The sequence below is a fragment of the Nocardiopsis sp. NPDC007018 genome (assembly GCF_040635075.1).
Taxonomy (GTDB): Bacteria; Actinomycetota; Actinomycetes; order Streptosporangiales; family Streptosporangiaceae; genus Nocardiopsis.
Genome location: NZ_JBEYHA010000010.1, coordinates 1 through 56215, shown reverse-complemented (window position 1 = coordinate 56215; position 56215 = coordinate 1). Strand labels below are relative to the sequence as shown.

60 protein-coding genes and 4 tRNA genes are annotated in these 56215 nt (G+C 69.0%); 5 read left to right on the top strand and 59 right to left on the bottom strand.

Annotated elements, in window-relative coordinates; translation table 11 throughout:
* Positions 1 to 12: 12 nt before the first annotated feature.
* From rpsM to rplJ, 37 genes are all read right to left on the bottom strand, one after another.
* The gene (rpsM, locus tag ABZ635_RS07805) at positions 13 to 393 is read right to left on the bottom strand and encodes a 30S ribosomal protein S13 (protein WP_017542983.1); all 381 of its coding nucleotides are present in this window, start codon (positions 391 to 393) and stop codon (positions 13 to 15) included.
* 219 nt (positions 394 to 612) lie between these two features.
* Positions 613 to 726: a 50S ribosomal protein L36 gene (gene rpmJ, locus ABZ635_RS07800; RefSeq protein ID WP_082206327.1), complete on the bottom strand. Its 114-nt coding sequence runs from the start codon at positions 724 to 726 to the stop codon at positions 613 to 615.
* A 54-nt stretch (positions 727 to 780) separates the two neighbouring features.
* Positions 781 to 1002, bottom strand: coding sequence for a translation initiation factor IF-1 (infA, locus tag ABZ635_RS07795; RefSeq protein ID WP_017578623.1), 222 nt, complete (start codon positions 1000 to 1002; stop codon positions 781 to 783).
* Between the two features lie 337 nt (positions 1003 to 1339).
* Positions 1340 to 1783 carry a DUF1707 domain-containing protein gene (locus tag ABZ635_RS07790; RefSeq protein ID WP_357760550.1) on the bottom strand — a complete coding sequence of 148 codons (444 nt, stop codon included), beginning with the start codon at positions 1781 to 1783 and terminating at the stop codon, positions 1340 to 1342.
* An 83-nt stretch (positions 1784 to 1866) separates the two neighbouring features.
* Positions 1867 to 2688, bottom strand: a complete 822-nt coding sequence (gene map, locus ABZ635_RS07785) for a type I methionyl aminopeptidase (RefSeq protein ID WP_357760547.1) — start codon at positions 2686 to 2688, stop codon at positions 1867 to 1869.
* Positions 2688 to 3347 (bottom strand): adenylate kinase, encoded by a 660-nt coding sequence (locus ABZ635_RS07780; RefSeq protein WP_357760545.1) that lies wholly within the window; start codon positions 3345 to 3347, stop codon positions 2688 to 2690. Before ABZ635_RS07780 ends, map begins: the two co-directional genes overlap by 1 nt.
* Positions 3348 to 4661 carry a preprotein translocase subunit SecY gene (secY, locus tag ABZ635_RS07775; protein ID WP_357760542.1) on the bottom strand — a complete coding sequence of 438 codons (1314 nt, stop codon included), beginning with the start codon at positions 4659 to 4661 and terminating at the stop codon, positions 3348 to 3350.
* A 280-nt stretch (positions 4662 to 4941) separates the two neighbouring features.
* Positions 4942 to 5406, bottom strand: a complete 465-nt coding sequence (gene rplO, locus ABZ635_RS07770; protein ID WP_017542990.1) for a 50S ribosomal protein L15 — start codon at positions 5404 to 5406, stop codon at positions 4942 to 4944.
* Positions 5403 to 5588 (bottom strand): 50S ribosomal protein L30, encoded by a 186-nt coding sequence (rpmD, locus tag ABZ635_RS07765; protein WP_017542991.1) that lies wholly within the window; start codon positions 5586 to 5588, stop codon positions 5403 to 5405. Before rpmD ends, rplO begins: the two co-directional genes overlap by 4 nt.
* A gap of 2 nt (positions 5589 to 5590) precedes the next feature.
* Positions 5591 to 6193 carry a 30S ribosomal protein S5 gene (rpsE, locus tag ABZ635_RS07760; protein WP_017542992.1) on the bottom strand — a complete coding sequence of 201 codons (603 nt, stop codon included), beginning with the start codon at positions 6191 to 6193 and terminating at the stop codon, positions 5591 to 5593.
* 51 nt (positions 6194 to 6244) lie between these two features.
* Positions 6245 to 6625 (bottom strand): 50S ribosomal protein L18, encoded by a 381-nt coding sequence (gene rplR, locus ABZ635_RS07755; RefSeq protein WP_357760537.1) that lies wholly within the window; start codon positions 6623 to 6625, stop codon positions 6245 to 6247.
* A 2-nt stretch (positions 6626 to 6627) separates the two neighbouring features.
* A complete protein-coding gene (rplF, locus tag ABZ635_RS07750; RefSeq protein WP_357760533.1) occupies positions 6628 to 7164 on the bottom strand; it encodes a 50S ribosomal protein L6 in 537 nt (178 codons plus the stop codon).
* A 17-nt stretch (positions 7165 to 7181) separates the two neighbouring features.
* Positions 7182 to 7580: a 30S ribosomal protein S8 gene (gene rpsH / locus ABZ635_RS07745; protein WP_357760530.1), complete on the bottom strand. Its 399-nt coding sequence runs from the start codon at positions 7578 to 7580 to the stop codon at positions 7182 to 7184.
* A gap of 270 nt (positions 7581 to 7850) precedes the next feature.
* Positions 7851 to 8036: a type Z 30S ribosomal protein S14 gene (locus ABZ635_RS07740; RefSeq protein ID WP_013156124.1), complete on the bottom strand. Its 186-nt coding sequence runs from the start codon at positions 8034 to 8036 to the stop codon at positions 7851 to 7853.
* Between the two features lie 13 nt (positions 8037 to 8049).
* A complete protein-coding gene (gene rplE / locus ABZ635_RS07735; protein WP_357760527.1) occupies positions 8050 to 8625 on the bottom strand; it encodes a 50S ribosomal protein L5 in 576 nt (191 codons plus the stop codon).
* Positions 8625 to 8930 (bottom strand): 50S ribosomal protein L24, encoded by a 306-nt coding sequence (gene rplX, locus ABZ635_RS07730; RefSeq protein ID WP_017573366.1) that lies wholly within the window; start codon positions 8928 to 8930, stop codon positions 8625 to 8627. The genes rplE and rplX overlap by 1 nt, the downstream gene beginning before the upstream one ends.
* Positions 8931 to 8933: 3 nt before the next feature.
* Positions 8934 to 9302, bottom strand: coding sequence for a 50S ribosomal protein L14 (gene rplN, locus ABZ635_RS07725; protein ID WP_013156121.1), 369 nt, complete (start codon positions 9300 to 9302; stop codon positions 8934 to 8936).
* A gap of 104 nt (positions 9303 to 9406) precedes the next feature.
* Entirely contained in the window at positions 9407 to 9679 is a 273-nt protein-coding gene (gene rpsQ / locus ABZ635_RS07720) for a 30S ribosomal protein S17 (protein WP_017588431.1), read from the bottom strand.
* Entirely contained in the window at positions 9676 to 9930 is a 255-nt protein-coding gene (gene rpmC, locus ABZ635_RS07715; protein ID WP_017542999.1) for a 50S ribosomal protein L29, read from the bottom strand. Before rpmC ends, rpsQ begins: the two co-directional genes overlap by 4 nt.
* Positions 9930 to 10343, bottom strand: coding sequence for a 50S ribosomal protein L16 (gene rplP / locus ABZ635_RS07710; RefSeq protein ID WP_357760521.1), 414 nt, complete (start codon positions 10341 to 10343; stop codon positions 9930 to 9932). The genes rpmC and rplP overlap by 1 nt, the downstream gene beginning before the upstream one ends.
* 3 nt (positions 10344 to 10346) lie before the next feature.
* Positions 10347 to 11135: a 30S ribosomal protein S3 gene (rpsC, locus tag ABZ635_RS07705; RefSeq protein ID WP_357760518.1), complete on the bottom strand. Its 789-nt coding sequence runs from the start codon at positions 11133 to 11135 to the stop codon at positions 10347 to 10349.
* Positions 11135 to 11503 carry a 50S ribosomal protein L22 gene (gene rplV / locus ABZ635_RS07700; protein ID WP_017543002.1) on the bottom strand — a complete coding sequence of 123 codons (369 nt, stop codon included), beginning with the start codon at positions 11501 to 11503 and terminating at the stop codon, positions 11135 to 11137. Before rplV ends, rpsC begins: the two co-directional genes overlap by 1 nt.
* A gap of 74 nt (positions 11504 to 11577) precedes the next feature.
* Complete coding sequence (rpsS, locus tag ABZ635_RS07695; RefSeq protein WP_357760515.1) at positions 11578 to 11856, bottom strand: 30S ribosomal protein S19; 279 nt, start codon at positions 11854 to 11856, stop codon at positions 11578 to 11580.
* 12 nt (positions 11857 to 11868) lie between these two features.
* Positions 11869 to 12708, bottom strand: a complete 840-nt coding sequence (gene rplB / locus ABZ635_RS07690; RefSeq protein WP_017543004.1) for a 50S ribosomal protein L2 — start codon at positions 12706 to 12708, stop codon at positions 11869 to 11871.
* A gap of 58 nt (positions 12709 to 12766) precedes the next feature.
* Positions 12767 to 13057, bottom strand: coding sequence for a 50S ribosomal protein L23 (gene rplW / locus ABZ635_RS07685; protein WP_357760512.1), 291 nt, complete (start codon positions 13055 to 13057; stop codon positions 12767 to 12769).
* The gene (gene rplD, locus ABZ635_RS07680) at positions 13054 to 13725 is read right to left on the bottom strand and encodes a 50S ribosomal protein L4 (RefSeq protein WP_357760509.1); all 672 of its coding nucleotides are present in this window, start codon (positions 13723 to 13725) and stop codon (positions 13054 to 13056) included. Before rplD ends, rplW begins: the two co-directional genes overlap by 4 nt.
* 3 nt (positions 13726 to 13728) lie before the next feature.
* The gene (gene rplC, locus ABZ635_RS07675) at positions 13729 to 14379 is read right to left on the bottom strand and encodes a 50S ribosomal protein L3 (protein WP_357760506.1); all 651 of its coding nucleotides are present in this window, start codon (positions 14377 to 14379) and stop codon (positions 13729 to 13731) included.
* A 12-nt stretch (positions 14380 to 14391) separates the two neighbouring features.
* A complete protein-coding gene (gene rpsJ, locus ABZ635_RS07670; protein ID WP_013156110.1) occupies positions 14392 to 14700 on the bottom strand; it encodes a 30S ribosomal protein S10 in 309 nt (102 codons plus the stop codon).
* Positions 14701 to 14957: 257 nt separating this feature from the next.
* Complete coding sequence (tuf, locus tag ABZ635_RS07665; RefSeq protein ID WP_357760503.1) at positions 14958 to 16151, bottom strand: elongation factor Tu; 1194 nt, start codon at positions 16149 to 16151, stop codon at positions 14958 to 14960.
* Positions 16152 to 16234: 83 nt separating this feature from the next.
* The gene (gene fusA / locus ABZ635_RS07660) at positions 16235 to 18346 is read right to left on the bottom strand and encodes an elongation factor G (RefSeq protein WP_357760500.1); all 2112 of its coding nucleotides are present in this window, start codon (positions 18344 to 18346) and stop codon (positions 16235 to 16237) included.
* A 45-nt stretch (positions 18347 to 18391) separates the two neighbouring features.
* Positions 18392 to 18862 (bottom strand): 30S ribosomal protein S7, encoded by a 471-nt coding sequence (gene rpsG, locus ABZ635_RS07655; protein ID WP_184369222.1) that lies wholly within the window; start codon positions 18860 to 18862, stop codon positions 18392 to 18394.
* A gap of 2 nt (positions 18863 to 18864) precedes the next feature.
* Positions 18865 to 19236 carry a 30S ribosomal protein S12 gene (rpsL, locus tag ABZ635_RS07650; RefSeq protein ID WP_014912437.1) on the bottom strand — a complete coding sequence of 124 codons (372 nt, stop codon included), beginning with the start codon at positions 19234 to 19236 and terminating at the stop codon, positions 18865 to 18867.
* Between the two features lie 469 nt (positions 19237 to 19705).
* Positions 19706 to 22210, bottom strand: a complete 2505-nt coding sequence (locus tag ABZ635_RS07645) for a hypothetical protein (protein ID WP_357760497.1) — start codon at positions 22208 to 22210, stop codon at positions 19706 to 19708.
* Between the two features lie 148 nt (positions 22211 to 22358).
* The gene (locus tag ABZ635_RS07640; RefSeq protein ID WP_357760495.1) at positions 22359 to 26237 is read right to left on the bottom strand and encodes a DNA-directed RNA polymerase subunit beta'; all 3879 of its coding nucleotides are present in this window, start codon (positions 26235 to 26237) and stop codon (positions 22359 to 22361) included.
* Positions 26238 to 26271: 34 nt separating this feature from the next.
* Positions 26272 to 29739: a DNA-directed RNA polymerase subunit beta gene (rpoB, locus tag ABZ635_RS07635; protein WP_357760492.1), complete on the bottom strand. Its 3468-nt coding sequence runs from the start codon at positions 29737 to 29739 to the stop codon at positions 26272 to 26274.
* An 817-nt stretch (positions 29740 to 30556) separates the two neighbouring features.
* On the bottom strand, positions 30557 to 30940 hold the full coding sequence (gene rplL / locus ABZ635_RS07630; RefSeq protein WP_357760489.1) for a 50S ribosomal protein L7/L12: 384 nt from the start codon (positions 30938 to 30940) through the stop codon (positions 30557 to 30559).
* A 97-nt stretch (positions 30941 to 31037) separates the two neighbouring features.
* Positions 31038 to 31565: a 50S ribosomal protein L10 gene (gene rplJ / locus ABZ635_RS07625; RefSeq protein ID WP_357760487.1), complete on the bottom strand. Its 528-nt coding sequence runs from the start codon at positions 31563 to 31565 to the stop codon at positions 31038 to 31040.
* 358 nt (positions 31566 to 31923) lie between these two features.
* Here rplJ and ABZ635_RS07620 point away from each other — a divergent pair, with 358 nt between their 5' ends.
* Together ABZ635_RS07620 and ABZ635_RS07615 are read left to right on the top strand one after the other, a co-directional pair.
* A complete protein-coding gene (locus ABZ635_RS07620) occupies positions 31924 to 32685 on the top strand; it encodes a hypothetical protein (RefSeq protein ID WP_357760484.1) in 762 nt (253 codons plus the stop codon).
* Between the two features lie 119 nt (positions 32686 to 32804).
* Entirely contained in the window at positions 32805 to 33650 is an 846-nt protein-coding gene (locus ABZ635_RS07615; protein WP_357760481.1) for an LppX_LprAFG lipoprotein, read from the top strand.
* 80 nt (positions 33651 to 33730) lie between these two features.
* Here ABZ635_RS07615 and rplA read toward each other — a convergent pair whose 3' ends face one another.
* From rplA to ABZ635_RS07590, 5 genes are all read right to left on the bottom strand, one after another.
* The gene (gene rplA, locus ABZ635_RS07610; protein WP_357760478.1) at positions 33731 to 34408 is read right to left on the bottom strand and encodes a 50S ribosomal protein L1; all 678 of its coding nucleotides are present in this window, start codon (positions 34406 to 34408) and stop codon (positions 33731 to 33733) included.
* 87 nt (positions 34409 to 34495) lie between these two features.
* Complete coding sequence (gene rplK, locus ABZ635_RS07605; RefSeq protein WP_357760475.1) at positions 34496 to 34924, bottom strand: 50S ribosomal protein L11; 429 nt, start codon at positions 34922 to 34924, stop codon at positions 34496 to 34498.
* Between the two features lie 281 nt (positions 34925 to 35205).
* Positions 35206 to 36015, bottom strand: a complete 810-nt coding sequence (gene nusG, locus ABZ635_RS07600) for a transcription termination/antitermination protein NusG (protein ID WP_357760472.1) — start codon at positions 36013 to 36015, stop codon at positions 35206 to 35208.
* Positions 36016 to 36231: 216 nt separating this feature from the next.
* On the bottom strand, positions 36232 to 36486 hold the full coding sequence (gene secE, locus ABZ635_RS07595) for a preprotein translocase subunit SecE (protein WP_049569206.1): 255 nt from the start codon (positions 36484 to 36486) through the stop codon (positions 36232 to 36234).
* Positions 36487 to 36585: 99 nt separating this feature from the next.
* Positions 36586 to 36658: transfer RNA gene (locus tag ABZ635_RS07590), tRNA-Trp, on the bottom strand.
* Positions 36659 to 36927: 269 nt separating this feature from the next.
* Between ABZ635_RS07590 and ABZ635_RS07585 the strand changes: the two genes are divergently transcribed.
* Positions 36928 to 37977 (top strand): adenosine deaminase, encoded by a 1050-nt coding sequence (locus tag ABZ635_RS07585; protein ID WP_357760468.1) that lies wholly within the window; start codon positions 36928 to 36930, stop codon positions 37975 to 37977.
* A gap of 45 nt (positions 37978 to 38022) precedes the next feature.
* On the opposite strand, the gene ABZ635_RS07580 is transcribed toward ABZ635_RS07585, so the two are convergent.
* Positions 38023 to 38616 (bottom strand): TMEM165/GDT1 family protein, encoded by a 594-nt coding sequence (locus tag ABZ635_RS07580; protein WP_357760465.1) that lies wholly within the window; start codon positions 38614 to 38616, stop codon positions 38023 to 38025.
* Positions 38617 to 38999: 383 nt separating this feature from the next.
* Here ABZ635_RS07580 and ABZ635_RS07575 point away from each other — a divergent pair, with 383 nt between their 5' ends.
* Complete coding sequence (locus ABZ635_RS07575) at positions 39000 to 39308, top strand: hypothetical protein (protein ID WP_357760462.1); 309 nt, start codon at positions 39000 to 39002, stop codon at positions 39306 to 39308.
* Positions 39309 to 39317: 9 nt separating this feature from the next.
* Here ABZ635_RS07575 and ABZ635_RS07570 read toward each other — a convergent pair whose 3' ends face one another.
* The 16 genes from ABZ635_RS07570 to ABZ635_RS07495 form a co-directional block, all read right to left on the bottom strand.
* Positions 39318 to 40388, bottom strand: coding sequence for a UDP-N-acetylmuramate dehydrogenase (locus tag ABZ635_RS07570; protein ID WP_357760460.1), 1071 nt, complete (start codon positions 40386 to 40388; stop codon positions 39318 to 39320).
* Positions 40389 to 40446: 58 nt separating this feature from the next.
* A complete protein-coding gene (locus ABZ635_RS07565) occupies positions 40447 to 40875 on the bottom strand; it encodes a MaoC family dehydratase (protein ID WP_357760457.1) in 429 nt (142 codons plus the stop codon).
* Positions 40876 to 40890: 15 nt separating this feature from the next.
* Positions 40891 to 41334, bottom strand: a complete 444-nt coding sequence (locus tag ABZ635_RS07560; protein WP_357760454.1) for a MaoC family dehydratase N-terminal domain-containing protein — start codon at positions 41332 to 41334, stop codon at positions 40891 to 40893.
* Positions 41335 to 41493: 159 nt separating this feature from the next.
* Positions 41494 to 41658 carry a 50S ribosomal protein L33 gene (gene rpmG, locus ABZ635_RS07555; RefSeq protein ID WP_026117477.1) on the bottom strand — a complete coding sequence of 55 codons (165 nt, stop codon included), beginning with the start codon at positions 41656 to 41658 and terminating at the stop codon, positions 41494 to 41496.
* Positions 41659 to 41759: 101 nt separating this feature from the next.
* Positions 41760 to 41835 (bottom strand) — tRNA-Met (locus ABZ635_RS07550).
* A 102-nt stretch (positions 41836 to 41937) separates the two neighbouring features.
* Positions 41938 to 42013, bottom strand: a tRNA-Thr gene (locus tag ABZ635_RS07545).
* Positions 42014 to 42322: 309 nt separating this feature from the next.
* The gene (locus tag ABZ635_RS07540; RefSeq protein WP_357760451.1) at positions 42323 to 44428 is read right to left on the bottom strand and encodes an AAA family ATPase; all 2106 of its coding nucleotides are present in this window, start codon (positions 44426 to 44428) and stop codon (positions 42323 to 42325) included.
* Positions 44429 to 44768: 340 nt separating this feature from the next.
* Positions 44769 to 49454: an SbcC/MukB-like Walker B domain-containing protein gene (locus ABZ635_RS07535; RefSeq protein WP_357760447.1), complete on the bottom strand. Its 4686-nt coding sequence runs from the start codon at positions 49452 to 49454 to the stop codon at positions 44769 to 44771.
* On the bottom strand, positions 49408 to 50784 hold the full coding sequence (locus ABZ635_RS07530) for a TIGR02678 family protein (protein ID WP_357760444.1): 1377 nt from the start codon (positions 50782 to 50784) through the stop codon (positions 49408 to 49410). The genes ABZ635_RS07535 and ABZ635_RS07530 overlap by 47 nt, the downstream gene beginning before the upstream one ends.
* Positions 50784 to 52805 (bottom strand): DUF2397 family protein, encoded by a 2022-nt coding sequence (locus ABZ635_RS07525; protein WP_357760441.1) that lies wholly within the window; start codon positions 52803 to 52805, stop codon positions 50784 to 50786. Before ABZ635_RS07525 ends, ABZ635_RS07530 begins: the two co-directional genes overlap by 1 nt.
* A 273-nt stretch (positions 52806 to 53078) precedes the next feature.
* Entirely contained in the window at positions 53079 to 53606 is a 528-nt protein-coding gene (locus ABZ635_RS07520; protein WP_357760439.1) for a hypothetical protein, read from the bottom strand.
* A gap of 162 nt (positions 53607 to 53768) precedes the next feature.
* Positions 53769 to 54071 (bottom strand): hypothetical protein, encoded by a 303-nt coding sequence (locus ABZ635_RS07515; protein ID WP_357760437.1) that lies wholly within the window; start codon positions 54069 to 54071, stop codon positions 53769 to 53771.
* A 10-nt stretch (positions 54072 to 54081) separates the two neighbouring features.
* On the bottom strand, positions 54082 to 54327 hold the full coding sequence (locus ABZ635_RS07510; RefSeq protein ID WP_357760435.1) for a hypothetical protein: 246 nt from the start codon (positions 54325 to 54327) through the stop codon (positions 54082 to 54084).
* Positions 54328 to 54339: 12 nt separating this feature from the next.
* Positions 54340 to 54585 (bottom strand): hypothetical protein, encoded by a 246-nt coding sequence (locus ABZ635_RS07505; protein ID WP_191266743.1) that lies wholly within the window; start codon positions 54583 to 54585, stop codon positions 54340 to 54342.
* Positions 54586 to 54640: 55 nt separating this feature from the next.
* A complete protein-coding gene (locus ABZ635_RS07500; protein WP_017543038.1) occupies positions 54641 to 54886 on the bottom strand; it encodes a hypothetical protein in 246 nt (81 codons plus the stop codon).
* A 439-nt stretch (positions 54887 to 55325) separates the two neighbouring features.
* Positions 55326 to 55407 (bottom strand) — tRNA-Tyr (locus tag ABZ635_RS07495).
* Positions 55408 to 55628: 221 nt separating this feature from the next.
* Here ABZ635_RS07495 and ABZ635_RS07490 point away from each other — a divergent pair.
* On the top strand, positions 55629 to 56126 hold the full coding sequence (locus tag ABZ635_RS07490) for a YajQ family cyclic di-GMP-binding protein (RefSeq protein ID WP_357760430.1): 498 nt from the start codon (positions 55629 to 55631) through the stop codon (positions 56124 to 56126).
* Positions 56127 to 56215: the final 89 nt, after the last annotated feature.

Genomic DNA, 56215 nt, shown 5'->3' with positions numbered 1-56215 from the left:
GTCCGAGGCGGACTACTTCTTGCCGGCCTTCTTCTTGCCGGCCACGGTCTTCTTCTTGCCCTTGCGGGTGCGGGCGTTGGTCTGCGTGCGCTGACCGCGGACCGGAAGGCCACGACGGTGGCGAATGCCCTGGTAGCTGCCGATCTCCATCTTGCGACGGATGTCGGCCTGGACCTCGCGACGCAGGTCACCCTCGACCTGGTAGTTGGCGTCGATCCACTCGCGCAGCTTGACCAGGTCCTCTTCGGACAGCTGGTAGACGCGGGTGTTCCCGTCGACACCGGTGTTCTTCAGGGTTTCGAGGGCGCGCGTGCGGCCAACCCCGAAAACGTACGTGAGAGCGATCTCCACCCGCTTGTCGCGGGGGAGGTCAACGCCGGCAATACGTGCCATGTGGGCGAGACTCCATCCATGCATATGCGGAGGTCTGACCCGTTCCCTCCTCTCGTCGCCCAATCGACGAGGCCCCGGCCTCCGACCGGGGGTTCTCCCCCGCGCGTCCTGGACGGCGGGAGATCGGAACAGGTATTCGTTGTTTCACGTGCCCGGCGGGGAGCTGTTCTCCCTACCGGGTCCTCGCTGTGCGGAAGCCGCGGCGAGCGAGCCGGGGTGTTAGCCCTGGCGCTGCTTGTGACGCGGGTCCGAGCAAATGACCATGATCCGTCGGTTACGACGGATCACGCGGCACTTCGCGCAGATCTTCTTCACGCTCGGCTTGACCTTCATGGTGACTCCGAACTCATCACATCACCAGTCTTGGGCCGTGCGGCCCCTGACGGGCTACTTGTAGCGGTAAACGATGCGCCCGCGCGTGAGGTCGTACGGGCTCAGCTCCACGACGACGCGGTCGTCGGGGAGAATACGGATGTAGTTCATCCGCATCTTGCCGCTGATGTGGGCAAGGACCGTGTGCTTGTTGTCGAGCTCTACCTTGAACATAGCGTTGGGTAGCGACTCGACAACGGAACCCTCGATCTCGATGGCGCCGTCTTTCTTCGCCATGTCCTCCACGCCTCGCTCATCGATTGGTTGATCATGACAACCCGACGCGACCCCAGTGGCCTCGCATGACACGAGAGCCCGAACGACCGGAGAGATCCTGGTCGTTTGAGCCTGAACACACTGGAAGCTCGGGCCAACTGCGAGAGAGCGTACGTCGAGTGGAATGACGTGGCACAAAGAAGGCAGACTGACCCAACAGCCCGCGTATGGGCTTTGACAGTCTATCCCCTCCGGGCAAGTACTCCTAACCGAAGGGCACAGAACCCTACACCGTCCGCCCCTCGGGCAGAACAGGTGTGCGGGCCGTTCCGTTCCCGGCCCGGTTCCCGGCTCCGGATCAGTCCTCGCCCTGGCCGCGCTGGGCGGCGAGGACACCGAAGGTCACCACGGACATCATGATCCCCCACGGGCCCAGGACCCACAGGAACCACGGGTAGTCGGCCCCGGTCGTGAAGAAGAGGATCATCCAGATGAAGAAGCAGAGGGCGTTGACCCCGCCGTAGAGGACCCACGGCACCATCAGCGCCGGGTCGCGCAACCGCAGCGGTGGGACAGCGGCGTCCGCCAGCGGCGCGCGGCCCACGTCGGCCAGGTCGCGCTCGGGCAGGTCCCGGGTCACCAGGGCCAGCTCCTCCACGGTCCTGGACCGGTACGCCTGGCTGAGGCGCTCGGTGAACTCCTCGTGGTCCAGCCGCCCCTGGGCGAAGTGCTCCTGGAGCAGGCCCGCCACGCGGTCGCGCTCCGAGTCGGACGTTCGTATCGACGGCACCGGGTCGGACACTGCGCGCACCTCGCCTCTCGTGGGTGGTCGCCGCCCCCGCCGCTCCGGCCGGTGGCCGGAGGGGTCCGGGGACGTGCCCGCCGTCACCAGGTCGGCTGGACGAGCCCCATCTGAGTGATTTTATCGCGGTTCGACTCGCGTGCGGTCAGCACCATCGGACCGTCCGCCGTGATCGCGACGGTGTGCTCGAAGTGCGCGGAACGGCCGCCGTCGCGGGTGACGACGGTCCAGCCGTCGTCCAGCTCCTCCACGTCGTGCCGACCACTCGTGGTCATCGGCTCGATCGCCAGGCACATGCCCTCGACGAGCTTCTGACCACGGCCCTTCTTGCCGTAGTTGAGCACGTGCGGGTCCATGTGCATCTGGGTGCCGATACCGTGGCCGCCGTACTCGCGCACGTTGCCGTAGCCGTGGGCGGCGATGTGGCCGCCGATCGCGAACCCGATGTCGCCCAGGCGGCCGCCCGGACGCATCTGCGCGATCCCCCGCCACATGGACTCCTCGCACACCTCCATCATCGCGAGGTCCTCGGGCCGGGCCTGGCCGACCGCGATGGTCACCGCGGAGTCGCCGTGCCAGCCGTCCAGGATGGCACCGCAGTCGATGGAGATGATGTCGCCGTCGGCCAGGACGCGCTCGGCGCTCGGGATACCGTGCACGACCTCCTCGTTCACCGAGGCGCAGATCGAACCGGGAAAGCCGTGGTACCCCTTGAAGGAGGGGATGGCCCCGGCGTCCCGGATGACCTTCTCGGCCACGGCGTCGAGTTCGAGGGTGGACACTCCGGGCCGCACCGCGGCCCGGAGGGTGTCCAGGGCGCGGGCCACGACCTGGCCCGCCGCCCGCATCTTCGCGATCTGTTCTGGCGTCTTGATCTGCACACCGGAGTCGCCTCTGGGAGACATCAGCGACCCGACCGCTTCTCCTCGATGGCGGCCTTCGCGCGAGCCGTCACCTCCGCCACGGGGCCCGTGGCGGCGATGGTGGCCAGCAGGCCCTCACCCGAGTAGAACTCGACCAGCGGCGCGGTCTGCTCGCGGTAGACCTTGAGCCGGTGCCGGATGGTCTCCTCGCGGTCGTCCTCGCGCTGGTACAGCTCCGCGCCCTCCACGTCACACTTGCCCGCCACCTCGGGGGCGTCGTACTCGACGTGGTACACACGGCCGCACTCGGGGCAGGAACGACGGCCCGAGAGGCGCTTGACGACCTCCTCCTCGTCGACCCGCAGCTCCAGGACGACGTCCAGCCCGGTGCCGAGGTCGGCCAGCATGCCCTTGAGCGTCTCCGCCTGGGGGACGTTGCGGGGGAACCCGTCGAGCAGGAAACCGTCCTTCGCGTCCCCCTGGGCCAGCCGGTCCTTGACCATGGCGTTCGTGACCTCGTCGGGGACGAGGTCACCACGGTCCATGAACTCCTTGGCCTTCTTGCCGAGTTCCGTACCACCGCTGACGTTGGCCCGGAAGATGTCACCGGTGGACACCTTCGGGATCGACAGCTCTTCCGCGAGGATCTGGGCCTGGGTGCCCTTACCGGCCCCAGGCGGCCCCACCAATACTGCACGCATTTATCGCAGAAAACCTTCGTAGTTCCTCTGCTGGAGGTGACTCTCGATCTGCTTCACCGTGTCCAGCCCGACACCCACCATGATCAGGATGCTCGTCCCGCCGAAGGGGAAGTTCATGTCGGCACCGGTGGCGCCGAGAGCGACCATGGGCAGGAGAGCGATCACACCCAGGTACAGCGATCCGGGGGTCGTCAGACGAGTCAGGACGAAGTCCAGGTACTCGGCGGTCGGACGCCCAGGTCGGATACCCGGGATGAACCCACCGTACTTCTTCATGTTGTCGGCGACTTCAGTGGGGTTGAACGTGATGGCCACGTAGAAGAACGCGAAGCCGACGATCATGACGAAGAACGTCGCCATGTAGACGGGGTGAGTGCCCGTGAGGAAGTAGGTCTGGAAGAACTGGGCCACCGGATGGGTGGAGTCCTGCCCGATCAGACCGACGACCAGCTGCGGGAGGTACAGCAGCGAGGAGGCGAAGATCACGGGGATGATGCCCGCCTGGTTGACCTTCAGGGGGATGTAGGTCGAGCTGCCGCCGTACATGCGACGACCCACCATGCGCTTCGCGTACTGCACCGGGATGCGGCGCTGCGCCTGCTCCATGAACACCACGGCGGTGATCAGAGCCAGACCGGCGACGCAGATGATGATGAAGATCCAGACCGACCGCTCCTCGTACAGACCCATGATCGAGGAGGGGAACATCGCGATGACCTGGGTGAAGATCAGCAGCGACATACCGTTGCCGACACCGCGCTCGGTGATCAGCTCACCCATCCACATGATGATCGCGGTACCCGCGGTCATCACGAAGACGATCGTCACCATGGTGAGGATGTCCTGGTTGGGCATGTAGACCGACGGGTCGATCGAGTTCTGGAAGAGGGCGCCCGTGCGGGCCATGGCCACGATGGAGGTGGCCTGGAGCACGGCGAGCATGAGGGTGAGATAGCGGGTGTACTGCGTGATCTTGCTCTGCCCGGCCTGGCCCTCCTTCTTGAGGGCCTCCAACCGGGGGATCACCACAGTGAGGAGGTTGATGATGATGCTCGCGGTGATGTACGGCATGACCCCGAGCGCGAACACCGCCAGTTGAAGCAGCGCGCCGCCGCTGAACAGGTTCACCAGCGCGTAGACACCGGACTGGTCCTGCGCGGTGATGAAGTCCATCTGGTCCCTGATCGCCGCCGAGTCGATGCCCGGTGCGGGAATCACCGAACCCAGCCGGAACAGCGTCAGGATGAACAGTGTGAACAGCAGCTTATTGCGCAGGTCGGGCGTGCGGAATGCACGAACGAACGCACCTAGCACGTCTCCTCCTGCGCGGCTTCGGCGGCGGAACGGGTTCCAGACATCGCGGCCGATCCTGAATCGTCGTAGAACGTCAGCACCGGGCTGGTCGCCCGGTGCTCGGAAGTACTCACATTACGTCAAGCGGGGAGCTCAAACAGATGGCACTGTAACAGTCATCACCTGACGCGAGGTGTCGTGAGGCATAACGATCAACACTCACAACACGTGAGGGCGCCCGCCAACAGGACCTTTCGGACCTGCCGGGCGGGCGCCCCCAGTACGCATCGTAGGGAAACCCCTACAGCTCGGTGACAGTGCCACCGGCAGCGGTGATCTTCTCCTTCGCCGAGCCGGAGAACGCGTTGGCGCTCACCTGCACGGCGACGGTGATCTCACCCGTACCCAGCACCTTGACGAGCTGGTTCTTGCGAACCGCGCCCTTGGCGACCAGGCCCTCGACGGTGACCTCGCCACCCTCGGGGTAGAGCTCGCTCAGCTTGTCCAGATTGACGACCTGGTAGGTCGTCTTGAACCGGGCGTTGCTGAAGCCCTTGAGCTTCGGAATCCGGCGGATGAGGGGCATCTGCCCACCCTCGAAGCCGGGACGAACGGTGTTACGAGCCTTGGTGCCCTTGGTACCGCGACCAGCGGTCTTACCCTTGGAAGCCTCGCCGCGACCCTTGCGGATCTTGGCCTTGTTGCTCCCCGGGGCGGGACGCAGGTGGTGCAGCTTGAGCAGCTCGTCGGGGTTGTAGTCGCTCATTCTGCGACCTCCTCGACAGTGACGAGGTGCGAGACGATCGTGATCTGCCCGCGAACCTCAGGGCGGTCCTCGCGGACGGTGGACTTACCGATCCGACCCAGGCCCAGCGACTGGAGAGCAGCGTGCTGCTTCACCTTGCCGCCGATCTTGGAGCGGGTCTGCGTGATCTTGATCTTGGCCATGATCAGGCTCCTGCCTTCGCCTCAGAGCGAGCGCGCAGCATGGCAGCCGGGGCCACATCCTCGATCGGCAGACCACGGCGGGCCGCGATCTCCTCGGGCTGGTTGAGACCCTTGAGCGCCGCCACCGTGGCGTGCACGATGTTCAGCGGGTTGGACGAACCGAGCGACTTGCTCAGGACGTCGTGGATGCCGGCGCACTCCAGGACGGCGCGCACGGGGCCACCGGCGATCACACCGGTACCCGGAGCGGCCGGACGGAGCAGGACGACGCCAGCGGCTTCCTCGCCCTGGACCCGGTGCACGATGGTGCCCTGGATGCGGGGGACGCGGAAGAAGTTCCTCTTCGCGGCCTCCACGCCCTTGGCGATCGCGGCCGGAACTTCCTTGGCCTTGCCGTAACCGACACCCACCATGCCGTTGCCGTCACCGACGACGACGAGCGCGGTGAAGGAGAAGCGACGGCCGCCCTTGACGACCTTCGCGACCCGGTTGATGGTCACGACCTTCTCGATGTAGGAGACACCCTTGTCTGCGGCGCCGCCGCGGCGATCGTCACGGCGATCACGCCGCTCGCCACCGGCGCCGCGCCGCGGTGCTGCAGCCATCAGTGGTTCCTCTTCTCGTGGTTGTTCTTGGCCAGTACAGAGGTCATCGAACTAGAACTCCAGCCCGCCCTCGCGCGCCGCGTCGGCGAGCTTGGCGATACGACCGGCGTAACGGTTACCACCGCGGTCGAAGACGACCTGGGTGATACCGGCGTCCTTCGCGCGCTGCGCGACGAGCTCACCGACCTTGACGGACTTGTCGGACTTCGTGCCCTCGGCACCCCGCACGTCGGTCTCGACGCTGGAGGCGGCGACCAGGGTGTGACCCTTGGTGTCGTCGATCACCTGCGCGACGATGTGCTTGGAGGAGCGGAACACGGCCAGACGCGGACGCTCGCTGGTGCCCACGACCTTCTTGCGGACCCGGAACTGCCGGCGCTTGCGCGAGGTGGTGGCCTTCGCGGTGCGCTTACGGCTCACGGTGATGCCCATGCCTACTTACCAGCCTTTCCGGCCTTGCGGCGGATGTGCTCACCCTTGTACCGCACGCCCTTGGCCTTGTACGGGTCAGGCTTGCGCAGACCGCGGATGTTCGCGGCGACCTGGCCCACCAGCTGCTTGTCGATGCCCTCGACGTGGAGGAGGGTCGGCTTCTCCACGCGGAAGGTGATGCCCTGGGGGGGCTCGATGACCACCGGGTGGCTGAAGCCCAGCGAGAACTCCAGGTTGGAGCCGCGGGCCTGGACGCGGTAACCCACACCGTGGATCTCCAGCGTCTTGGCGTAGCCCTTGGCGACGCCCTCGACCAGGTTCGCCAGCAGCGCACGGGTCAGACCGTGCAGCGACCGGTTCTCCGGCTTGTCGTCAGGACGAGCGACCGTGACGACACCATCCTCGAAGGAGGCGGTGATCGGCTCGGCGATCGTGTGCTTGAGTTCGCCCTTCGGCCCCTTGACAGTGACGTCTTGCCCGTTAATCGTGACTTCGACGCCCTTGGGGACCGAGAGCGGCAGTCGACCGATTCGCGACATGCTTCAGTCTCTCCCTATTACCAGACGTAAGCGAGGACTTCGCCGCCCACGCCACGCTTCTTGGCCTGCTTGTCGGTCATCAGGCCACCGGACGTCGAAATGATCGCCACACCGAGGCCGCCCAGCACGCGCGGAAGGTTCTCCTTCTTCGCGTACACCCGGAGACCGGGCTTGGAGACCCGGCGGATTCCCGCGATGGAACGCTCACGGGTGGGGCCGTACTTCAGGTCGAGGACGAGGCTCTGGCCCACGGGGGCCTCCTCGGTCCGCCACCCCTGAATGAAGCCCTCCTGCTGGAGGATCTCGGCGATGTGCGCCTTGATCTTGGAATACGGCATCGCCACGGTGTCGTGGTAAGCCGAGTTCGCGTTACGCAGACGCGTCAGCATGTCTGCGATCGGGTCGGTCATCGTCATGGCCGACTGGCCCTTCCTCACCGCGGTTTCCGAGTGCGGGCTTTCCCAGAGCCTGCCTCCCCTCGGGGTCGCCCCCGGGGAGTGCACAAACGGACCTTCGGCGTGGTCGTGGGCACCGCGGTCCCCTGGGGACTGCCGTGCCCTGTTTGAATGGATGTTGCCGGGCCGCGGACCGCCAGGAGGCGGTCACGGCCACTGCGATGTGCCACCGGTCAGGCGGCGTTTCGGGGGGCCGACCGCGCCGGAGCGCAGGGTCGACCCCACCGGAAACTACCAGCTCGACTTGGTGATACCGGGCAGCTCGCCCCGGTGGGCCATCTCGCGGAAGCAGATACGGCACAGGCCGAACTTCCGGAAGACGGCGCGCGGGCGGCCGCACCGAGAGCATCGAGTATACGCGCGAACGCCGAACTTCGGCTTCCGCTGCGACTTCGCGATCAGGGACTTCTTAGCCATCTGTGGTAACCCCTCAGGCTTCCTTGAACGGGAAACCGAGCCGCTTGAGCAGGCTGCGGCCTTGTTCGTCGGTGGTCGCCGTCGTGACAACCGTGATGTCCATCCCACGCTGGCGGTCGACCTTGTCCGGGTCGATCTCGTGGAACATGACCTGCTCGGTCAGACCGAACGTGTAGTTGCCGTTCCCGTCGAACTGCTTCGGGGAAAGGCCACGGAAGTCCCTGATCCGGGGCAGGGCCAGCGAGAGCAGCCGGTCGAGGAACTCCCACATCCGGTCGCCGCGCAGCGTGACGCTGGCGCCGATCGGCTGACCCTCGCGCAGCTTGAACTGCGCGATGGAGTTCTTGGCCCGGTTGATCTTCGGCTTCTGGCCGGTGATCGCCGTGATGTCGGCGATCGCGCCCTGGATCAGCTTCGCGTCCCGAGCCGCCTCGCCGACGCCCATGTTGACCACGATCTTCGTGAGACCGGGGATCTGCATGACGTTGGCGATGTCGAACTCGTCCTTGAGGCCCGCAGCGATCTCGTTGCGGTACTTCTCCTTGAGCCGCGGCATCGGCGGGGCCGTGATGTCGTTGGTAACCGTCATCAGATGTCCTTACCGGTGCGACGGGAGACCCGAACCTTGGTTCCGTCTTCCTCGAAGCGGTAGCCGACCCGAGTGGCCTTGCCGTCCTCCGCGAGCGCAACGTTGCTCACGTGGATGGGGGCCTCCTTCGTGACGACCTCGCCCTGCTGGCCGCCCGCCGGGTTGGCCTTCCTGTGCTTCTTGACCAGGTTGACGCCCTCGACGATGACACGGTCTTCCTTCGGCAGGGCCTTGACGACCTTGCCGGTGGCACCCTTGTCCTTGCCGGCGAGAACGATGACCTCGTCGCCAGATTTGATCTTCATCGCTTAGAGCACCTCCGGCGCCAGCGAAATGATGCGCATGTACTTCTTGTCACGCAGCTCACGGCCGACCGGGCCGAAGATGCGGGTGCCTCGCGGGTCCCCACCGTCCTTGATGAGCACGGCAGCGTTCTCATCGAAGCGGATGTAGGAGCCGTCGGGCCGGCGGCGCTCCTTGACGGTGCGCACGACAACGGCCTTGACGACGTCGCCCTTCTTGACTCCAGCGCCAGGCAGGGCGTCCTTCACCGTGGCGACGATCGTGTCGCCGATCCCGGCGTAGCGCCGACCCGAGCCACCGAGAACACGGATGGTAAGGATCTCCTTGGCACCCGTGTTGTCGGCGACCTTGAGTCGCGACTCCTGCTGAATCACGTCTGCTCCTGATGTGATGCGTGCGGTCCACTGCCGCACGGCTAGGTGGTCTCACCCCTCGCGCTGGCGGCCGACAACGCGTGTCGGCCGCCAACAGGCTGGGGTTACTTAGCCTTTTCCAGGATCTCCACGACGCGCCAACGCTTCGTCGCGGAGAGCGGCCGGGTCTCCATCATGCGGACCCGGTCGCCGACGCCAGCGGAGTTCGCCTCATCGTGCGCCTTGTACTTGGTCGTCCGTCGGATGACCTTGCCGTACAGGGCGTGCTTGACGCGGTCCTCGACCTCGACAACGACGGTCTTGTCCATCTTGTCGCTGACGACGTAGCCCTCGCGCACCTTGCGGTAGTTGCGCGTCTCGGTCTGGTTCTCACTCATTCGGCTGCTTCCTTCGTCTCCTCAGCCGACTCACCAGACAGCGGGACGATGCCCAGCTCGTGCTCGCGCAGGACCGTGTAGATCCGCGCGATCTCGCGCTTGACGGTACGAAGACGGCTGTGGTTGTCGAGCTGGCCGGTAGCGGCCTGGAAGCGGAGGTTGAAGAGCTCTTCCTTGGCTTCCTTGAGCTTCGTGACCAGGTCCTCGACGGACTGGTCGCGCAGCTCGTGGGCAGTCACGGACTTCGCCATCACTCCCCCTCCCGCTTAACAAACTTGCACTTCATCGGGAGCTTGTGCATCGCACGGCGCATCGCCTCCTTGGCAATGGCCTCGGGCACGCCCGACAGCTCGAACATCACACGACCCGGCTTGACCGGGGCGACCCACCACTCGGGAGAACCCTTACCGGAGCCCATGCGGACCTCGGCCGGCTTCTTCGTCAGCGGACGGTCCGGGAAGATGTTGATCCACACCTTGCCGCCACGCTTGATGTGACGCGTCATGGCGATACGAGCGGACTCGATCTGACGGTTCGTCACGTAGGCCGACTCCAGAGCCTGGATGCCGAACTCACCGAAGGTGACCGACGTCCCGCCCTTGGCCTTGCCGCGAAGGTCCGGGTGGTGCTGCTTCCGGTACTTGACCTTGCGAGGAATCAGCATCGGTTAGCTCCCCTCGGTCTTCGGAGCCTCGGCCGAAGCACCAGCCTTGGCCTCGGTGCCCGGCGCGCCGGCGGCACCGCCGCGACGACGACGCTGCGGACGCTCACGACGCTGACCGCCACCGGCGGTCCGCTGCGCGGCCTGGGCGGCCTCGCGCTCGGCGCGGGTCACAGGGGCGTCGCCCTTGTAGATCCACACCTTGACACCGATGCGACCGAAGGTCGTACGGGCCTCGAAGAAGCCGTAGTCGATGTCGGCGCGCAGCGTGTGCAGCGGGACGCGACCCTCGCGGTAGAACTCCGAGCGGGACATCTCGGCCCCACCCAGACGGCCACCGCACTGGATACGAATACCCTTGGCGCCGCTCTTCATCGCGCTCTGCATGGCCTTGCGCATCGCGCGGCGGAACGCCACGCGGCTGCTCAGCTGCTCAGCGACGCCCTGGGCGACGAGCTGAGCGTCGATCTCGGGGTTCTTGACCTCGAAGACGTTCAGCTGCACCTGCTTGCCGGTGAGCTTCTCCAGGTCCGTACGGATTCGGTCGGCCTCGACGCCGCGGCGGCCGATGACGATGCCCGGCCGGGCGGTGTAGACGTCCACGCGGACACGGTCACGGGTGCGCTCGATCTCGACCTTGGAGATGCCCGCGCGCTCCATGCCACGGGTCAGCATCCGACGGATCGCGACGTCTTCCTTGACGTAGTCCTTGTAGGACTTGTCGGCGTACCAGCGGCTCTTGAAGTCGGTGGTGATGCCGAGGCGGAACCCGTGCGGGTTTACCTTCTGCCCCACTATCGGGTCCTTTCCTTGGTCTTGGACGAGGCGCCCGCGCCCTCAGCGACGACCACGGTGATGTGGCTCGTGCGCTTGGTGACCCGGAAAGCCCGGCCGAAGCCCCGGGGACGAATGCGCTTCAGGGTCGGACCCTCGTCCACCCAGACGCGCTCGACCACCAGCGACTCGCGGTCCAGCTTGTCGTTGTGCTCAGCGTTGGCGATGGCGCTAGCCAGCACCTTGCCAACGGGCTCGCTCGCCGACTGGGGCGCGAACCGGAGCACCGCCTGTGCCTCGTCAGCGGGCAACCCGCGAATAAGGTCCGCCACCCGGCGAGCCTTTCGGGGCGTAACGCGGACGAACCGCGCCTGTGCCCTCGTTCCCATCGCTTTTCCCTCGCTCACGGAAATTCCTTCCCCACTCACCGTGGAGAAAATGGTTCTTACAACTGCTGCAACCGCTAGCGGCGGCTGCGGCGGTCGTCCTTGACGTGGCTACGGAAAGTACGCGTGGGAGCGAACTCACCGAGCTTGTGGCCGACCATCGACTCCGACACGAACACCGGAACGTGCTTGCGGCCGTCGTGGACGGCGATCGTGTGACCGATCATCTCCGGGACGATCATGGATCGCCGGGACCACGTCTTGATGACGTTCTTGGTCCCCTTCTCGTTCTGCGACTCCACCTTCTTGATGAGGTGGTCGTCGACGAAGGGACCCTTCTTAAGGCTACGTGGCATCAGACGTGCTCCTTACCGCTTCTTCTTACCGCTACGCCGACGCCGCACGATCAGCTTGTCGCTGGCCTTGTTCTTGGCCCGGGTCCGGCCTTCCTTCTTGCCCCAGGGGCTGACCGGGTGACGACCACCGGAGGTCTTGCCCTCACCACCACCGTGCGGGTGGTCGACCGGGTTCATGACCACACCGCGGACGGTCGGGCGCTTGCCCTTCCACCGCGAGCGGCCGGCCTTGCCCCAGTTGATGTTGGACTGCTCGGCGTTGCCGACCTGACCAACCGTGGCGCGGCAGGAGATCTCGACCATGCGCATCTCACCGGAGGGCATACGCAGCGTGGCGTAACGGCCCTCCTTGGCGAGGAGCTGGATCTGCGACCCCGCGGAACGACCCAGCTTGGCACCGCCACCGGGCTTCAGCTCGACCGCGTGCACGAACGTACCCGTGGGGATGTTGCGCAGCGGGAGGCAGTTGCCCGGCTTGATGTCGGACTGGGGGCCGTTCTCGATCTTGTCGCCCTGCTTGAGGCCGGCGGGCGCCAGAATGTAGCGCTTCTCACCGTCCACGTAGTGGAGCAGAGCGATGCGAGCGGTGCGGTTGGGGTCGTACTCGATGTGAGCGACCTTGGCCGGCACGCCGTCCTTGTCGTGACGACGGAAGTCGATCACGCGGTAGGCGCGCTTGTGGCCACCACCCTGGTGACGAGCGGTGATCCGGCCGTGGCCGTTACGACCGCCCTTGGAGTGAAGCGGACGGACCAGGGACTTCTCCGGCTCCGAACGCGTGATCTCGACGAAGTCGCTCACGCTGGAGCCGCGACGACCCGGCGTCGTCGGCTTGTACTTACGAATGCCCATCTTCTTCGCGCATTCCTTTACGTGTTGCTTGACATGTAGCGGTCAGACCCGGGAGAGGTCAGACACCGAAGATGTCGATCCGCTGGCCGTCGGCCACGCTGACGATCGCGCGCTTGGTGTCGGGACGCTTCCCGAAACCGAAACGGGTCCGCTTGCGCTTACCCTTCCGGTTGATCGTGTTCACGCTCGTGACCTTCACCTCGAAGATCTTCTCGATCGCGATCTTGATCTGGGTCTTGTTGGCGTCCGGGCGAACGATGAACGTGTACTTGTTCTCGTCCATGAGCCCGTAGCTCTTCTCGGAGATCACCGGCTCAATGATGATGTCCCGGTGGTCGGCGATCCTCACTGGTCGTCCTCCTCGGACTCAGCGGCCTTCGAGGCACCGGCCGCGTGGGCCAGGAACTCGGCGTAGCCCGCCTCGGTGAAGACCACGTCGTCCGCGTAGAGGACGTCGTAGGTGTTCACCTGGTCCGCGTCGAGGATGTGGACCTCTTCGAGGTTGCGCAGGGCGCGCCGGTTGTGCTCGTCCTCGCGGGCCAGGACGACGAGGACCTTGTCGGACTCGGTGACCTGGCGCAGCGCCTTCAGAGCGGTCTGCGTGAGCTTGCTGTCCGCGCCCTCACCGACGAACTCGGTGATGACGTGGATGCGGCCGTGGTTGGCCCGGTCCGAGAGGGCGCCACGCAGGGCGGCGGCCTTCATCTTCTTCGGGGTCCGCTGGCTGTAGTCACGCGGCTGGGGACCGTGGACGGTGCCACCACCGGTGTACTGCGGGGCGCGGATCGAGCCCTGACGGGCGCGACCGGTTCCCTTCTGGCGGTAGGGCTTCTTGCCACCGCCGCGGACGTCGCCGCGGGTCTTGGTGGCGTGGGTGCCCTGCCGGCCGGCGGCCAGCTGGCCGTTCACGACCTGGTGGATCAGCGGAATGCTGACCTGCTGGGCGAAGACGGACTCGGGAAGCTCGACGCTGCCCTTGGAGCCGCCCTCGGGGTTCTTGACCTCGATCTGGGCCATGACTTACTTGTCCCCCTTCACAGCGGTGCGGACGAGCACCAGACCGCCGTTGGGACCCGGGACAGCACCCTTGACCAGGATGAGGCCCTTCTCCGCGTCCACGGAGTGAACGGTCAGGTTCTGGACGGTCTTGCGCACGTTGCCCATGCGCCCGGCCATCCGCATGCCCTTGAAAACGCGGCCGGGCGTGGCGCAGCCGCCGATGGAGCCGGGAGAGCGGTGCTTGCGCTGGGTGCCGTGCGAGGCGGAGAGACCACGGAAACCGTGGCGCTTCATCACACCGGCGAAACCCTTGCCCTTGCTCTTGCCCGTGACGTCGACCTTCTGGCCGCTCTCGAACGCGGCGGCGTCGACTTCCTGGCCGAGCGTGTACTCGGAGGCGTCGGTGGTGCGCACCTCGACGTAGTGGCGGCGCGGGGTCAGGTCGTTCGCGCGCAGGTAGTCGCCCAGGGGCTTGTTGACCTTGCGCGGGTTGATCTGCCCGTAGCCGAGCTGGATGGCGGAGTAGCCATCGGTGTCGGGGGTCCGGATGCGGCTCACGACGCACGGACCGGCCTTCAGGACGGTCACGGGCACCATCTTGCCCGCGTCGTCGAAGACCTGGGTCATGCCGAGCTTTTCGCCCAGAACTCCCTTGATCTGCTTGGTGGCCATGTCTGTGCGTCCTTAAAGCTTGATCTCGATGTCAACGCCAGCCGGGAGGTCGAGTCGCATGAGCGAGTCCACCGTCTTCGGCGTGGGGTCGATGATGTCGATCAGCCGCTTGTGGGTGCGCATCTCGAAGTGCTCGCGCGAGTCCTTGTACTTGTGCGGCGATCGGATGACGCAGTAAACGTTCTTCTCCGTCGGCAGCGGCACCGGGCCCGCGACCTGTGCGCCAGTTCGCGTCACAGTCTCAACGATCTTGCGCGCCGAGCTGTCGATGACCTCGTGGTCATAGGCCTTTAGCCGAATGCGGATCTTCTGTCCCGCCATGTGGCCTGTTCGTCCTTCGCTTCAGTGTCCGTAACGGTGAGCTGTCCGGGCACAGACGCCCAGGCCTGTCGGCGAAACCGCCGGCTAGTTGGCCGTGAGCCCCTATTCCCTTGAGAAACCGCAACAGGGCTTGCCCCTGCGGTGCGTCACCGTCACAGAGCCCGATGACGTCTTGTCAGTGTGGTGGGCGGGCCGCGGTGAAGCGGCCCACCCACCACGTGGGGGCGGCTCCGGAAGGGGCCACCCCCACGTGTGTGCTACTTGAGGATCTTCGTGACGCGACCCGCGCCCACGGTCCGGCCACCCTCACGGATGGCGAACTTGAGGCCCTCTTCCATCGCGACCGGCTGGATCAGCTGGACGGTCATCTCGGTGTTGTCACCGGGCATGACCATCTCGGTGCCCTCCGGCAGCGTCACGACGCCGGTGACGTCGGTGGTGCGGAAGTAGAACTGCGGGCGGTAGTTGTTGAAGAACGGCGTGTGGCGGCCACCCTCGTCCTTGGACAGGATGACGACCTGACCCTCGAACTCGGTGTGCGGGGTGGTCGTGCCGGGCTTGATCACGACCTGGCCGCGCTCGACGTCCTCGCGCTTGATGCCGCGCAGGAGCAGACCGACGTTGTCGCCAGCCTGGCCCTGGTCGAGCAGCTTGCGGAACATCTCAACACCGGTGACGGTGGTGGTCTGCTTCTCTTCCTTGATGCCGACGATGTCAACGGTCTCGTTGACGTTGACGATGCCGCGCTCGATACGACCGGTGACGACGGTGCCGCGACCGGTGATCGAGAAGACGTCCTCGATCGGCATGAGGAAGGGCTTCTCGGTGTCACGCTCGGGCTCGGGAATGAAGCTGTCCACGGTGCCCATGAGCTCCAGGACGGCCTTGCCCCACTCGGCGTCGCCCTCGAGGGCCTTGAGAGCCGAGACCTTGGTGACGGGGATGTCGTCGCCGGGGAACTCGTACTCGCTGAGGAGCTCACGCACCTCGAGCTCGACGAGCTCGAAGATCTCCTCGTCGTCCACCATGTCGGCCTTGTTCAGGGCGACGACGATGGCGGGGACGCCGACCTGGCGGGCCAGGAGGACGTGCTCCTTGGTCTGCGGCATCGGGCCGTCGGTGGCGGCCACGACCAGGATCGCGCCGTCCATCTGCGCGGCACCCGTGATCATGTTCTTCACGTAGTCCGCGTGACCGGGGCAGTCGACGTGGGCGTAGTGACGCGCCTCGGTCTGGTACTCGACGTGAGCGACGGAGATGGTGATACCGCGCTCGCGCTCCTCGGGAGCGTTGTCGATGTCCTCGAACGGCGTGAACGGGTTCAGGTCCGGGTACGCGTCGTGCAGCACCTTGGTGATGGCCGCGGTCAGCGTGGTCTTGCCGTGGTCAATGTGACCGATGGTGCCGATGTTGACGTGCGGCTTGGTCCGCTCGAACTTTTCCTTCGCCACTGGAAGTCTCCTAGACGTACAGATCTATCTGACTGTGGTCCAACCCCGCGGGCACGGGGTACAGCCGGGTTGCTTGCTCGCGACTATTCGCCGCGAACCTTCGCCACAATTTCTTGGGCGACAGCGGACGGAACCTCCGCGTAGGAGTCGAACACCATCGAGTAGTTGGCTCGACCCTGCGTACGGCTGCGCAGGTCACCCACGTAGCCGAACATTTCCGAAAGGGGCACCTGGGCCTTGACGAGACGGACGCCGGAACGCTCGTCCATGGACTGAATCTGTCCACGGCGGGAGTTCAGGTCACCGATCACGTCACCCATGTACTCCTCGGGAGTGGTGACCTCGACGGCCATGACCGGCTCGAGAAGAGTCGGCTTCGCCAGCCGGACGGCCTCCTTGAAGGCCATCGAACCGGCGGTCTTGAACGCCATCTCCGAGGAGTCGACGTCGTGGTACTGACCGTCCGTCAGCGTCACCTTGATGCCGACGAGCGGGTAGTGCGCGAGCACACCCAGCTCAGCGGCCTCCTGGCAGCCGGCGTCGACCGACGGGATGTACTCCCGCGGGATGCGGCCACCGGTGACGGCGTTGACGAACTCGTAGCCGGAGGAGTCGCCGTCCTCGGAGGTCAGCGGCTCCAGGTCGATCTTGACCTTGGCGAACTGGCCCGACCCACCGGTCTGCTTCTTGTGGGTGTAGACGTGGCCGTCGACCTTCTTGCGAATGGTCTCGCGGTAGGCCACCTGGGGCTTACCGATGTTCGCCTCGACCTTGAACTCGTCGCGCATGCGGTTGACCAGCACCTCGAGGTGCAGCTCGCCCATGCCCGAGATCACGGTCTGACCGGTCTGCTCGTCCGAGGCCACCTGGAAGGAGGGGTCCTCGTCGGCCAGACGCTGGATCGCGATGCCCAGCTTCTCCTGGTCGCTCTTGGTCTTCGGCTCGATGGCCACCTCGATGACCGGAGCCGGGAAGGTCATGGACTCCAGGACGATCGGAGCGGACTGCTCGCAGAGCGTCTCACCGGTCGTGGTGTCCTTCAGGCCCATGACGGCGACGATGTCGCCCGCACCCGCCGCGGGGATCTCCTCGCGCTTGTTGGAGTGCATCCGGTAGACCTTACCGATGCGCTCCTTGCGGCCCTTGAGGCTGTTGAGCACCTGGGTGCCCGCCTCCAGGACGCCGGAGTAGATCCGCACGTACGACAGCTTGCCCAGGTGGGGGTCGCTGACGATCTTGAAGACCAGGGCGGAGAACGGCTCGTCCACGCTCGGCTTGCGCTCGAGCTTGGTCTGCTCGGTCTCGTCCTTGGGGTCGTGACCGTCGATCGCCTCGACGTCCACGGGCGAGGGGAGGTAGGCGACGACCGCGTCGAGCAGGGGCTGGACGCCCTTGTTCTTGAACGCGGTGCCACAGACCACGGGGATGGCGGTACCGGCGATGGTCGCGCGACGGATCGCGGGGACCAGCTGCTCCACGGTGGGCTCCTGGCCCTCCAGGTACATCTCCATGATCTCGTCGTCGGCCTCGGCCAACGTCTCGAGGAAGAAGTCCCGGGCCTCGCGAGCGGCCTCGGCGTGGGTGTCGGGGATGTCGATCGTGTCGTACATCTCGCCGAGCGCGGCCTCGTCGTTCCAGACGTAGGCCTTCATCTTCACGAGGTCGATGACGCCCTTGAAGTCGCTCTCGGCACCGATCGGCAGCTGGATCGGCATGGCGTTCGCACCGAGGCGCTCACGGAACATGTCGACGCAGCGCTGGAACTCCGCGCCGATCTTGTCCATCTTGTTGACGAAGCAGATACGCGGCACGTTGTACCGGTCCGCCTGACGCCAGACCTGCTCCGACTGGGGCTCGACGCCTTCCTTGGCGTCGAACACCGCGACGGCGCCGTCAAGCACACGCAGCGACCGCTCGACCTCGACCGTGAAGTCGACGTGGCCGGGCGTGTCGATGATGTTGATCGTGGTGTCGTTCCAACTGGTGGTGATCGCAGCCGAGGTAATGGTGATACCCCGCTCCTGCTCTTCCTTCATCCAGTCCATCGTCGAGGCGCCGTCGTGCGTCTCGCCGAGCTTGTGGTTGACACCCGTGTAGTAGAGGATCCGCTCGGTCGTGGTCGTCTTGCCCGCGTCGATGTGGGCCATGATGCCGATGTTGCGGACCTTGGCCAGGTCAAGCAAAGTCTTAGCCATGAGGCTCGTCTTCCCTAGGTCTCAAGGAATCGATTCGCCGCGGGGTTACCAGCGGTAGTGGGCGAAGGCCTTGTTCGACTCGGCCATCTTGTGCGTGTCCTCACGCTTCTTGACAGCCGCGCCCAGACCGTTGCTGGCATCGACCAGCTCGTTCATCAGACGCTCGGTCATGGTCTTCTCACGACGCTGACGCGAGTAGGAGACCAGCCAGCGCAGGGCCAGCGTGGTGGACCGGGAGGCGCGAACCTCGACCGGCACCTGGTAGGTCGCGCCACCGACACGGCGGCTGCGGACCTCCAGCGCGGGCTTGACGTTGTCCAGGGCTCGCTTGAGAACGACGAGCGGGTCCTGACCGGTCTTCTCGCGAGCACCCTCCAGGGCGTCGTACACGACGGCCTGGGCGATGGAGCGCTTGCCGTCGAGGAGCACCTTGTTGATGAGTGCGGTGACGAGCGGCGAGCCGTAGACCGGGTCGGTGATGAGCTGGCGCTTCGGCGCCGGGCCCTTGCGCGGCATGCTTACTTCTCCTTCTTGGCGCCGTAGTGGCTACGGGCCTGCTTGCGGCCCCGGACACCCTGGGTGTCGAGCGAACCGCGGACAATTCGGTAGCGAACGCCCGGCAGGTCCTTCACACGACCGCCACGAACCAGCACGATGCTGTGCTCCTGGAGGTTGTGACCGATGCCGGGAATGTAGGCCGTGACCTCGATGCCGCTGCTCAGCTTGACGCGAGCGACCTTACGCAGAGCGGAGTTCGGCTTCTTCGGCGTAGTGGTGTAGACACGCGTGCACACACCACGACGCTGCGGACTCCCCTTCAGCGCCGGGGTCTTGTTCTTTGCGACCTTGTCCTGTCGGCCCTTGCGGACCAGCTGCTGGATGGTGGGCACCGCGTCTCCGTCTTCCTCGTGACCTACGCCGGTTCTCGTAGCCGATATCGCTATTGACCTGCTGAATTTCCCGAATCTCCCCGACCCACGTGGTCGGGCGTGTCGCCCTCGTTCCCACGCATGGCGAACGGATGCACACCCGGCCGGAGGCCGATTCACAGGAGGGGGTTCACGCGCGCCGCGCGCCCTGTGTCCGTCCTAGGGAGGACTGGGGCGCCGCACACACACGTGTGACCCGTCGACTCACGGGCACAATCACACAGGCTACCGCTTACCGAACAGGCGGTCAAAACGGTGTGCGACATGGCGAGACAAGCGGAACCGGATCTCGCGTAGCCGTGGGTCTCCCCCAGTCTACGTGCTCCCAGACCCGCTTCGCCCCGGGTTTGCCGTCAGGGGGCGCGCGGAGTGCCAAAACGCGATCGGCCGCTGCCGGAGGACCCATGGTCCCCCGGCAGCGGCCGGGATTCTACAGAACGAACCAGATCGCGACGGAGATCACCGTCACGAGGATGCCGATGACCGCGAACACGGTGCCGGTGGTGATCAGGCCCAGCCCGTCGAGCGTTCCCCGCGACTCCCGGATCGCCCTCTTCGCCTTCGGTCCGGTGACGAACAACGCCAGGATCGCGGTGATCACACCGAGGCCGGGGATCAGCGAGGCGATACCGAGCCACAGGGTGGTGGTCGCCCCGGGTTCGGTGTCCGCGAGGAAGTCGACGCTGTCGTAGCCCGGGTAGTCGCCGTCCTCCCGGGCCTCGTCGAATCCGGGGAAGTCCTCGGCGATCCGGTCGCGGCGCCGCTTGGCGGGCTTGGGCCGCTCCGGCATGCCGTAGTCCGCCGGGGTGAAGTCGTCCTCGTACTCAGGTTCCGCGTCGCGTTCCCGCCGGTCCGAACCGACCTCTCCCTCCTCACGCGGATCGTCCCCGCCGACGTCGCCCGGGTATCCGTCGTCGTACCGGTCGTCGGGGTCGGCGCTCGGGTCGTCGTACCGGTCGTCCGCGTACCCCTCCTCGCGGAACGGATCGTCCCCGTAGCGGTCGTCGGACGGTGCGGGAGTCCGGTCGAAGGAGGGCGCGGTGAACATCTGGGTGGCGCCCTCGCCGCCCCGCCAGGAGTCGTCACCCTCCGTGGAGGCGGCGTCCCACGGCTGGTCGACCTCCTCACGGGACTCCCTGGACCTGGCCCGGGTCTGCATGTCGGCGATGGCCGCCAACGGGTCGTCGGAGCCGGGGACCGCCGCGGAGAGCGTTCCGGTGTCGGGCTCCCCCTCGGAGGCGACGCCCCAGTCGGTGTGGGCGGGTTCCGGCGAGGAGGAGTCGCGGCGGCGCCGCTCCGCGTCACGAACGACGTCGGGAAGGCGCGGGTCGTCGCGGTCGAAGGCCCAGGTGTTGCCGCTGCCGCCCTGGTCGGGTGCCGCGGAGGGCTCGTCCCCGAAGCGACCGCCGGAAAGCTCGTCACCGTAGCCGTCGTTGGAGGGCGGGACCACCCCACCGCCGTACTGGTCGGCGGACGGTGAGAACTCGTCGCCGTACCGGCCACCCGAAAGCTCGTCACCGTAGCCGTCGGTAGACGGTGAAAGCTCGTCGCCGTACCGGTCGGCGGACGGCGAGAGTTCGTCGCCGTACCGGCCACCCGAAAGCTCGTCACCATACCGGTCAGCGGACGGCGACAGCTCGTCACCGTACCGGTCGCCGGTACGGTACGTCGTCTCCTCCACGGGGCGGGGGGACAGCTCGTCGTCGTAGCGGTCACCGTCCCGGTGCGGAGTGCGGGCGTGGTCCGACCAGGGGCGTTCCGTCTGCTCGGCCCAGGGCTCGGCGGCCCCGCCCTGCCAGGTGTCCGTGGAGTCCGTGGACGGGCTCCAACTGTCCAACCCCTCGGTACCGTTCCACTCCCCGGACGGTTCCCCGCCGGGTTCGGGCTTCCAGAGTTCCTCGCCCGCACCGGTCGGGCTCCAGGAGTCGGAGGTGTCGGCCTCGGGCGTCCAGGGGTCCCGGCCGGGGCCGGACGCGTCAGTGTGCCGGGGCTCCTCCGTCCCTCCGAAGGACCCCGTGGGCAGCGGCTGATCCAGCGCCGGGTCCGGCGTCCGCACGTACCCCGTGTCCGAATCACCCACGCCCGTCGAGTCCCACGGAGCGGGGTCGGAACCGGAGTCGCGCGGAGTCCAGGGAGCCTCACCCGCACCCTGAGCCGACGGCCCGGGGTTCCACGCCTCGCGGGACGCGTCCAACGGGTCCCGGTCGTCGGCGACACGCGGCTCCCACGGGGCGGGGTCGCTCACGGGCCCCGGGGACGCGTCGGAGGGAGCCTCCGACCACGGGGTCTCCTGGGACGACCACGGGTCCCGAGCGGCCAGCGGGTCCCGGCCCGCGCCCGGGTCCCGGGCGGAACTCTCGGCGACGGGGTCCGGTGAGCCGCCCCAGGCGGTCGCGGAAGCGCGATCCGAGGCGGAGTCACCGGATGTCACGGGCTCCCAGGAGTCACGGGTGCCGGAGCCCCAGCCGCCGTGGGCGTCCTCCGCGGGCTCCTCGGGCGGCAGCGGTACGTCCGCGCTGGCCGCGATGCCGGGGAAGCCTCCGGAGGGTGCGTCCGGCTCCCGCCCGGAGAGCGGGTCGTCACCGGGTACGCGCGTCACCGGCTCGTAGGCCGAGGTCCCCGCACCCGGGTAGGAGATGGCACCCGGGACGTACCCGGAGTCCGGGGCCGGGGCGCCCAACGCGTCCGGGTAGGGCTCCACCATCGCCGGACGCGAGGCGCTCAGCCCCGCGTAGCCGCCGCTGTCCGGGAAGACCGCACCGCCCGAGGGGCCGTCCTCCTCGGAACGCTCCCCCGGGTGCGCCGCCGCGTCGTCCTCCAGGGGGTCCTGGTACTCCGACTGTGTGCGGTAACGGACCTCGCTGGGCTTGAACCAGGAGTCCGCGTCCGCCTGGGGCGCACGGTCTCCCGGCGCCCCGCCCCCGTTATCAGTCACTTGCCTGCTCTCCCGACAGCGCCGAAGCGCCTTCTCCCCGTCCGCACCGCAGTGTACGAACCGACAACGACGAAACGGCGGCGGGGCCACCCCCGGTGATGGGGGTGGCTGACCACCGCCGTCAGCTCAACCAACGTTCAGGTTGGACTTACCGGTTGTAGGGACCGAAGTCGTACTCCTCCAGCGGGACGGCCTCGCCCGATCCCTGACCGAAGGTGTACTCGCTGGGCTCCTCGTAACCGGAGACCGAGTACATCGAGGCCTTGGCCTCCTCGGTCGGCTCCACCCGGATGTTGCGGTACTGCGGAATACCGGTACCGGCCGGGATGAGCTTACCGATGATGACGTTCTCCTTGAGGCCCAACAGCGGGTCGCTCTTACCGTGGATCGCGTTCTCCGTCAGCACGCGGGTGGTCTCCTGGAAGGAGGCCGCCGACAGCCAGGACTCCGTGGCCAGAGAGGCCTTGGTGATACCCAGCAGCACCGGACGTCCGGCGGCGGGCTGGCCGCCCTCGGACACGACGCGTCGGTTGATCCGCTCGAACTTCGGCCGCTCGACCATCTCACCGGGCAGGAGCTCGGTGTCACCGGACTCCAGGATGTTCACCCGCTTGAGCATCTGGCGGACGATGATCTCGATGTGCTTGTCGTGGATGGACACACCCTGCGACTTGTACACCTCCTGGACCTCCGACACGAGGTGCTGCTGCACCGCGCGCGGACCCTGGATACGCAGCACCTCGTGCGGGTTGATCGCACCCTGGATGAGCTGCTGGCCGACCTTGACGTGGTCGCCGTCGCTCACCAGGAGCTGCGCACGCATCGGGACCGGGTAGGCGATCTCGTCCGTGCCGTCGTCGGGGATGACGACGATCTTCCGGCTCTTCTCGGTGTCGTCGACCCTGATCCGGCCCTCCATCTCGGAGATCGGGGCCACACCCTTGGGGATGCGGGCCTCGAAGAGCTCCTGGACACGGGGCAGACCGTGGGTGATGTCCTGACCGGCCGAACCACCCATGTGGAAGGTACGCATGGTCAGCTGGGTACCGGGCTCACCGATGGACTGGGCCGCGATGATACCGATCGCCTCGCCGACGTCCACCGGCTTGCCGGTCGCCATGGAGCGGCCGTAGCAGGTGGTGCAGACGCCGATCTTCGCCTCACAGGTGAGCGACGAACGGATACGCACCCGGGTGACCCCGGCGGCGACCAGCTTGTCGATGTTCTGCTCGGAGGTGTCGGACAGCGCCGGGAGGACGAGCTTGCCCTCGGGGTCCAGCGTGTCCTCTGCGATGGTCCGACCGAAACCGGTGTTCTCGACGTTGTGCTTGCGCACGACGACACCGGCGGCGTTCTTCTCGCCGATCTCGTGCCAGAGCGAACGGTCCGTGCCGCAGTCGATCTCGCGGACGATGACGTCCTGCGCGACGTCCACCAGACGACGGGTCAGGTAACCCGAGTCGGCGGTACGCAGGGCGGTGTCCGCCAGACCCTTGCGCTGACCGTGTGTGGAGATGAAGTACTCCAGCACGGACAGGCCCTCACGGTAGGAGGACTTGATCGGACGCGGGATGGTCTCACCCTTGGTGTTGGAGACCAGACCACGGATACCGGCGATCTGGCGCACCTGCATCGGGTTACCACGCGCACCGGACTGGACCATCATCCACACCGGGTTGTCGGCGGGGAAGTTGTCCTCCATGTTCTTGGCGACCTCGGCCGTGGCCTGGGTCCACACCTCGGTGAGCTCCTGACGGCGCTCGTCGTCGGTGATCAGACCGCGGTCGTACTCGCGCTGGATCTTGTCGGCCTTGCGCTCGTACCCGCCGAGGATCTCCGCCTTCTGCGGAGGCGCGACGACGTCCTCGATGCCGATGGTCAGACCGGACCGGGTGGCCCAGCGGTAACCGGCGTCCTTCAGGGCGTCCAGGGTCGTGGCGACCTGGACCTTGGGGTAGTTCTCGGCGAGGTCGTTGACCAGGACCGAGACCTGCTTCTTGCCCACCTGGAAGTTGACGTACGGGTAGTCCACCGGAGTGGCCTCGTTGAAGAGGTACCGGCCCAGCGTGGTCTCCAGGACGTAGACGTCGCCCTGCTCCCAGCCCTCCGGCGGCGTCCAGTCCTTGGGCGCGGGAGCGCCGTCGGCGATACGCAGTCGGATCTTGGCCTGCAGGTCGAGGTCGCCCAGGTCGTAGGCCATGATGGCCTCGGCCGGCGAGCGGAAGGCACGGCCCTCGCCCGGGGCACCCGCGCGCTCCGTCGTCAGGTAGTACAGGCCGATGATCATGTCCTGGGTGGGCATGGTCACGGGCTTGCCGTCGGACGGCTTGAGGATGTTGTTGGTGGCGAGCATCAGCAGCCGCGCCTCGGCCTGGGCCTCGGCGGACAGCGGAAGGTGCACGGCCATCTGGTCGCCGTCGAAGTCCGCGTTGAACGCGGTGCACACGAGCGGGTGGATCTGGATGGCCTTGCCCTCGACCAGCTGCGGCTCGAAGGCCTGGATGCCCAGGCGGTGCAGCGTCGGGGCGCGGTTCAGCAGCACCGGGTGCTCGGTGATGACCTCTTCGAGGACGTCCCACACCACGGGGCGGGACCGCTCCACCATGCGCTTGGCGCTCTTGATGTTCTGCGCGTGGTTCAGGTCCACCAGGCGCTTCATCACGAACGGCTTGAAGAGCTCCAGGGCCATCTGCTTGGGCAGACCGCACTGGTGCAGCTTCAGCTGCGGACCGACGACGATGACCGAACGGCCGGAGTAGTCGACGCGCTTGCCGAGCAGGTTCTGACGGAAACGGCCCTGCTTGCCCTTGAGCATGTCGGACAGCGACTTGAGCGGACGGTTACCGGGACCGGTGACCGGGCGACCGCGGCGGCCGTTGTCGAACAGCGCGTCGACGGCCTCCTGGAGCATCCGCTTCTCGTTGTTGACGATGATCTCGGGCGCGCCCAGGTCCAGCAGCCGCTTGAGGCGGTTGTTCCGGTTGATGACGCGGCGGTACAGGTCGTTGAGGTCGGAGGTCGCGAAGCGGCCACCGTCCAGCTGCACCATCGGACGCAGGTCCGGCGGAATAACCGGGATGCAGTCCAGCACCATGCCCATGGGGCTGTTGGTGGTGTTGAGGAACGCCGAGACGACCTTGAGCCGCTTCAGGGCGCGGGCCTTCTTCTGGCCCTTGCCGGTGCGGATGGTCTCCCGGAGCTTCTCCGCCTCCTCGTCCAGCTCGAAGTTGGACAGGCGGTCCTGGATGGCCTGGGCGCCCATGCCGCCGCGGAAGTACTTCCCGAAGCGGTCGCGCATCTCGCGGTAGAGCATCTCGTCGCCCTCGAGGTCCTGGACCTTGAGGTTCTTGAAACGGCTCCACACCTCGTCGAGGCGGTCGATCTCGCGCTGGGCGCGGTCGCGCAGCTGACGCATCTCGCGCTCGGCGCCCTCGCGCACCTTGCGGCGCGCGTCGCCCTTGGCACCCTGCTCCTCGAGCTCGGCCAGGTCGGCCTCGAGCTTGCGGTGGCGCTCCTCGATGGTGGAGTCGCGGCGCTGCTCCAGGTGCTGCTTCTCGACCGAGATCCGCGCCTCCAGCGACTGGAGGTCGCGCTCACGGGCCTCGGTGTCCACCCACGTGACCATGTAGGCGGCGAAGTAGATGATCTTCTCGAGATCCTTCGGCGCCAGGTCCAGCAGGTAGCCCAGGCGGGAGGGCACGCCCTTGAAGTACCAGATGTGCGTGACGGGAGCGGCCAGCTCGATGTGGCCCATCCGCTCACGGCGCACCTTGGCACGGGTCACCTCGACGCCGCAGCGCTCACAGATGATGCCCTTGAAGCGGACGCGCTTGTACTTACCGCAGTAGCACTCCCAGTCCCGGGTCGGACCGAAGATCTTCTCGCAGAAGAGTCCGTCCTTCTCGGGCTTGAGGGTTCGGTAGTTGATGGTTTCGGGCTTCTTGACCTCGCCGTGCGACCACTGGCGAATGTCGTCGGCGGTGGCGAGGCCAATCCGCAGCTCGTCGAAGAAGTTGACGTCGAGCACTTAATTCGTCCCCTGCTCTCGAAATCCGCGGAAGTTAGACCTCTTCGACACTGCTCGGCTCACGCCTGCCCAGGTCGATTCCCAGTTCTTCCGCGGCGCGGAAGACGTCCTCGTCACTGTCCCGCATCTCGATGGACATACCGTCACTGGACAGCACCTCCACGTTCAGACAGAGCGACTGCATCTCCTTGATGAGCACCTTGAAGGACTCAGGGATGCCCGGCTCGGGGATGTTCTCGCCCTTGACGATGGCCTCGTAGACCTTGACGCGACCCACCACGTCGTCGGACTTGATGGTGAGCAGTTCCTGGAGCGCGTAGGCGGCGCCGTACGCCTCCAGCGCCCAAACCTCCATCTCGCCGAACCGCTGGCCGCCGAACTGCGCCTTACCACCCAGCGGCTGCTGCGTGATCATGGAGTACGGGCCGGTGGAACGGGCGTGGATCTTGTCGTCCACGAGGTGGTGGAGCTTCAGGATGTACTTGTAGCCGACGGAGATCGGCTCGGCGAAGGGCTCACCGGTACGGCCGTCGAACAGGCGGGCCTTGCCGTCCTCGTTGATGAGGCGGTTGCCGTCCTTGTTCGGGCGGACCGACTGGATGAGGCCGCTCAGCTCGTCACCGTGCAGGCCGTCGAAGACCGGCGTGGCCACGCGCGAGTTGGGCTCGACCTCGGCCGCCCCGATCGCGTGCAGCGACTTCTGCCACTCCTCCTCGACCCCCTCGACCAGCCAGCCGTTCTTGGCCAGCCAACCCAGGTGGACCTCCAGTACCTGGCCGACGTTCATACGGCCGGGGACGCCCAGCGGGTTGAGGATGATGTCGACGGGGGTGCCGTCCTCCAGGAAGGGCATGTCCTCCTGGGGCAGGATCTTCGAGATGACGCCCTTGTTGCCGTGACGGCCGGCGAGCTTGTCACCGTCGGTGATCTTGCGCTTCTGGGCCACGTAGACGCGGACCATCTCGTTGACGCCGGGGGCGAGCTCGTCGCCCTCGTCGCGGCTGAAGACGCGGACGCCGATGACCTTGCCGGTCTCGCCGTGCGGCACCTTCAGAGAGGTGTCGCGGACCTCGCGGGCCTTCTCACCGAAGATGGCGCGCAGCAGGCGCTCCTCCGGGGTCAGCTCGGTCTCGCCCTTGGGCGTGACCTTGCCGACGAGGATGTCGCCGTCGACGACCTCGGCGCCGATGCGGATGATGCCCCGGTCGTCGAGGTCGGCCAGGACCTCCTCGCTGACGTTGGGGATCTCGCGGGTGATCTCCTCCGGGCCGAGCTTGGTGTCACGGGCGTCGACCTCGTGCTCCTCGATGTGGATCGAGGAGAGGACGTCGTCCTGCACCAGGCGCTGGCTGAGGATGATGGCGTCCTCGTAGTTGTGGCCCTCCCAGGACATGTACGCCACGAGGAGGTTCTTGCCCAGCGACATCTCGCCCTGGTCCGTGGACGGACCGTCGGCGAGGACCTGCTTGACCTCGATGCGCTGACCCTCGTGCACGATGGGGCGCTGGTTGAAGCAGGTGCCCTGGTTGGAGCGCTGGAACTTGCCCATGCGGTACGTCTTGCGCGTGCCGTCGTCGGCCATCACGGTGACGTAGTCGGCGGTGACGTCCTCGACCACACCGGCCTTCTCGGCGAGGATGACCTCACCGGCGTCGGTGGCGGCGCGGTACTCCATGCCGGTGCCGACGAACGGCGACTCGGCGCGCAGCAGCGGCACGGCCTGGCGCTGCATGTTGGACCCCATGAGCGCGCGGTTGGCGTCGTCGTGCTCCAGGAAGGGGATCATGGCGGTGGCGACCGACACCATCTGGCGCGGCGACACGTCCATGTAGTCGACCTCGTCGGTGCTGACCTGCTCGAACTCCCCGCCCTTACGGCGGACGAGCACACCGGCCTCGGCGAAGCTCCCATCCGGGTTCATCGGCGTGTTCGCCTGCGCGATGACGTAGAGGTCCTCTTCGTCAGCGGTCAGGTAGTCGACCTGGTCGGAGACCTTGCCGTCGATGATCTTCCGGTACGGCGTCTCGACGAAGCCGAAGGAGTTCACGCGGCCGTAGGCGGCGAGCGAACCGATCAGACCGATGTTCGGGCCCTCGGGCGTCTCGATCGGGCACATGCGGCCGTAGTGGGACGGGTGCACGTCACGGACCTCGAAGCCCGCGCGCTCACGGGACAGACCGCCCGGACCCAGCGCCGAGAGGCGGCGCTTGTGGGTCAGGCCCGCGAGGGGGTTGGTCTGGTCCATGAACTGCGACAGCTGCGAGGTGCCGAAGAACTCCTTGATGGAGGCCACGACGGGACGGATGTTGATCAGGGTCTGCGGCGTGATCGCCTCGACGTCCTGGGTCGTCATCCGCTCGCGCACCACGCGCTCCATGCGGGCCAGGCCCAGGCGGACCTGGTTCTGGATGAGCTCGCCGACGGTGCGCAGGCGCCGGTTGCCGAAGTGGTCGATGTCGTCGGTCTCGACCGGGCGGAGGCCGAGGACGGTCTCCTTCTCGACCTCACCAGCGTGCAGGCGCACGAGGTAGTCGATGGTCGCGACGATGTCCTCTTCGGTGAGGGTGCCCTGGGTGAAGTCGGTGTCGAGGCCGAGCTTCTTGTTGATCTTGTACCGGCCGACCTTGGCGAGGTCGTAGCGCTTGGGGTTGAAGTACAGGTTCTCCAGCAGCGCCTGGGCCGACTCCTTCGTGGGCGGCTCTCCCGGACGCAGCTTGCGGTAGATGTCCAGCAGCGCGTCGTCGGTACCGGCGGTGGGGTCCTTCTCCAGGGTGTTGCGGATCGACTCGTACTGGCCGAAGCGCTCAAGGATCTGGTCGGTGGTCCAGCCGAGCGCCTTGAGCAGGACGGTGACGCCCTGCTTGCGCTTGCGGTCGATGCGGACGCCGACGAAGTCGCGCTTGTCGACCTCGAACTCCAGCCAGGCGCCGCGGGACGGGATGACCTTGCAGCCGAAGAGGTCCTTGTCCGAGGTCTTGTCGACGGACTTGTCGAAGTACACACCCGGGGAGCGGACGAGCTGGGACACGACGACGCGCTCGGTACCGTTGATGATGAAGGTGCCCTTGACGGTCATGAGCGGGAAGTCGCCCATGAACACCGTCTGGCTCTTGATCTCACCGGTGTCGTTGTTGATGAACTCCGCCGTGACGAACATCGGGGCGGAGTACGTCATGTCCTTGTCCTTGCACTCCTCCTCGGAGTACTTGGGCGGCTCGAACCGATGGTCACGGAACGAAAGGGACATCGTGCCCGAGAAGTCCTCGATCGGGCTGATCTCCTCGAAGATCTCTTCGAGACCGGACTGCTCCGGAACGTCCTTGCGGCCGGCGTTGCGGGCCGTCTCGACCCGGGTCTTCCACGTGTCGTTGCCCAGCAGCCAGTCGAACGACTCGGTCTGCAGGGCCAGAAGGTTCGGAACCTCGAGGGGTTCCTGGATACGGGCGAAAGAAACGCGGTGCGGACCAAGGGCGTTAGCGGAGGCGTTGCGCGAGGCTGCCAACAGGGGTCCTTCCGAAGGCTTGTGGCGGTTGAAGCGCGCACGCCAGACGATCCGTCACGAGAGGGACCGCCGCAACGCGGTTGAGACGGTCACATCGAGCGGGTGACGGGCCTTCCGGAACCAGAGAAATGGGATGCGGAAGCCGTACACCGACACAGGGATCACCAAAGGGCAGCGCAAAAGAGCAGTGTAGCCGAACACCACACCGCTGTCCACTCACGGTCCACAGCGCCACTCACGACACCGGCAGGATCACCCCTGGAGGGCGATCCGTCAAGCCCGGCGTGCGCCCACCCGCGCCCCCGGAGGGAGCCGACGGCCCCGGGTCGTACCCGGGCGACGGCCGTACCGCCACCGCTCGCATCCCCGGGGGTAGGCCCTGGACCATCAGGGTGAAACAGTGCGCCTGCCCTGGCCCCACGGGGGATGTGAGCCAACGGACACCCGAGAGGATTCCCCCGCCCCAGGCGGGTAAACACTCTCTCCGGAGGCCTTCAAGATTCCCGGGACGGGAGATTATCGCGTCCCGGGGACAGTTCGCACACGCGCACTCGGGGTTCACGCCCGCGAACCGCCCCAGCTTCGCACACCGCCCAGCTCACGACGGTTCAGACACGGCGTCGTACACGACATACGGGACGTCGGTCCGTGGTTCGCGCCCGTGGCGGCCCGGGTTCCGGACCCCTGGCCGGAACCCTCGGTTTTCCGCAGGACCGAATCCCCCGGGCCGTCTCCGGACACGAGAAAGCGGCCGCCCCTCCCAAAGGAGGAACGGCCGCTTCACGCAGACCAGCGGGCGACTGGCGCCCGCGGAGGACTACTTGAGGGTGACGGTGGCGCCAGCGCCCTCAAGGGCGGCCTTGGCCTTCTCCGCGGCCTCCTTGTTGACGCCCTCGAGGAGAGCCTTCGGGGCGTTGTCGACGAGGTCCTTGGCCTCCTTGAGGCCCAGGCTCGTGAGACCGCGGACCTCCTTGATGACCTGGATCTTCTTGTCGCCAGCGGACTCGAGGACGACGTCGAACTCGTCCTTCTCCTCCTCGGCGGCCGGGGCGGCACCGGCGGGGCCGGCGGCGACGACGGCGGCCGGGGCGGCGGCGGTGACGTCGAACTTGTCCTCGAACAGCTTCACGAACTCGGAGAGCTCGAGGAGGGTCATCTCCTCGAACGCGGCAAGCAGGTCCTCGTTGCTGAGCTTCGCCATGATGCGATCTCTCTTTCTCTAACGACACGCGCGCCCAGTGGCGCATCGTGCGAGCCAGTGGCCGGGCGCCGGGGGCACCCGCCGTGGTTCATGGGGTTTAAGCGGCTTCCTCGGAACGCTTGTCCGCCAGGGCCTGCGCGAGACGCACAGTCTTGGACGGGAGCGCCTGGAAGACGGCGGCGGCCTGGCCCTGCTTGGCCTTGAGCGCACCGGCCAGCTTCGAGAGGAGAACCTCTCGGGACTCCAGATCGGCCAGCTTGGTGACGTCCTCGGCGCTCATCGACTTACCGTCGATGACGCCGCCCTTGATCACCAGCGGCGCGTTCGCCTTCGAGAAGTCACGCAGACCCTTGGCGGCCTCGACAACGTCCCCGTGGACGAAGGCGATGGCGGACGGGCCCTCGAGCAGATCGTTGATCTGCTCGTCGACGCCGGCCTCCTTGACCGCGATCTTGGTCAGCGTGTTCTTGACGATGCGGAAACGCGCTGTCTGACCGAGGCTGCGGCGCAGTTCAGTGATCTGCGCGACAGTGAGCCCCCGGTATTCGGTCAGCACGGCGCCGTTCGACTCACGGAACTCGTCCGTGAGTTCGGCGACCGCGGCTGCCTTGTCCGGCCTCGCCATGGGACTCCTTCCAACAGTGAACGCTGGTTGATTCCCAAGGGCTCCATGATCGGCGTCAGCACGAGAAAAAGCCCCGAGCGCGAGGCGCACGGGGCACGACCGCGTTCTCAGTACGTGACGTGCACGCCCCGGAACGGGAAAGCTCTGGTGACACCTGCGCGGGCGCCCATCAATGGGTCCTTGGGTCACCCGAGCGGGTGACGACCAGCGGTCTTCGGCAAGTACCAATCGTAGCCGACGTCCGGAGTGCTCGGCCCCCGAGAGGCACCCGCACCACGTGATCGCCACCACTGCTCACCCGCCGGGCGGCGAGGTGACAGCATGGGGGCCCGAGCCCCGCGCCTGAGGAGTCCCCACCGTGGAATCCCCCCGTTCCGCCCTGCTCCTGACCTGTGCCCTGTCCGCGACGCTGGCCGTGCCCGGCTGCGCCCTGTTCCCCGGGGCCGACCGGCCCTGGTACGAGGAGGCCGACACCGAGGCGCTGCTCGCCGTCCTGCCCGACACCGTGGCGGGAGCCGACGACTACACCCTCGACATCGGTGTCGGCACGGGGCCGGAGGGCGGTACCGCGACCCTGCTCACCTACGAGGTGTCGGCGTCCCCCGCGGCCGTGCGAGCCACGCTGAGCACGCCCGGCAGTCCCGAACTGGTGGTGGTCCGCCCCGAGGACGGCCAGGCCCTCCTGCACGACCCCGGGCGTGTGCTGGGAGCCCCGACCGACTGGGTCAGGGGTGACGCGCTCGTACCCTCCCCCTCCCCCACCGACGTGTTCGACCTCGGCTCCGTGGCCGAGGTGGTCGCGCTGCTCTCCGGGATGGAGGGGGTCGAACCGGGCCCCGCCGAGACCGTCGCGGGCACGGGGACGCTCCCGCTCCACGGTGTGCTGCCCGCGCTCGCGGACGGCGCCGACCCGCAGGGGCGGGCCGTCGTCGGCCCGATGCTGGGCGAGGAGGGCTCCGGACGCCTCGACGTGTCCGTCTGGGTGGACTCCGAGGGCTTCCCCGTCCGCCTGGAGTCCTCGGGCCCCACCTCCTCGCTGTGGCTGGAGTTCAGCGACCGGGGCGCGACCTCCTTCCACGTCCCCAACGGCGACGAGATCAGTGAATCCGTGCCGACATGAGCCCCACCGGGAACCGCGGGTCCGGATTGTCCGTCGAAGGTGGAAAGATCTAGGTCGAAGGGCGTCCCGCTCCATGAAGCGCCCGGGTCCTCCTCCACCGAGAAAGTGAATGATCCCCCGTGAAGACGCGCACCCCGGCCGTGGTCGCCGCCGGTTCCCTGTCCCTGGCCCTCGCCCTCACCGCCTGCGGTAACGACGCGGCCGACGAGACCACCGTCGAGGCCTCCGAGGAGACAGAGGAGAAGGGTGGTCTCCAGGAGCTGCTCAGCAGCCTCGGTGACAACACCGACGACATCACCAACTACACCCTCAGCCTCGACCTGAACATGCCCGACCCCGAGCTGGGCGACATCTCGATGGACATGGTCTACGAGGTGATGGACGACCCCGAGGCCGTCCAGACCACCATGTCCATGCCGTTCCTCGGCGAGATGATGCTGGAGCTGATGTCCCTCGGCGGCGAGGCCCCCGAGGGCGTCACCGCCGACGACCTGGGCACCTTCATCGTCATCCTCCAGCCCGGCCAGGACCCGTTGGTCGCCGACCAGCACGGCCTCCAGGGCGACAGCCCCTGGCTCCGTACCGACGAGGCCAGCATGGACCAGGACCCGGACGAGTTCTTCGACATCGAGTCCCTGCCCGAGCTCGCCGGCGCGTTCGCCGCCCTGGAGCAGGCCGAGGAGACCGGTACCGAGGAGGTCGACGGGGTCGAGACCACGGTGGTGTCCGGCTCGATGACCAACGACGACCTGGCCGAGCTCGACCCCGAGCAGGCCCGCGCGGTCAAGGACCTGGTCGGCAGCGACATCGCCGGGACGCTCGACGTCACCCTGTGGATCGACGGAGACGGCTTCCCGATGCGCATGGAGTTCTCCGACGACGAGGCCGACATCGCGATGGAGTTCTCCGCCATCGGATCGACCGCCTTCGACCTCCCGTCCGAGGACGAGATCGGCACCGTGTAACCGCCGCACACGCGAAACGGCCCCCGCTCTCCCTGAGGAGGCGGGGGCCGTTCGTGTGTCACACGAGGACCGCGAAGACCCTAGGCGTCGAGCGGGATGCTCGGGCCCATCGTGGTGGTGACCACGGCCTTCTTGATGTAGCGGCCCTTGGCGGCGGACGGCTTGAGGCGGTTGACCTCGTCGATCGCGGCCTGGTAGTTCTCCAGCAGCTTGGGCTCGTCGAACGAGACCTTGCCGATGATGAAGTGCAGGTTCCCGTGACGGTCCACGCGGAACTCGATCTTGCCGCCCTTGATCTCGGTCACGGCCTTGGCCACGTCCGGGGTGACGGTGCCCGTCTTGGGGTTCGGCATGAGGCCACGCGGACCGAGCACGCGGCCCAGACGGCCGACCTTGCCCATGAGGTCCGGGGTGGCCACGACGGAGTCGAAGTCGAGGAAGCCGTTCTGGACCTTCTCGACCAGGTCGTCGTCGCCGACGATGTCGGCGCCAGCGGCACGAGCCTGCTCGGCACGCTCACCGGTCGCGAAGACCAGGACCCGAGCGGTCTTGCCGGTGCCGTTCGGCAGGTTCACGGTGCCGCGGACCATCTGGTCGGCCTTGCGCGGGTCGACGCCCAGACGCAGGGCGACCTCGACGGTCGCGTCGAACTTGACGGAGGTGGTCTCCTTGGCCAGCTTCAGAGCCTCGGCGGGGCTGTAGAGCCGGTCGCGGTCCACCAGGTTGTTTGCTTTGCGGTGGTTCTTGCTGCGCTTCACGCTGTTCTCCTACGGGAACGTGTGGTCCTAGGGCCAGCGCCTGGCCCTGCCACGGTGGTTCTTGCCGTCGAGCTACCCCGAGGGGAGCTACTTGACCTCGATGCCCATCGAGCGGGCGGTGCCGGCGACGATTTTGGACGCGGCCTCGATGTCGTCGGTGTTGAGGTCGGGCAGCTTGGTCTGCGCGATCTCACGGACCTGGTCGGCGGTGATCGAACCGGCGGTGCTGCGACCCGGGTCGGTGGCGGCCTTGTCCAGCCCGGCGGCCTTCAGGATCAGCCGAGGCGCCGGGGGCGTCTTGGTGACGAAGGTGAAGGAACGGTCCTCGTAGATGGAGATCTCGACGGGGATGACGTTGCCGCGCTGGGCTTCCGTAGCAGCGTTGTACTGCTTGCAGAAGTCCATGATGTTGACGCCGTGCGGACCGAGCGCGGTACCGACGGGCGGCGCCGGGGTCGCCTGACCGGCGGGCAGCTGCACCTTGACGAGTGCGGCAAGTTTCTTCTTCGGAGGCATATCGGGTCCTTTGCCTGATCTGCGTTGTGTGCCGTCCCTGCCTCCCCCACGGAGCCACGGGCCACGGGGACCGCGGTGGAACCGCTGCCGAAGGAGGCTGTCCGTGCCGGAGGCACGGTGTCACGGACCGTCGGGACCGGACGGACCGGAGCGCGTTCCGCCCGGGTTCGCACCCGGGCGGGACAGCGCGACAGTGGGCCCGTCCCGCGAAGGACGGACCCACCAAGTCTACGTCGCCCGGACAGTGGTCCGGGCGGGTCGTGGGGAAGGCCCCACGGGGATCAGATCTTGGCGACCTGGTTGAACGAGAGCTCCACCGGGGTCTCGCGACCGAAGATCGACACCAGCACCTTGAGCTTCTGGGTGTCCGCGTTGATCTCGCTGACGGTGGCGGGCAGGGTCGCGAACGGACCCTCCATGACGGTGACGGACTCGCCGACCTCGTACGCCACGTCGGAGCGGGTCTCGGAGCCGCCGCCGGACGCCTTGGCCTGCTGCGCCTGCTCGGGCTCCACCTCCGGCTCGGGCGCCAGGAGCTTGGCGACCTCGAACAGGCTCAGCGGGGCGGGCTTGTTCGACAGGCCCACGAAACCCGTGACGCCGGGGGTGTTGCGGATGGCCGACCAGGACTCGTCGGTCAGGTCCATGCGGACGAGGACGTAGCCGGGCAGGACCTTCTCGGTGACCTGCTGGCGCTTGCCGCTCTTGACCTCGGTGACCTCGTGCTCGGGCACCTCGACCTGGAAGATGTACTCCTCCATGTTGAGGGACTGGGTGCGGCTCTCGACGTTGGCCTTGACCCGCTTCTCGTAGCCCGCGTAGGTGTGCACGACGTACCAGTCGCCGGGCAGCAGGACCAGCTCGTTGCGGAACTCCTCGACGGGGTCGAGACGGGGCAGCTCGGGCTCCGCGTCGGCCTCGTCGGCGTCCTCGGTGCTCTCGTCGGCCTCGCCGGCCAGCTCCGGGCTGTCGGCGTCGGTCGGCTCGACCGCTTCCTCGGACAGCTCGCCCGCCAGGCCGGTCTCTTCCGCCGACGACTGATCCGGCTCCTCTTCGGGGAAGTCGTCAGAGGTCAGTGGGGACTCGGACACGGCTGCTCTTTCTCTCGTCGGATGCGCTAGTGCGTGCGACGCACACCGAAAACGGGCCGTGCGTCGAACCCAGTCCTGCCAGCTTACGGTCTCTCCGGGCGAGGCGGGACCAACGCGCGGACGAGCGTGGCCGGACGGAGCCGACCGGGAGGAACCGGGTGAGGGTGGACACGGCCACCGTCGAGCGGCGCCCACGGGGCGCCGGGAGGGCCGGGGCTAGGCGCCGGCGGGACGGCCGAAGGTGCCGTAGAGCCAGGTCACGGCCTCGCCGAAGGCGAAGTCGAGAAGGGAGACGTAGGCGAGGACGATCACGACGAACACCATCACGACGATGGTGTAGGTGACCAGCTCCTTGCGCGTGGGCCAGCGAACCTTGCGGAGTTCTCCGACGACCTGCTTGGTGAACGTCACCGGACCGGTACGACGCTTCGGCTCCTTGTCGGGCTTCGCGTCGGCGTCAGTCTGAGTCACCTGGGGTCCTTAGGGTCGCGGGTTGCTTCGTATCCCCGTAGTTCCGTCGCCCTCGCGGCCGGGGCGGCGTACACGCCACCCCGACCACGCGCGGACTTGCAGGGCAGGAGGGACTCGAACCCCCAACCGCCGGTTTTGGAGACCGGTGCTCTGCCAATTGAGCCACTGCCCTTAGCGGAAACTGCGTTCCCCACCATAGCCGGTCCTGAGTGCTGTCGCACACCCCTGGCGGAATGTGACGCCCGCACGGCGACCGGCCGACGCGGAAGAGTGTACGCCCTCGGCACGGCGGTGGACAAACCGGTATCCCGCCGTCCGCGCGCCGGTGCCCCTCCCTGGTATCCGCCGGGCCCCTCCCGCCCCGCCGCCGCGACGCGCCTCGTGCTGTGGTGTTGGTCATTCCTGGCACGCCCGGTGCCCCCGATACGGCAGGCTTGGTTCATGGAGACACCGACCACCGCTCGCCGACTGGATCGGCTGCCCAAGGCCCACCTGCACCTGCACTTCACCGGATCGATGCGCCACGGCACCCTGGTGGAGCTGGCCGAGGAGCGCGGCGTGCACCTGCCCCAGGCCCTGGTCAAGGAGTGGCCGCCCAAGCTCAGGGCCACCGACGAACGCGGTTGGTTCCGCTTCCAGCGCCTCTACGACGTCGCGCGTTCGGTGCTGCGCCGCCCGGAGGACATCCACCGCCTGCTGTTGGAGGCCGCCGAGGACGAGCGCGCCGCCGGCTCGGGCTGGTTGGAGATCCAGGTGGACCCCAGCGGGTACGCGTCGCTCTTCGACGGGCTGACCGCGACCCTGGAGCTGATCCTGGACGCCGCCCGGGTCGCCGAACGCGAGACCGGAGTGGCGATCGGCATCATGGTGGCCGCCAACCGCACCCGGCACCCGCTGGACGCCCGGGCGCTGGCCCGCCTGGCGGCGCAGTACGCCGGGCGCGGGGTGGTCTCCTTCGGGTTGAACAACGACGAGCGCCGGGGCCGGGCCCGGGAGTTCGAGGCGGCCTTCAGGATCGCCAAGCGCGCGGGCCTGCTCTCCACGCCCCACGGCGGGGAGCTCAACGGGCCCCGCAGTGTCCGGGAGTGCCTGGACGAACTGGACGCCGACCGCGTCGGGCACGGGGTGCGCGCCGTGGAGGACCCGTACCTGCTGGAGCGCATCGCGACCCAGGAGGTCACTCTGGAGGTCTGCCCGACCTCCAACGTGGGCCTGGGCGTGTTCGAGGAGCTCGGCCACGTCCCGCTGCGCAGGCTCTACCAGGCCGGGGCCCCGATCGCCCTGGGGACCGACGACCCCCTGCTGTTCGGCCCCCGCCTCGTGGAGCAGTACCGGATCGCCCGGGAGGTGTTCGGGTTCACCGACACCGAGCTGGCCGACCTGGCCCGGATGTCGGTTCGCGGCTCGGGCGCCCCCGACTCCCTGAAGAAGCAGTTGCTCGCCGGGGTGGACGACTGGCTGGCGGGGGAGCCGGAGCCGGTGGAGGCCTGACCGGGTGAAGGCGTGACCGGATGGCGGCGCCCCCGGTGGGGGCGCTCAGGCCAGGACCATCCAGGCGCCCTGGCCCAGCATCGCGACTCCCGCGACGAAGAACAGTACGGCGGCGCCGATCCGGATGGCGCGTTCCGGAAGCTTCTTGCCGAGCACGGCGCCGATGGCGATCGCGATGGCGTCGGCGGCGACCATGCCGACGGTGGAGCCCAGCCACACCGGGAGCCAGTGGTACTGCGTACCCACGGTGATGGTGGCGAGCATCGTCTTGTCGCCGAGCTCGGCGACGAGGAAGACCACGAACACGGTCATGAAGCCGGACCGGATGCGGCGGGAGGCGGCGCGTTCCTCGTCCTTGTCGGTCATCTCGTCGCCGCGCAGCGTCCACAGCCCGAAGACGAGGAACGCGGCCCCGGCCGCGAGGGTGAGCCAGTCGGTGGGGATGGCCGCGCCGAGGACCTCGGCGATGAACACGCTGCCCAGGTGCACCACGGCGGTGGCGACGGTGATGCCGAGGATGACGGTGAGGGCGCGGTAGCGGGTCGCCAGGGACATGGCGACCAACTGGGTCTTGTCGCCCATTTCGGCGATGAAGATGGCACCGGCGCTCACGCCGAGGCCGACGAGAAATGCTGACATGGTTCTCCCGCTGTCCGTGATGGGCAGAAGGAGGCGGAGAACGCCCCTTCAACCCGGTCGATTCCTACCGGGTCAAAGGTCTCGTCCGCCCGCTGAGCTGGGCTCACACGGCCGGGACGACGTGTCCAGTATGTCGACCGCGCACATTGGGGACTACTCCCCTTCGACAGTCACGACATTACCAGAACGAATTCACATGGCAATTTGTCGACTGCGCTAATTGTTTTATCAGGAAGGCCAGACAACGGAGTTGGCGGCGCCCAACTTATTTCTTGGCCGAACAGTCACCAGTGGTGACACCCCACTGACCAGGAGTTTCGTGGCAACCGGCATCCTGTCTCACGCGTCTAGGGGACACATTCCCCGACACGAGGAGCTCCCACGTGGTCCGCAAGACACCCCTCGCCGTGAGCGCGCTCACGGCCGCGCTGTTCCTGGTCGGTTGCGCCGGAGAGCCCTACGACCAGAACGCGCACCGGGAGACGATCGAGACCTACGGCGAGCGGGTGACCGACATGGACGCCGTCACCCGAGCCACCGAGTCCGCGTGCGCGGCGGACAGCGCTGACGCCTGGGTCGACGACTACATGGACCAGGGCGGCGACCCCGGACTCCTCGTCATCGGGCTCGACCAGATGTGCGCCGACCGTGTGAAGGAGTTCGAGGGAGCGCTGTCGCCGTACGGGTGGTGACCGGGGGTCTCAGAGGCTGACGCCGAGCATCACGGGCTCGTTCACCAGCCGCACCCCGAAGGCCGCCTCGACCCCGGACCGCACCTCGCGGGCCAGGTCCAGGAGGTCGGCGGTGGTGGCACCGCCCGGGTTGGTCAGGGCCAGGGTGTGCTTGCCCGAGATGCGGGCGGGGCCGTCGCCGTACCCCTTGGTGAACCCGGCCCGGTCGATCAGCCAGGCCGCGGAGAGCTTCACGTTCCCGGCGTCGTCGGGGTGCCCGGGTACCTCCGCGTCCGCGCCCAGACGGGCGACGGCGCGCTCGCGGAAGGCCGCGTACTCCTCGGGCGACAGCACCGGATTGGTGAAGAACGAGCCCGCGCTGCGGGTGTCCGGGTCGGCGGGGTCCAACACCATGCCCTTGCCCCGTCGCAGGCCGAGGACGACCTCGCGCGCCCGCTCCAGGGGCACCCTCTCCCCCGCGTCCACGCCCATGGCGCGGGCCACCTCGGCGTAGCGGACGGGGCGGCTCAGCGGTCCCCGGCGCAGCTCGAAGACGACCTCGCAGACCACGTACCGGTCGTGCCCCTTGAAGGCGCTGTCCCGGTAGGTGAAGCCGCAGTCGGCGTTGGAGAGCGTGACCAGCTCGCCGGAGGCGCGGTCCAGGACCAGCACCTCGCGGACGGTCTGGCTCACGTCCTGGCCGTAGGCGCCCACGTTCTGGATGGGGGTCGAGCCCACCCGGCCGGGGATGCCGGACAGGAACTCGACGCCGTTGAGCCCCTCGGCCACGGTCCGCTCCACCAGCGGGTCCCACTCCACGCCCGCGTCCGCCCTCAGCAGGACGACCTCCTCACCCGTCTCCGGGTCCGTGCCGCCCGGCGCCGTGGTGACGCCCTGGGAGGCCACCAGGACCACCGTGCCGGGGAACCCGTCGTCCGCGACGACCAGGTTGCTGCCTCCGCCGAGCACGAGCACGCGCTCACCCGAGCGGTCGGCCTCCCTGACGAACGAGACGAGCTCGTCGGTGGAGCTGGCGGTCCGGAAGGCCTTGGCGGGGCCGCCCAGGCCGAGGGTGGTGTGGTCGGCGAGCATCGTGGACACGGGGCATACCTCTTGCGGAGAGAACGAACGCGGGTGCGGGCGGGCCGGTGCGGCCGGGCTACGGGGCCAGACGGACCACGGCCGAGGCCTTGGCCAGGACCTTGGCGCCGCCGGAGCGGGCGGTGAGCAGAACGGTGACGGTGCCGTCGTCGTTCTTGGCCTTCACCTTGCCGCTGACGGTGATCTCGGCGCCCTGGTCGTCGTCCGGGACGACCACCGGCGCGGAGAAGCGCACCGCGTAGTCGACGACGCTGCCCGGGTCCCCGGTCCAGTCGGTGACGACCCGGCCCGCCTCGGCCATCGTGAACATGCCGTGCGCGATCACGTCGGGAAGCCCGACCGACTTGGCGAACCGCTCGTTCCAGTGGATCGGGTTGAAGTCACCCGAGGCGCCCGCGTAGCGGACCAGGTCCAGTCGGCGGACCGGGAAGGTCCGCTCGGGGATTTGGGTGCCGACCTCGACGTCGGCGTGCTTGATCCTGTTCACTGTCTTCCCCGCTTCCTAGGAACCCCGGACGACGAGCATCATGCCCGCCGTCACCACGTGCTCGCCGTCGGCCGCCTCGGCCACCGTCTCCATGGTGATGAGCTCGTTGCCGCCCAGCGCCTTGATGTCGGTGATGCGGGTGACCGTGCTCAGGACGTCGCCCGCCTGGAGCGGACGGCTGTAGCGGAAGCTCTGGTCGCCGTGGACAACCCGGGAGAAGTCGACCCCGAGGTCCGGGTCGGACAGGGCCAGCGCGGAACCGGCCATGCCGAGGATCACCGGGAAGGTGGGCGGGGCGATGACGTCGGCGTACCCGAGGGCCTTGGCGGAGGCACGGTCGAGGTAGACCGGGTTGAGGTCGTTGATCGCCTCGGCGAACTCGCGGATCTTGCCGCGCGTCACCTCGTAGGCCTCGGGCGCGGGGTACTCCCGGCCGAGGTAGTCAGGGTTGATCGCCACGCTCTGTCTCTCCTGTGCGGTGTGCGCTCACGAACCGGCCGGGGCCTGCGCCCGCCGCCCGTGTCAGCAATAACAAAAGCCCGGTGAGCGAAGTGCTCACCGGGCTGGAGTCTACGAGAAGCCGACCGCTCCCTGCCGGGGACGACGGACCTGGAGAACCTAGCGGGTCTCGCGGTGGTCGTTGTGCTTGCGGCAGTTCGGGCAGAACTTCTTGATCGTCAGACGGTCGGGGGTGTTCCGACGGTTCTTGCGCGTGATGTAGTTCCGGTGATTGCACTCCTGGCAGGCCAGGGTGATCTTCGGCCTCACGTCTGTGGCAGCCACTTCGGAGTGCCTTTCTCGCTGGAGACATTACCTGGGCGCAGTTGAACACTGCTGGAGACCCACAACGACCCCTGAGTACTGGGCCTCAGGGGTCAGCGGGTTGGTAGCGGGGGCCGGACTTGAACCGACGACACAGCGATTATGAGCCGCTTGCTCTACCGACTGAGCTACCCCGCCCCGATCAGAACGGAAGGACATCCTACCGCGGATGTCCCTCTGTCAAGGCCGGTGAAGTTCCACCGGCCACCCACCTGAGTGGACCGGAACCTCGTCAAGTGGTGGAGCCCCTTTACGGAATCGAACCGTAGACCTTCTCCTTACCATGGAGACGCTCTGCCGACTGAGCTAAAGGGGCGCGCTGTGGGACTTTCTCTCGTCCGCCCCGGGGGTGTTGCCCCCTTGCGCTGAACACGACTATACAGGGGTTCGGGGGTGGTCTGCCACATCGAGCGCCGGGCACCCCCGCAGGGGCCCGCGGAGCACCGCGCCAGGCCTCTCCCCCGTACACCCCGGAACACACGAAAACCCCTGCTCAGCAGGGGTTTGATCGCGCCCCAGGCCACTCGGAACCCTCCGGAGCGCGGCTCGAAAAAGGCCGCCGATGTGACGCCGTGCACCCGGCCCCCGGTGCTCGGGGGCCGGTGTTCGGGAGTCGTGCCGGACCTCAGCCGTTCGGTTCGGCCAGCCAGACGTTGGACATCGCGTCGCGGTTGATCGTGCGGATGTCGGCGGGCAGGCCCAGTCTGCGCAGGGCGTCCGACAGCCGGGTGTCGTGCGTGAACACGATGAGCTGCCGGTGCCGCCCCACCTCCGCCAGGACCGCGGCCAGCCCCTCCACGGTCTCGGTGTCCATCGCCTGGACCGGGTCGTCCAGCAGCAGGAACCCGAAGGGGTTGCCGTCCACGAGGGCGCGCGGCAGGCAGATGGACAGCGCCAGCGCCTGGAACTCGCCCTGGCTGAGCAGCCCGGGCGCGCTGGTCTGGTCGTCCACCCCGTCGACGGTGACGTCCACCTCGACCCGGCGGCGGGCCCCCCGGCCGATCAACCGCATGCCCTGGAGGTCGATGTGGCGCTCCTGGCGCAGCCGGAACCAGACCTGCTCGGCCTGGGCGGCCACCGGGCCCAGCCGCTCCGCGCGCACGCCGCGCGCGTACTCCGCCAGCCAGTTCAGGGCCGCCTCCGCCGCACCCAGGGTCTCGCTCGCGGCCACGGCGTCCTGGGCGTCGTCCAACCAGGAGGAGAGTCGCTCCGCGAGCTCCGCCCACCCTTCGGTGGGGTCCTCCAACCGTTCCGAGGCGTCCCGGCGGGCGCTGACCGCCGCCGCACGGAGCCTGCGGCCCACCGACTCGATGTGCTCCGCCAGCTCACCGAGGTCCTCGATGTCGGAACCGGACTCCCAGAGCGCCCAGACCTGGCCGAGCTCGCTCTCCGGTGGCAGCCAGGACGGCACCGGGGAGAGCAGGAAGCGGGCCTGGTCACGCGCCGCGGTGGCGCGGTCGTGGGCGGAGGAGGCAATGGCGGCCTGGGGGCGGAGCGCGCGCAGCTGCGCGTTGGCGCGGCGCACCCAGTCCGCGCCCAGCGCCCCGGTGGCGGAGCAGGTGGGGCAGGTGGTCTCGGTGGGGTGGCGCTTGTGGTGCTCCAGCGCCTGTTCGAGGAGCTGGACCACACCGTGCGCGTGGTCGCCCTTCGTCCCGGCGGCCATCGCCAGTTCCATGGCGGCGCCGCGCAGTTCGTTCACGACGTCGGCGATGATCGTGCGTTCGGGAACGGCCAGGCGGCGCAGGCGGCGCAGCACCACGTGCAGGGCGGGGTCGCTGGGGCCGTCGTCGGCGGCCACCCGGCGCAGTGCCTCCAGGTCCATGGAGGGCGCGGTGAGCACTCCGACGGCCTGCGCGGCCCGCGGGTCGCCGGAGGCGCCCAGGACCTCCAGGAGGGGGCGGATCTCCCGTGAGGGCCGTTCACGGCGCCGGACGAGGGCGTCGCAGACCTTGGCCAGTCGGCGTTCGGCCTCGGCCAGCCCGGTGAGCCCGAGCAGGGCGGTGAGGGTGTCGTAGAGCTCGGCGGCGCGTCCCGTGACGGTACGGCCTAGTTCGTCGTAGGAGAGGAAGGGGCGGTAGCGCACCAGGTTCTCGCCCCAGTCGAGGGTGCGCAGCGGCGAGACCTCGCCGCCGGGGTGCACGACCTCACCACGCGCCGAGCGGACGCTCTCCCCGGTCCAGCGGCGGCTGATCCGGGTGGGGCCGGGGTCACCGGCGATGTGGATGTCCACGGTCGCCTCGGTGCGCTCGTCGTAGTGCAGGTTGCGCCATCCGTCGCGCCAGCCCGTGGGCATGGCGTCCCAGCGCGGGTTGCGGCCGGTCAGCGCGGCCTCCGCCGCCTCGGCGAAACTCGACTTGCCGGAACCGTTGCGGCCGACGATCACGGTGAGTCCCGGCCCCGGCGAGAAGGTCAGGTCGGCCGGGCGGCCGATGCCCCGGAACCCCTGGACGCGGATACCCGTGAGGTAGGCGCGGCGCACCCGTCCGGGCGGGGGCCCGGGATCGCCCTCGGGCACCAGCCCGGGGACGTGTTCACCCCTCAGGAGGGCCTCCAGCGCCTCCTCGCCCCACACGGCGGCCCCGACCCAGGCACGGACCTCCTCGGGCAGCCCCGACACCGCCAGGGCGTCGAGGAGGGCCTTGGTGGTGGGGTCCTCGGTCTGGGACGCGGCCGCGTGGCCGTCCCGTCCTGTGCGTGTGTCCGCCTCGGGTCCCCGAGTCACCTTCGCCACCCCGCTCCGTTATCGAACCTGCACCAGCAGAGTAGGACAGGACGGGAGGAAGCGCGCTGGTGGTGCGCCCGCCGGACGGCTCCCGGCCCCGGTCCGGCCCGCCCACGGCGCCGACTCGGGGGCGGTGCGGCGCCCCCGGCCGTCCCGGACGCCCGTCCCCCGCCGACCGCCCGACTCCTCCCGCACGGTGCTCACCGTCCCCACACTCCCCGGCGCCCTCGTGTTCGCCGCCACCGACACGCCCCCGGCGCCTTCCCCGGAAAACGGACATGACCCACGCCACTGTGGCACGGTCGGCCGGAGCGTGTCGGCGTGTCCCCGAAACCGCCCCGGCCCGGGGTCACACCCCGACCAGCCGCCTCCTACTGCCGTCCCAGGTGAAGTGCAGGGTCGCGATGCCCGGGACGTTCGGGTCGCGCAGGCACTCGTAGATGTTGAGACTCGGCACGCTCGCGAAACAGCCCCAGACGCGCTCGGACGTCAGCACGAAGTCCAGGTCGAGTTCGACCAGCAGGCCGAGCAACCGCCCGTGTGTGGGCTCGTCGACCTTGGCGAAGGCGTCGTCCAGCAGGATCAGGCGCGGCGCCCACGGGGCGCGGACCGCCAGGGCGTCGAACTGGGCGGCGGCGGCGGCGAACAACACCAGGTAGGCGACCACGCGCTGCTCGCCCTGGCTGAGGGCGGTGCGGTGGCCCAGACGGCGCTCGTCTCCGGCGGAGTCGGTGACGTACACGGTGAAGGTGAACCAGGACCGGTAGTCGAGCGCGGCGCGCAACTGGGCTCCGCCGGTGGCGGCCGGGTCCAGGCGGCGGATCGCCTCGATGCAGCGGCGCAGGGCGTCGCGCAGGCGGGTGGTCTGGACCCGGGTGCGCTCCTCGGGCGGGGTGGCCAGCAGCGGGACGACCGCCTCGACGTCGGCGCCCGCGTCCGGGGCCAGGCTCCAGTCCATGCGTACGCCGAGACCGGCCGAGGTGGTGACGTCCTTGAGGACGTCGTTCATGGTCGCGATGAGGGCTCGCGCCTCGTCGATCTGGCGGGAGAGGTGACCGGCCAGCTCGCCCAGGAGGTGGCGCTCGAAGGCCTCCTCCTCGGCGACGGCCACGGTCTCCTCCGCGCGCACGACCGCCTCGGCGACCCGTTCGGCGTAGGCGGCGACGTCGTGGGCGCCGTCCTCGTCGTGGACGGTGAGGCGCTTCACCCCGCGTGGTTCGCTGAGTTCGGTACGGGTCTGCCCCCAGCCCACCGAGGTGAGGAGGCGGTGCAGCTCCTCCCGGCTGCCGAGGATGCCGCTGTCGTCGACCTCGACGACCTCCTCCTGAGCGGCCAGCCCGCCCTCCAGCTGCGAGGCGAAGGAGGCCAGCAGGGCCAGGCGCTCGTCCGGCCCGGTGGTCTCGGCCTCCGGGCCGCCGTTGACGGCCGCGAGGTAGCGGGCCAGGGGCGCGTCGTCCCCCGCGCAGTCCTCCAGCCCCGCCGCGCGGAGCAGCACGGCGTCGGGAACCGTGTCCTCCGTGCCGGTGACCGCCCTGCTGTCGGGGTCGCCGACGGTGGTGACGGAGGAGACCAGGGCCTCGCCCGCCGCCAATGCCCGGCGCACCTGCTCGGCGCGCTCGGTGGTGGCGACCTCCAGGCGGGCCTCCGCGCTGACGCGCTCGTCGCGGGCGCGCTGGGCGTCGCGTTCGAGTTCGGGCAGCCGACCGGCGGCCTCCTCGGCGCGCTCCCTCACCTGGGCACGGGCCGCGTCGATCTGTTCCGGAGCGACGCCCCGGGCCCGGTCGCCGAGCTCGAACTGACGGCGCACGGTGATCATGTCGTCGATCGCCGCCGCGCGGGCGTCCTCGGCCAGGACCCGGGCGGCCCGGGCCCGCGACCACGCGTGCGTGTGGCGTTCGTGGTCGGCCAGCTCCCAGGCGAGGACGTCCAGGTCGCGCAGGGCCGAGGCGATCAGGACCCGTAGGTGGTCCAGGGCCCGCAGGGCGCTGTCGAGTTCGGCGCGCACGGTGGGCAGGCGCTCCTCGCGGGCCGCCTCGGCCAGGCGCGAGCGGATGCCGAGGAGTTCGGTCCGGGCCGCCTCGGCCGCGGACCCGGCGGTGTCGTGCGCCCGCCTGGCCGCGGCCACGTCGGCGCGGGCGACGTCGAGCGCGGCCCAGGCGCGGATGAGCGGAGCGGCCTCGGGGAGGTCGCGGGAGACACCGAGCAGTTCGGTGTAGGAGCGCTCGACCCCCCAGCGGCGCTCGCCCGCCTCCGCGAGGAGGGCCTCGGCGATGGCCATACGGCGGTCGGTGTTGGCGGACCGCCGGTCGCGGGCGCGTTTACGGGCGGCCTCGCCGATGAACTCGGGCTCGGCCTTGAAGTGGGCGCCGGAGGCCACCCCCAGGCGCCACCCGCCGGAGAGCGACATGGAGCTGACCGTGGTGACGGCGCTGTCGCGGCGGTGCTTGGGTTCGGCGTCCTCGGAGCTGCCGGGCGTCTCCGAGTGCAGGGCGATCGAGGACAGCAGGGAACGGAGGTTGTCGCCGTGCGCGCCCCGGTCGGGGAAGGCGACGGGCACGAGGACGTCCAGCAGGGTGCGGCCCTTGGCGGGGCGGGCCGGGGTCACCATCAGGTCGCGGGTGGCGGGGTCGACGAGGGTGCCGTCCGCGCGAATCCACCCGGCGAGCAGGCCGCTGGCCTCCAGCGCGGCCTCCAGCCCGGCCTGGTCGCGCGGGGAGAGGCCGTCCGCGAAGTCCACGGCCAGGTGGAAGGGGACTCCGTCGGCCTCCGGACGCGGGTAGGTGGCCCAGGCGGGGCGTTCGGGGGCGCTGTCGGCGTTGCGGGCGCGGCGGGCCGCGAGGTCGGCGAGCTCGTCGGAGAGCTGGCCCTCCTCGTTGACGGCGACGTCGCGACGGGCCCGCAGCTCCTCCAGAAGAGGGTCGACGGCCGTGTGGGCGAGCCGGGCGACGGTGGCCGGGACCCGGGGGTCCAGCACACGCAGGGTGTCCGTGATGGGCAGCTCCACACTGCCCTCCAGCTCGTGGATGGCCTCGCCGAGGGCGTGCGCGTGGCTGGAGTCCCGCAGCCGGGCCGCCCAGGCGCGGACCCCGTCCGCGTAGGCGGTGCTCTCGGCGCGCAGCGCGCCGATGGCCTCCTGTTCCCGGGTGTGGGCGTGCTCCAGGACGGCCTCGGCGCTCTCGGCCTCGCTGGTCAGCGCGACCAGGCGGCGGTCCGCCGCGGCCGCCGCGGAGGTGAGGCCGGTCAGCCGGGCGGCGAGGTCGGTGCGGTCGGCCGCGGAGTCGGCGGCGGAGGTGAGCCGGTCGTGCAGGCGGCCGAGCTGCTCACGGAGGTCGGCGAGGTCGACGCCCTCCACCGGGGCGCGCTCCACCGCCTGTTCGAGGCCCTGGAGGTCGACCCGGGTGGCGCTCTCCCTTGGCGCGTGCACGGCGGTGCGGGCGTCGGGGATCTGGCCAAGCGCGCGGGTGTCGAGCCCGGCGGCGGTGGCGGCGCGCGCCGCCTCGACATGGGTCTGGCGCAGGACCTCCAGCGCGCGTTCGATCGCCGCGGAGTCCTCACCGAGGCGCTCCACCGCGTGGGTCTCGGTGGTGGCGGCGTGCTCGGCGGCGGCCCAGGCCGCCTCCGCGGCGCGGATGTAGGCGCCCACGGCGGCGTCGTAGGCGCGGCGCTCGTTGGCGGTGGCGGTGGCGGCGCCGTTCTGGGCCGAGGCGAGGGTGCCGTCGTCGGCCTCGGCGGTGTCGCGAGTGCGGCGCGCCTGGTCGCGTTCCTCCGCGATCTGGCTCTCGGCGGTGATGAGGTCGTCCAGCTCCGCGCGCAGGCGGTCGGTCTCGTCCGTGCGGCGCGTGCAGGCGTCGAGCTGTTCTCGGACCTCCGAGGAGCGGGCGCGCAGGGTGTGCAGGAGGTAGCCGTGGTAGTCGGTGAGGAAGGCGGCGACCCCCGCACCGGCCTCGGCGAGCCCGTCCTTGTCGCTGCGGGCCTGTTCGAGGTCGGCGATGTTGCGGGCGACCTCGTCCAGGACGGACTCGTCCATGGGCGGGAGCGCCTCGGACAGCACGCCGACCAGCTCACCGGCCTCCAGGCGGTCGCCGATGGTGGGGCGGCGCAGGCGGTAGAGCAGGTGGATGAGGTTGCGGTAGCGGACGGAGTCGTCGATGCCGAACAGGTCGCGCATCACCCGGGCGCGGTAGGGGACGGCGCTGGTGAAGCAGTTGTCGGAGCCGATCTCCGAACGCAGCCGGTCGACGGGCTTGGGGCGTCCGTCGGTGACCAGTTCGAGGTCGTGGCCGACGCGGCGGTCGGTCACGAAGAACACGCAGCGGGGGTCGGCGTCGCCGACCGCCATCACCGCCGCTCCGAGGGTGATGTGGCGGGGCGGGACGCCGGGGTCACCGGTGTCCGCCACCGTGGCGTCGGTGCCGGGGTCCTCCCCCTCGGGTGAGGCGCCGCCCTCCCCTTCGGCCGCCGGGGCGGGGACGAGGGCGGCCAGCAGGGCGGAGGCGGTGGTGGGAGCGGACGCGGCGAGCGAACGGGCGGGGGCGTCCAGCCCCCGGTCGCCGCGCGCGGTGGTGAACTCGACCCACAGGTAGCCCAGGCGGGTGGCGGGCCCGGACCCGGTCTCCCCGCCGTCGCCGGGGGCCGCCGGGGCGGCGCCGTCCGCGGGCCCCGTCTCCTCCTCCACCTCGGGAGCGGGTTCCGCGGGGCCGCCGAGCAGGTCCGGGCCGGTGTCCTCGGGGACCGGCCCGCGACCCGCGCGGGGGTCGTCGGCCATCAGCCACCGCAGGCTGGTGCGGTTGGTGCCGGTGGTGTCCAGGCGGCGGACGTCGCCGTCCAGCAGGAACGGCAGCAGCATCTCCAGGGCCTTGGACTTGCCCGCGCCGTTGCGACCGCGCAGCAGGAGCCGCCCTTCGGCGAAGTCCAGGACGTGGTCGTCGTACTGCCAGACGTTCCTGATGCCCGCGCGTTCCAGGCGGTAGCGGGGGGTGTCGGCAGGATCAGCCGGAGCCGTCCCGGGGGCCTGGATCGTCTCCTGTGTCACCACTGGTCGCGCTCACCTTCTCGTTCGCCACCGTTTGCAGCACGGACGCCACACGGTCGAGGTCGCCTCGGGCGTCGGCCCCGGGGGCGGGCCCGTCCTGACCGGAACCACGCGGAGGCGCGGGATGTGTCCGGCTGTCTTCGTCATTGTCCTGGATCAGGGGGACGCACTCGTCCACGTCGGCGCCGAACCGGGCCGCGGCGGCGGTCAGCGCCCACGCTCCGGGGCCGCCCGACAACAGGCCGAGCCCGGTGAGGAGCTCCGTCACGAGACCGGACAGGCGTTCCGGATCGGGGATCTCGGGCCCGGCCGCGCGCGCCCACTCGGCGCGGGCCGGGGCGTCGGCTCCGCCGAGGGCGTCCAACGCGGTACGTAGTTCCAGGTCGGACACGGGGACCGAGGTGGCGGGGCGGCCGGGGTGCAGGCGGCCGGACAGGTGGCGGACCAGGGCGAGGGCCGTTCGACCCACCGGGTCGTCCGAGGGGAAGCGCACGGCGGCCTCCGTCTCGTCCGGCATGACGAGCGCCACACCCTCGGCGCGGATCTCGGTGTCGCAGCCGAGCAGGTTCCCCAGGGCGGCCGCGGCCCGCCACTGGTGGGCGGCGAGCCGGTCGCGCTGGCGGTCGGGGAGGTGTTCGCGGTAGACCACGGCGGTCTCGGCGAGCAGGCGGCGCAGGGCGATCTCACCCGCCTGGTCGGTCTCCGGGTCGGGGTCCGACGCGTCGGCAAGGAACGTCCCGGGGTCGTCGCCCGCCCGGGGTAGGTGGGCGACGACGGCGCGCAGGGCTCCGGTGTCCGGGGCCAGCTCGACCCGGTGGGCGGGGTCCGCCTGGTGGGCGAGGACGCTCCCCGAGGTCTCGGTGAGCGCGCCGAGGCCCACGAGGTGCCGGAGGGCGGCGCAGAAGGCACGGCGCTCGCCGAGGCCGCGGCCCGGGTCCGCGTCGACCCCGGCCTCTCTCGCGGCCGCGCGGACCCGTTCGGCGAGGACCCGCGCGGTGACCGCTCCGGTCTGCTCGACCAGGACCGCCAGGACCAGCGCCAGGTAGGTGTGGGTCCGGGGGGTGAAGCGGGTGCCGGTGGTACGGGTGGCGGGCCGCACCACCTCGTCGACCAGGCCACGCTTGACCAGGCGGGCGTGCTCGTCGGCGACGGTCAGGCGGTAGCCGAGCACCCGCTGGAAGCGCTGGACGAGCCATTCGGTGTGGGAGCGCACGAGGGAGAACTCGGCCGGGTGGGTGCGCCGGGTGAGCAGGGGGCGGGCCATGAGCGCGCGGGCCGCGGCCTGACGCTCACCGATGAGGGCGGCGTCCTCGGTGTGGGTACCGGTCTCCATCACTCCCACCTTCCGGTTCGGGGCGTGTCTCCGGCGATGTCGATGGGGCCGGTGGTCTCGACGTCGGGAGCGGAGCCGGTGGGGTCACCGGTGCCCGGGGGTTCGTGGGGTGCCCGGCCCGGCGGGACGGGTCCGGGGGGTGTGGTCCTCCCGGGGGGACTGGAGCGCTCGGAGAACACGGCGTGCGCGCCGGGCCCACCCGGTGCCCAGGAAGCGTCCGGCGCACCGGAGGCCGGCGACCCGCCGCCCGGGCCGTCGGGCGCGGGGGGCGCGCCGGGTGTGGCGCGACCACCGGTCCCACCCGGGCCGTCGGGCGCGGGGGGCGCGCCGGGTGTGGCGCGACCACCGGTCCCACCCGGGCCGTCGGGCGCGGGGGGCGCGCCGGGCACACGGGGGCCGCTGGGCCCGGGGGCGGAGTACGCACCCTCCCAGGGAGCGCGGGAGGCCGGGGCGGGCGGCCCCGGCCTCTCGGAGGCGAGGGGCGGAGCACCGGGTACCGTCCCGGAGGCCGCACCGGTCTCAGGGGTCCTACGGGGTCCACCGGAGGCTCGGGGCGGCGCGGTCCCGCGCGACCCACCAGCCGCACCGGGACCCGGGTACCCAGAGGTCACGCTCGGCGCACCAGAGGCAGCGTTCCGGTTCTCCGGGGCACCGGACGGCGCGCCCAGAACACCGGGCCCGCGCACCGCCTGATCCCCACCAGGCCCACCAGGCGCAGCAGGCCCACCAGTCGCAGCAGACCCCGAGTCCCCAACGGCCGCGCGGGCCCCTTCCGGGGTTCCTTCGACGACGGGCCCACGGGGCGGCGCGGACCCCAAGGACCCACCGGGCTCGGTTCCCGCCATCGCACCGGTACCCGAACGTCCCGAAGGCCCGGCGTCACCCGTCAGCGCGGTCGCGGCGCGAACGCCGGGGGCCGGTGCCCCGCCGAGTACCTCAGAGGCGCCGCCTCCGGATACCTCCGAGGCGCCGCCCCCGGAAGACCCGGACGTCGTGATGTCGGCACCCGTGTCACCCGTGTCACCCGTCGCGAGGGGTACACCGGTCACGGGTGTCGTGCCCCCGGCCTCCGCACTCCCGGCGTTCGCGACAGGAACACCGGAATCGTCCGGCGCGGTGGAGTCCCCGACCGCACCGGGCGCCGCCGATCCCGGAGCCTCCGTGGGCCCTGCGGTGACCGTCGGCGCGCCACGGTTGTCGAGCGCCCCGGACTCGCCGGGTTCGGGCGCTCCACCGGCCGCGGTGGACTCGGGCCTGCCGCCGGAACCGGCGTCCGTCCCAGCGCCGGACGTGCGGTCACCCGAGAGGACGGTCCCGGCCGCTCCGGGCTCCGCGTCCGCCCCGGGGGCGGTCGCCCCCGAGGAGTCGGACCCGGCGGGCGCAGCGTGCTCTTCGTAGGAGGTGACGCACAGGCTCAGGCCCTCCAGCGTCAGGTCGCCGCCCTCGCCCCGGACGGTGAGCTCGGCCCCGGGCGCGGAGACGACGTGCAGGCGCAGTCCGAACTCCAGGTCACCGGCGGAGGTGGGGCGCCTGGAGGCGTCGCCGGAGCCCAGCGCGGCGGTGAGGAGCTCCATGAGGACCTCCATGCCCGCGCCGGACAGGTCCAGACGGGCGCGGTCGGCGGTGGGTTCGGTGAGCAGGGAGCGGATCTGTTCGGCGCCGGCGCGACGCCAGTGCGCGGAGGACTCGGCCGCGTCGCGCAGGCGCGCCTGCTGGGCGCGGTGGTCGCGCACGGGCTCGGGCGGTCGGGTTCCGGGGTGTTCGGTGACGGTGCTGCGGTCCGCCTCGGCGTGCCACCAGCTCGTGGTGGCCGCGACCGTGTCGTCGACCCGCCCCTCCAGGTGCCGTGCGGGATGTAGGGCGAACGCGGCCGTGGCCAACAGCTCCACGCGGTCCGGTTCGGCCTCCTCGAACCAGGCGGCCAGGCGCAGCAGAGCGGCGCGGCCGTGCCGTGGCACCGGCCGGTCACCGGTGCCCTGTCCTTCGTCCGCGCGGTCGTCCGCCCACTGGTTGAGTCCCACAACTCAGCAGACTAGAGACCTCCGGGGCCCGCCACGCCCGGATCGGCCGGACCGGAGTCGGGTGAAACCCGCTCGGCGCCCGATCTGACCAGCGGGTTCGATAGTTTTCTCGACTTTGTGAGGATTCCGGGGAGCGGGGGCGGAGTCGAAGCTCACGTCCCCCCGCCCGGGGGCCCGGGCCCCGACGATCATGCCGCGCTCGCGACCACCGGGCGGCCGTCCGCGTCGATGGCGGCTCCACCGACACGATCGGACAGCGTGGAAGGACGGGCTCTAGTCGCCCGGGGCGGCGGGCAGGGTCAGCCGTCCGTCGTCGGCCTCCGCCAGGGCGTCCCGCTGCTCCTGGGGCATGTCGTCGTCGTACTCGGTGATCGAGTAGGTGGAGAAGTACCAGGTGCCGTCGACCTCCACCGGGTCACCGAGCTCGACCTCGACGTCGTAGGGGTCGTCCTGGCACCCCTGGTCCATGCACCAGGTGCCCAGGACCTCGCCCTCGCCGCGAGCGCGGGTGTCGTCCCACTGGTCCCACTCCATGTCGGTGAAGGTCGTGGACGCGGTGGCGACGTAGACCCCCGGTGTCTGGTCCTCGAAACCCTCCTCGTCCCCGTGCAGGTTGAGGACCCGGACCTCGCCCTCGGCGGCGGGGGTGTCCTCGTCGTCCTCGTCCCGGGGCTCGCCCGTGGCGTCCTCGCGCTCGGTGGGACGGTCCTCGGCGGGGTCGCCCGCCTGACCGCAGGCGGGGAGGGTCAGTGCCAGGGCGGTTCCCAGCAGCAGGGTTCGGGCCAAGAGTGCGGGCTTCAACCGGCCTCCTCGGTTCATGGGGGCTCCTCGCTCCACGACCATCATCGCCGTCGTGGTCGCCGTGGGGGAAGCGGTGAGGCCCCCCGGCATGTGCCGGGGGGCCTCGATCCCGCTCTGTTCCGTCACCGGAGCCCTGGGGCCCCGTCGATCACCGTCGGGTGATCAGTAGCCGTAGCCGTGGTCGTGACCATGGTCGTGGTCGACCTCGTCGGCGCGGTCGTGGTCGACGTTGGTGCCGACCGGACCGTTGACGCAGTCACCCGTGGTCTGCGGCGACAGGATCGGCACGTTGGCGCCGACCAGCCCGACCGCGAGCTCGGTGTTGCACAGCTGAACCGGAACCAGCTGGAGGTTCTGGTTGAACTGCTGGTCGCCACCGTGCGACGCGGAGGCCGGAGCGGCCGCGAGCATCGCGCCGAGCGCGACACCGGCGATCGCCGTGGCGGCGGTGAACCTGCGCAGCATGTGGGGCTCCCTAGTCGATGTTGGTGCTGACCGGACCGTTGACGCAGTCGCCGGCGGTCTGCGGCGACAGGATCGGCACGTTGACGCCGGCGAGCAGGCCGACAGCCAGCTCGGTGTTGCACAGCTGAACCGGAACCAGCTGGAGGTTCTGGTTGAACTGCTGGTCGCCACCGTGGGAGGCGGACGCGGGAGCGGCCGCGAGGATGGCGCCGAGCGCGACACCGGCGATGGCGGTGGCAGCGGTGAACTTACGCATTGTGGGGTTCTCCTAGTCGATGTTGGTGCTGATGGGGCCGTTGACGCAGTCGCCGGTGGTCTGCGGCGACAGGATCGGCACGTTCACACCGACCAGGCCGACGGCGGCGCTGGTGTTGCACAGCTGGACCGGGATGGCCTGGAGGTTCTGGTTGTACTGCTGGTCGCCACCGTGGGAGGCGGAGGCCGGGGTGGCGGCCAGAACGGCAGAGAAAGCAGCACCAGCGACGAGGCCGGCAACACCGAGCTTACGCAGCATTGAATTACCCTTCAGAAGAATGTGAGATATGGTCTCGGTCGAACCGATGCCGGAACTAGCTGATGTTGGTGCCGATGGGGCCGTTCACGCAGTCGCCCGTGGTCTGCGGCGACAGGATCGGCACGGTGACGGCGACCAGACCAACGCTGCCCGTCAGGTTGCAGGACTGGATCGGGACGAGCTGGAGGTTCTGGTTGAACTGCTGGTCACCGCCGTGCGAGGCGTGAGCGGGAGCGCCCATGAGGAGCGCGCCCATCGCGGCACCAGCGACCAGGCCAGCAGCGGTCAGCTTCTTGATCATGTTTCCCCCGAGAATTCAAGCGAGGCATTGACAGAAAAAGACGCAGGCGCTTTTGCACCTGTGTCGCGGTGGACTGGTGCAATCATCATCCGACCCACGATTTTTGTCAACGCCGAAACTCCGGCGACCATTTGTCCAGATTGCCAGTAGCATTCCTTTTGCCCCCGAAAACAAAAGGGACAATGCGATGATTTATCAGCACGCCGAGGGCCTGCCGGGACGATCAAAGGTCACACAGAGTGACCGAAGCGCACTCGGAGCGTGACCGTCTCGCAACCGCCCGAATCGCCGGACCGTCCGCGCGCCCTCCCGATCCCGCGCGAGCCCCGCGTGCCTTGAGAGAGGCTCAAGCGTGTCGTGTCCGGCCCCGGCCGCACCCCGACCCCGGACACGACGAAGCCCCCGGCACCTGTTGGTGCCGGGGGCTTCGTACTCCCTGTGGCGGGTGAAGGATTCGAACCTTCGAAGGCTAAGCCGACGGATTTACAGTCCGCTCCCATTGGCCGCTCGGGCAACCCGCCTGGGCTGCTGCGACGCGGTGCGTCGCTGCGCAGGAACGACAATAGCGGATGATGGGCCCGAACCTGAAATCGATTTCCCAGGCGCGTCCTCCCAGGGCTCGTCAGACGGGTCCGCGCGGGGCGCGGCTAAGCTCGGAACCCGGCCCGGACCGGGCCGGACGAGACGTACACGGGCGCCCCGGCGCCCGTGACCCATGAGACGTAGCGGGGTGTGAGAGTACGTGGCCGCCGAATCCAGTTTCGACGTGGTGTCCAAGCTCGACCGTCAGGAGGTCGACAACGCGCTGAACCAGGCGGGCAAGGAACTGTCCCAGCGGTTCGACTTCAAGGGCACGGGGACCACCATCGCCTGGCAGGGCGAGGACGGCATCGAGATCAAGAGCGGCTCCGAGGAGCGCGCCCTGGCCGCCCTGGAGGTCTTCAAGGAGAAGCTGATCAAGCGCAAGCTCTCCCTGAAGATCCTGGACCCGGCCGAGGAGGCCAAGCCCTCCGGCAAGGAGTACCGGCTGCCGATCAGCCTCAAGGAGGGCATCACCTCCGAGGACGCCAAGAAGATCTCCAAGCTCATCCGGGACGAGGGCCCCAAGGGCGTCAAGGCGCAGATCCAGGGCGAGGAGCTGCGGGTGAGCTCCAAGAAGAAGGACGACCTCCAGAGCGTCATGAACCTCATCAAGGAGAAGGACTTCGACCTGGCGCTGCAGTTCGTGAACTACCGCTAGCCACCCGAGACGCGACGGCCGCCCGCCCCCTTGCGGGCCACGTCGCCGCCACCGGCCACGTCCAGGCAGAAGATCTGCGCGTCGGCCAG

Excerpts from the sequence above, each read along its gene's own strand:
- rpsM (WP_017542983.1), bottom strand. The coding sequence starts at position 393 with ATGGCACGTATTGCCGGCGTTGACCTCCCCCGCGACAAGCGGGTGGAG.
- rpmJ (WP_082206327.1), bottom strand. The coding sequence starts at position 726 with ATGAAGGTCAAGCCGAGCGTGAAGAAGATCTGCGCGAAGTGCCGCGTG.
- infA (WP_017578623.1), bottom strand. The coding sequence starts at position 1,002 with ATGGCGAAGAAAGACGGCGCCATCGAGATCGAGGGTTCCGTTGTCGAG.
- map (WP_357760547.1), bottom strand. The coding sequence starts at position 2,688 with ATGTCTCCCAGAGGCGACTCCGGTGTGCAGATCAAGACGCCAGAACAG.
- ABZ635_RS07780 (WP_357760545.1), bottom strand. The coding sequence starts at position 3,347 with ATGCGTGCAGTATTGGTGGGGCCGCCTGGGGCCGGTAAGGGCACCCAG.
- rplO (WP_017542990.1), bottom strand. The coding sequence starts at position 5,406 with ATGAGCGACTACAACCCCGACGAGCTGCTCAAGCTGCACCACCTGCGT.
- rpmD (WP_017542991.1), bottom strand. The coding sequence starts at position 5,588 with ATGGCCAAGATCAAGATCACGCAGACCCGCTCCAAGATCGGCGGCAAG.
- rpsE (WP_017542992.1), bottom strand. The coding sequence starts at position 6,193 with ATGGCTGCAGCACCGCGGCGCGGCGCCGGTGGCGAGCGGCGTGATCGC.
- rplR (WP_357760537.1), bottom strand. The coding sequence starts at position 6,625 with ATGGGCATCACCGTGAGCCGTAAGCGCACCGCGAAGGCCACCACCTCG.
- rplF (WP_357760533.1), bottom strand. The coding sequence starts at position 7,164 with ATGTCGCGAATCGGTCGACTGCCGCTCTCGGTCCCCAAGGGCGTCGAA.
- rpsH (WP_357760530.1), bottom strand. The coding sequence starts at position 7,580 with ATGACGATGACCGACCCGATCGCAGACATGCTGACGCGTCTGCGTAAC.
- ABZ635_RS07740 (WP_013156124.1), bottom strand. The coding sequence starts at position 8,036 with ATGGCTAAGAAGTCCCTGATCGCGAAGTCGCAGCGGAAGCCGAAGTTC.
- rplE (WP_357760527.1), bottom strand. The coding sequence starts at position 8,625 with ATGACGGTTACCAACGACATCACGGCCCCGCCGATGCCGCGGCTCAAG.
- rplX (WP_017573366.1), bottom strand. The coding sequence starts at position 8,930 with ATGAAGATCAAATCTGGCGACGAGGTCATCGTTCTCGCCGGCAAGGAC.
- rpsQ (WP_017588431.1), bottom strand. The coding sequence starts at position 9,679 with ATGAGTGAGAACCAGACCGAGACGCGCAACTACCGCAAGGTGCGCGAG.
- rpmC (WP_017542999.1), bottom strand. The coding sequence starts at position 9,930 with ATGGCGAAGTCCGTGACTGCCCACGAGCTGCGCGACCAGTCCGTCGAG.
- rplP (WP_357760521.1), bottom strand. The coding sequence starts at position 10,343 with ATGCTGATTCCTCGCAAGGTCAAGTACCGGAAGCAGCACCACCCGGAC.
- rplV (WP_017543002.1), bottom strand. The coding sequence starts at position 11,503 with ATGGGAACGAGGGCACAGGCGCGGTTCGTCCGCGTTACGCCCCGAAAG.
- rpsS (WP_357760515.1), bottom strand. The coding sequence starts at position 11,856 with ATGCCACGTAGCCTTAAGAAGGGTCCCTTCGTCGACGACCACCTCATC.
- rplB (WP_017543004.1), bottom strand. The coding sequence starts at position 12,708 with ATGGGCATTCGTAAGTACAAGCCGACGACGCCGGGTCGTCGCGGCTCC.
- rplD (WP_357760509.1), bottom strand. The coding sequence starts at position 13,725 with ATGGCCCAGATCGAGGTCAAGAACCCCGAGGGCGGCTCCAAGGGCAGC.
- rplC (WP_357760506.1), bottom strand. The coding sequence starts at position 14,379 with ATGGCCACCAAGCAGATCAAGGGAGTTCTGGGCGAAAAGCTCGGCATG.
- rpsJ (WP_013156110.1), bottom strand. The coding sequence starts at position 14,700 with ATGGCGGGACAGAAGATCCGCATTCGGCTAAAGGCCTATGACCACGAG.
- fusA (WP_357760500.1), bottom strand. The coding sequence starts at position 18,346 with ATGGCTAAGACTTTGCTTGACCTGGCCAAGGTCCGCAACATCGGCATC.
- rpsG (WP_184369222.1), bottom strand. The coding sequence starts at position 18,862 with ATGCCGCGCAAGGGCCCGGCGCCGAAGCGCCAGCTCATCACCGACCCG.
- rplL (WP_357760489.1), bottom strand. The coding sequence starts at position 30,940 with ATGGCGAAGCTCAGCAACGAGGACCTGCTTGCCGCGTTCGAGGAGATG.
- rplJ (WP_357760487.1), bottom strand. The coding sequence starts at position 31,565 with ATGGCGAGGCCGGACAAGGCAGCCGCGGTCGCCGAACTCACGGACGAG.
- rplK (WP_357760475.1), bottom strand. The coding sequence starts at position 34,924 with ATGCCTCCGAAGAAGAAACTTGCCGCACTCGTCAAGGTGCAGCTGCCC.
- ABZ635_RS07585 (WP_357760468.1), top strand. The coding sequence starts at position 36,928 with ATGGAGACACCGACCACCGCTCGCCGACTGGATCGGCTGCCCAAGGCC.
- ABZ635_RS07580 (WP_357760465.1), bottom strand. The coding sequence starts at position 38,616 with ATGTCAGCATTTCTCGTCGGCCTCGGCGTGAGCGCCGGTGCCATCTTC.
- ABZ635_RS07530 (WP_357760444.1), bottom strand. The coding sequence starts at position 50,784 with ATGGAGACCGGTACCCACACCGAGGACGCCGCCCTCATCGGTGAGCGT.
- ABZ635_RS07515 (WP_357760437.1), bottom strand. The coding sequence starts at position 54,071 with ATGCTGCGCAGGTTCACCGCCGCCACGGCGATCGCCGGTGTCGCGCTC.
- ABZ635_RS07510 (WP_357760435.1), bottom strand. The coding sequence starts at position 54,327 with ATGCGTAAGTTCACCGCTGCCACCGCCATCGCCGGTGTCGCGCTCGGC.
- ABZ635_RS07505 (WP_191266743.1), bottom strand. The coding sequence starts at position 54,585 with ATGCTGCGTAAGCTCGGTGTTGCCGGCCTCGTCGCTGGTGCTGCTTTC.
- ABZ635_RS07500 (WP_017543038.1), bottom strand. The coding sequence starts at position 54,886 with ATGATCAAGAAGCTGACCGCTGCTGGCCTGGTCGCTGGTGCCGCGATG.